This window comes from Mycobacterium cajalii (genome assembly GCF_045809005.2).
Taxonomy (GTDB): Bacteria; Actinomycetota; Actinomycetes; order Mycobacteriales; family Mycobacteriaceae; genus Mycobacterium.
The window spans coordinates 3307263-3363351 of record NZ_CM141436.1; the positions used below are offsets into that span (position 1 = coordinate 3307263).

At 66.2% G+C, this 56089-nt stretch carries 56 protein-coding genes and 4 pseudogenes (2 of these 60 only partly in view); 31 read left to right on the forward strand and 29 right to left on the reverse strand.

What is annotated here, in order from left to right; translation table 11 throughout:
* A protein-coding gene (locus tag ACJ512_RS15725; protein ID WP_407687589.1) for a PecA family PE domain-processing aspartic protease crosses the window boundary here: on the forward strand, positions 1-1255 show its 3' portion. 503 nt of this gene lie to the left of the window's left edge; the window shows 1255 of its 1758 coding nt (coding positions 504-1758); the start codon falls outside the window, past its left edge; the stop codon is at positions 1253-1255.
* 16 nt (positions 1256-1271) lie between these two features.
* Here the strand turns inward: ACJ512_RS15725 and ACJ512_RS15730 are convergent, their stop codons facing one another.
* Together ACJ512_RS15730 and ACJ512_RS15735 are read right to left on the reverse strand one after the other, a co-directional pair.
* A complete protein-coding gene (locus tag ACJ512_RS15730; RefSeq protein WP_407687584.1) occupies positions 1272-2057 on the reverse strand; it encodes a TSUP family transporter in 786 nt (261 codons plus the stop codon).
* Positions 2058-2143: 86 nt separating this feature from the next.
* Positions 2144-2808: pseudogene (locus ACJ512_RS15735) on the reverse strand (alpha/beta hydrolase).
* Between the two features lie 318 nt (positions 2809-3126).
* On the opposite strand from ACJ512_RS15735, the gene ACJ512_RS15740 reads away from it, so the two are divergent.
* On the forward strand, positions 3127-4800 hold the full coding sequence (locus tag ACJ512_RS15740; protein WP_407687583.1) for a PecA family PE domain-processing aspartic protease: 1674 nt from the start codon (positions 3127-3129) through the stop codon (positions 4798-4800).
* Positions 4801-4960: 160 nt separating this feature from the next.
* Here the strand turns inward: ACJ512_RS15740 and ACJ512_RS15745 are convergent, their stop codons facing one another.
* A complete protein-coding gene (locus ACJ512_RS15745) occupies positions 4961-5533 on the reverse strand; it encodes a hypothetical protein (RefSeq protein ID WP_407687582.1) in 573 nt (190 codons plus the stop codon).
* 431 nt (positions 5534-5964) lie between these two features.
* Entirely contained in the window at positions 5965-6225 is a 261-nt protein-coding gene (locus ACJ512_RS15750; RefSeq protein ID WP_407687581.1) for a hypothetical protein, read from the reverse strand.
* A gap of 239 nt (positions 6226-6464) precedes the next feature.
* On the opposite strand from ACJ512_RS15750, the gene ACJ512_RS15755 reads away from it, so the two are divergent.
* Positions 6465-7154, forward strand: a complete 690-nt coding sequence (locus ACJ512_RS15755; protein WP_407687580.1) for a DUF732 domain-containing protein — start codon at positions 6465-6467, stop codon at positions 7152-7154.
* 14 nt (positions 7155-7168) lie between these two features.
* Here ACJ512_RS15755 and ACJ512_RS15760 read toward each other — a convergent pair whose 3' ends face one another.
* The gene (locus tag ACJ512_RS15760; RefSeq protein ID WP_407687579.1) at positions 7169-7942 is read right to left on the reverse strand and encodes an enoyl-CoA hydratase/isomerase family protein; all 774 of its coding nucleotides are present in this window, start codon (positions 7940-7942) and stop codon (positions 7169-7171) included.
* A 31-nt stretch (positions 7943-7973) separates the two neighbouring features.
* A complete protein-coding gene (locus ACJ512_RS15765; RefSeq protein WP_407687578.1) occupies positions 7974-8492 on the reverse strand; it encodes a phenolic acid decarboxylase in 519 nt (172 codons plus the stop codon).
* A 43-nt stretch (positions 8493-8535) separates the two neighbouring features.
* Here ACJ512_RS15765 and hrpA point away from each other — a divergent pair, with 43 nt between their 5' ends.
* Both hrpA and zwf read left to right on the forward strand, forming a co-directional pair.
* The gene (gene hrpA / locus ACJ512_RS15770; RefSeq protein WP_407687588.1) at positions 8536-12453 is read left to right on the forward strand and encodes an ATP-dependent RNA helicase HrpA; all 3918 of its coding nucleotides are present in this window, start codon (positions 8536-8538) and stop codon (positions 12451-12453) included.
* 45 nt (positions 12454-12498) lie between these two features.
* On the forward strand, positions 12499-13995 hold the full coding sequence (zwf, locus tag ACJ512_RS15775; protein WP_407687577.1) for a glucose-6-phosphate dehydrogenase: 1497 nt from the start codon (positions 12499-12501) through the stop codon (positions 13993-13995).
* A gap of 71 nt (positions 13996-14066) precedes the next feature.
* On the opposite strand, the gene arr is transcribed toward zwf, so the two are convergent.
* Together arr and ACJ512_RS15785 are read right to left on the reverse strand one after the other, a co-directional pair.
* The gene (arr, locus tag ACJ512_RS15780) at positions 14067-14495 is read right to left on the reverse strand and encodes an NAD(+)--rifampin ADP-ribosyltransferase (protein ID WP_407687576.1); all 429 of its coding nucleotides are present in this window, start codon (positions 14493-14495) and stop codon (positions 14067-14069) included.
* 91 nt (positions 14496-14586) lie between these two features.
* The gene (locus tag ACJ512_RS15785) at positions 14587-15510 is read right to left on the reverse strand and encodes a class I SAM-dependent methyltransferase (RefSeq protein WP_407687575.1); all 924 of its coding nucleotides are present in this window, start codon (positions 15508-15510) and stop codon (positions 14587-14589) included.
* Between the two features lie 139 nt (positions 15511-15649).
* Between ACJ512_RS15785 and ACJ512_RS15790 the strand changes: the two genes are divergently transcribed.
* Positions 15650-16531: an HpcH/HpaI aldolase/citrate lyase family protein gene (locus ACJ512_RS15790; RefSeq protein ID WP_407687574.1), complete on the forward strand. Its 882-nt coding sequence runs from the start codon at positions 15650-15652 to the stop codon at positions 16529-16531.
* A gap of 1 nt (position 16532) precedes the next feature.
* Here the strand turns inward: ACJ512_RS15790 and ACJ512_RS15795 are convergent, their stop codons facing one another.
* Complete coding sequence (locus ACJ512_RS15795) at positions 16533-16721, reverse strand: SDR family NAD(P)-dependent oxidoreductase (protein WP_407687573.1); 189 nt, start codon at positions 16719-16721, stop codon at positions 16533-16535.
* A gap of 159 nt (positions 16722-16880) precedes the next feature.
* Between ACJ512_RS15795 and ACJ512_RS15800 the strand changes: the two genes are divergently transcribed.
* The 3 genes and pseudogenes from ACJ512_RS15800 to ACJ512_RS15810 all read left to right on the forward strand — a co-directional run.
* On the forward strand, positions 16881-17675 hold the full coding sequence (locus ACJ512_RS15800; RefSeq protein ID WP_407687587.1) for an oxygenase MpaB family protein: 795 nt from the start codon (positions 16881-16883) through the stop codon (positions 17673-17675).
* Positions 17676-17706: 31 nt separating this feature from the next.
* Positions 17707-17967 carry a DUF167 domain-containing protein gene (locus ACJ512_RS15805; RefSeq protein ID WP_407687572.1) on the forward strand — a complete coding sequence of 87 codons (261 nt, stop codon included), beginning with the start codon at positions 17707-17709 and terminating at the stop codon, positions 17965-17967.
* A gap of 38 nt (positions 17968-18005) precedes the next feature.
* Positions 18006-18732, forward strand: a pseudogene (locus tag ACJ512_RS15810) (SDR family oxidoreductase); the annotation flags it as partial.
* Between the two features lie 174 nt (positions 18733-18906).
* On the opposite strand, the gene ACJ512_RS15815 reads toward ACJ512_RS15810, so the two are convergent.
* The 4 genes from ACJ512_RS15815 to ACJ512_RS15830 all read right to left on the reverse strand — a co-directional run bounded on the left by ACJ512_RS15815 (position 18907) and on the right by ACJ512_RS15830 (position 22129).
* Entirely contained in the window at positions 18907-19710 is an 804-nt protein-coding gene (locus ACJ512_RS15815) for a HugZ family pyridoxamine 5'-phosphate oxidase (RefSeq protein WP_407687571.1), read from the reverse strand.
* Between the two features lie 27 nt (positions 19711-19737).
* Positions 19738-20298 (reverse strand): FKBP-type peptidyl-prolyl cis-trans isomerase, encoded by a 561-nt coding sequence (locus ACJ512_RS15820; protein ID WP_407687570.1) that lies wholly within the window; start codon positions 20296-20298, stop codon positions 19738-19740.
* Position 20299: 1 nt separating this feature from the next.
* Complete coding sequence (locus ACJ512_RS15825; protein WP_407687586.1) at positions 20300-21310, reverse strand: GGDEF domain-containing protein; 1011 nt, start codon at positions 21308-21310, stop codon at positions 20300-20302.
* A 246-nt stretch (positions 21311-21556) separates the two neighbouring features.
* Positions 21557-22129 carry a hypothetical protein gene (locus ACJ512_RS15830; RefSeq protein WP_407687569.1) on the reverse strand — a complete coding sequence of 191 codons (573 nt, stop codon included), beginning with the start codon at positions 22127-22129 and terminating at the stop codon, positions 21557-21559.
* A 123-nt stretch (positions 22130-22252) separates the two neighbouring features.
* Between ACJ512_RS15830 and ACJ512_RS15835 the strand changes: the two genes are divergently transcribed.
* Positions 22253-23587: an FAD-dependent oxidoreductase gene (locus ACJ512_RS15835; protein ID WP_407687568.1), complete on the forward strand. Its 1335-nt coding sequence runs from the start codon at positions 22253-22255 to the stop codon at positions 23585-23587.
* Here ACJ512_RS15835 and ACJ512_RS15840 read toward each other — a convergent pair.
* Positions 23577-24161, reverse strand: a complete 585-nt coding sequence (locus ACJ512_RS15840) for an RES family NAD+ phosphorylase (RefSeq protein ID WP_407687567.1) — start codon at positions 24159-24161, stop codon at positions 23577-23579. The genes ACJ512_RS15835 and ACJ512_RS15840 overlap by 11 nt on opposite strands.
* Positions 24162-24186: 25 nt before the next feature.
* The gene (locus ACJ512_RS15845) at positions 24187-24702 is read right to left on the reverse strand and encodes a hypothetical protein (RefSeq protein ID WP_407687566.1); all 516 of its coding nucleotides are present in this window, start codon (positions 24700-24702) and stop codon (positions 24187-24189) included.
* 106 nt (positions 24703-24808) lie between these two features.
* On the opposite strand from ACJ512_RS15845, the gene ACJ512_RS15850 reads away from it, so the two are divergent.
* The 3 genes from ACJ512_RS15850 (at position 24809) to ACJ512_RS15860 (ending at position 26499) form a co-directional block, all read left to right on the forward strand.
* Positions 24809-25294, forward strand: a complete 486-nt coding sequence (locus ACJ512_RS15850; RefSeq protein WP_407687565.1) for a MarR family winged helix-turn-helix transcriptional regulator — start codon at positions 24809-24811, stop codon at positions 25292-25294.
* Positions 25291-25827 (forward strand): hypothetical protein, encoded by a 537-nt coding sequence (locus ACJ512_RS15855; protein ID WP_407687564.1) that lies wholly within the window; start codon positions 25291-25293, stop codon positions 25825-25827. Before ACJ512_RS15850 ends, ACJ512_RS15855 begins: the two co-directional genes overlap by 4 nt.
* Positions 25828-26070: 243 nt before the next feature.
* On the forward strand, positions 26071-26499 hold the full coding sequence (locus ACJ512_RS15860; RefSeq protein ID WP_407687563.1) for a cellulose-binding domain-containing protein: 429 nt from the start codon (positions 26071-26073) through the stop codon (positions 26497-26499).
* Here the strand turns inward: ACJ512_RS15860 and ACJ512_RS15865 are convergent.
* From ACJ512_RS15865 to ACJ512_RS15875, 3 genes and pseudogenes are all read right to left on the reverse strand, one after another.
* The gene (locus ACJ512_RS15865) at positions 26496-27308 is read right to left on the reverse strand and encodes a DUF1906 domain-containing protein (protein ID WP_407687562.1); all 813 of its coding nucleotides are present in this window, start codon (positions 27306-27308) and stop codon (positions 26496-26498) included. The genes ACJ512_RS15860 and ACJ512_RS15865 overlap by 4 nt on opposite strands.
* 276 nt (positions 27309-27584) lie before the next feature.
* A complete protein-coding gene (locus ACJ512_RS15870; protein ID WP_407687561.1) occupies positions 27585-28037 on the reverse strand; it encodes a TetR/AcrR family transcriptional regulator in 453 nt (150 codons plus the stop codon).
* A gap of 304 nt (positions 28038-28341) precedes the next feature.
* Positions 28342-30036: pseudogene (locus ACJ512_RS15875) on the reverse strand (GMC family oxidoreductase).
* A gap of 40 nt (positions 30037-30076) precedes the next feature.
* On the opposite strand from ACJ512_RS15875, the gene ACJ512_RS15880 reads away from it, so the two are divergent.
* Positions 30077-30667, forward strand: coding sequence for a zinc-binding dehydrogenase (locus ACJ512_RS15880; RefSeq protein WP_407687560.1), 591 nt, complete (start codon positions 30077-30079; stop codon positions 30665-30667).
* Positions 30668-30770: 103 nt separating this feature from the next.
* On the opposite strand, the gene ACJ512_RS15885 is transcribed toward ACJ512_RS15880, so the two are convergent.
* Both ACJ512_RS15885 and ACJ512_RS15890 read right to left on the reverse strand, forming a co-directional pair.
* Positions 30771-31349, reverse strand: a complete 579-nt coding sequence (locus ACJ512_RS15885; protein ID WP_407687559.1) for a zeta toxin family protein — start codon at positions 31347-31349, stop codon at positions 30771-30773.
* Between the two features lie 22 nt (positions 31350-31371).
* Complete coding sequence (locus ACJ512_RS15890) at positions 31372-31761, reverse strand: TA system antitoxin ParD family protein (protein WP_407687558.1); 390 nt, start codon at positions 31759-31761, stop codon at positions 31372-31374.
* A 316-nt stretch (positions 31762-32077) separates the two neighbouring features.
* Between ACJ512_RS15890 and ACJ512_RS15895 the strand changes: the two genes are divergently transcribed.
* Positions 32078-32689: an LGFP repeat-containing protein gene (locus ACJ512_RS15895; protein ID WP_407687557.1), complete on the forward strand. Its 612-nt coding sequence runs from the start codon at positions 32078-32080 to the stop codon at positions 32687-32689.
* A gap of 314 nt (positions 32690-33003) precedes the next feature.
* Here ACJ512_RS15895 and ACJ512_RS15900 read toward each other — a convergent pair whose 3' ends face one another.
* Complete coding sequence (locus tag ACJ512_RS15900) at positions 33004-33183, reverse strand: hypothetical protein (RefSeq protein WP_407687556.1); 180 nt, start codon at positions 33181-33183, stop codon at positions 33004-33006.
* A gap of 93 nt (positions 33184-33276) precedes the next feature.
* Between ACJ512_RS15900 and ACJ512_RS15905 the strand changes: the two genes are divergently transcribed.
* The 6 genes from ACJ512_RS15905 (at position 33277) to ACJ512_RS15930 (ending at position 35592) form a co-directional block, all read left to right on the forward strand.
* Positions 33277-33510, forward strand: coding sequence for a hypothetical protein (locus ACJ512_RS15905; RefSeq protein ID WP_407687555.1), 234 nt, complete (start codon positions 33277-33279; stop codon positions 33508-33510).
* Positions 33507-33842 (forward strand): type II toxin-antitoxin system PemK/MazF family toxin, encoded by a 336-nt coding sequence (locus tag ACJ512_RS15910; RefSeq protein ID WP_407687554.1) that lies wholly within the window; start codon positions 33507-33509, stop codon positions 33840-33842. The genes ACJ512_RS15905 and ACJ512_RS15910 overlap by 4 nt, the downstream gene beginning before the upstream one ends.
* Positions 33843-34140: 298 nt before the next feature.
* Complete coding sequence (locus ACJ512_RS15915) at positions 34141-34269, forward strand: hypothetical protein (protein WP_407687553.1); 129 nt, start codon at positions 34141-34143, stop codon at positions 34267-34269.
* Positions 34269-34652 carry a type II toxin-antitoxin system VapC family toxin gene (locus ACJ512_RS15920; RefSeq protein WP_407687585.1) on the forward strand — a complete coding sequence of 128 codons (384 nt, stop codon included), beginning with the start codon at positions 34269-34271 and terminating at the stop codon, positions 34650-34652. The genes ACJ512_RS15915 and ACJ512_RS15920 overlap by 1 nt, the downstream gene beginning before the upstream one ends.
* A gap of 269 nt (positions 34653-34921) precedes the next feature.
* Entirely contained in the window at positions 34922-35167 is a 246-nt protein-coding gene (locus ACJ512_RS15925; protein ID WP_407687552.1) for a FitA-like ribbon-helix-helix domain-containing protein, read from the forward strand.
* Entirely contained in the window at positions 35164-35592 is a 429-nt protein-coding gene (locus ACJ512_RS15930) for a type II toxin-antitoxin system VapC family toxin (protein WP_407687551.1), read from the forward strand. Before ACJ512_RS15925 ends, ACJ512_RS15930 begins: the two co-directional genes overlap by 4 nt.
* A gap of 140 nt (positions 35593-35732) precedes the next feature.
* Here the strand turns inward: ACJ512_RS15930 and ACJ512_RS15935 are convergent, their stop codons facing one another.
* Complete coding sequence (locus tag ACJ512_RS15935) at positions 35733-36989, reverse strand: ISL3 family transposase (protein ID WP_369736942.1); 1257 nt, start codon at positions 36987-36989, stop codon at positions 35733-35735.
* Between the two features lie 945 nt (positions 36990-37934).
* Between ACJ512_RS15935 and ACJ512_RS15940 the strand changes: the two genes are divergently transcribed.
* Positions 37935-38516, forward strand: a complete 582-nt coding sequence (locus ACJ512_RS15940) for a helix-turn-helix domain-containing protein (protein ID WP_407689831.1) — start codon at positions 37935-37937, stop codon at positions 38514-38516.
* A 567-nt stretch (positions 38517-39083) separates the two neighbouring features.
* Here the strand turns inward: ACJ512_RS15940 and ACJ512_RS15945 are convergent.
* Positions 39084-39245, reverse strand: a pseudogene (locus tag ACJ512_RS15945) (ATP-binding protein); the annotation flags it as partial.
* 147 nt (positions 39246-39392) lie between these two features.
* Here ACJ512_RS15945 and ACJ512_RS15950 point away from each other — a divergent pair.
* The 3 genes from ACJ512_RS15950 to ACJ512_RS15960 all read left to right on the forward strand — a co-directional run bounded on the left by ACJ512_RS15950 (position 39393) and on the right by ACJ512_RS15960 (position 42418).
* Positions 39393-40451 (forward strand): tyrosine-type recombinase/integrase, encoded by a 1059-nt coding sequence (locus ACJ512_RS15950; RefSeq protein WP_461479757.1) that lies wholly within the window; start codon positions 39393-39395, stop codon positions 40449-40451.
* Positions 40448-40759, forward strand: coding sequence for a helix-turn-helix domain-containing protein (locus tag ACJ512_RS15955; protein WP_407689791.1), 312 nt, complete (start codon positions 40448-40450; stop codon positions 40757-40759). The genes ACJ512_RS15950 and ACJ512_RS15955 overlap by 4 nt, the downstream gene beginning before the upstream one ends.
* A 456-nt stretch (positions 40760-41215) precedes the next feature.
* On the forward strand, positions 41216-42418 hold the full coding sequence (locus ACJ512_RS15960; RefSeq protein ID WP_407689686.1) for an integrase: 1203 nt from the start codon (positions 41216-41218) through the stop codon (positions 42416-42418).
* Here ACJ512_RS15960 and ACJ512_RS15965 read toward each other — a convergent pair.
* Both ACJ512_RS15965 and ACJ512_RS15970 read right to left on the reverse strand, forming a co-directional pair.
* On the reverse strand, positions 42376-42834 hold the full coding sequence (locus ACJ512_RS15965; protein ID WP_407689687.1) for an OsmC family protein: 459 nt from the start codon (positions 42832-42834) through the stop codon (positions 42376-42378). The genes ACJ512_RS15960 and ACJ512_RS15965 overlap by 43 nt on opposite strands.
* 78 nt (positions 42835-42912) lie before the next feature.
* Positions 42913-43785, reverse strand: coding sequence for an alpha/beta fold hydrolase (locus tag ACJ512_RS15970; RefSeq protein WP_407689688.1), 873 nt, complete (start codon positions 43783-43785; stop codon positions 42913-42915).
* A 57-nt stretch (positions 43786-43842) separates the two neighbouring features.
* Here ACJ512_RS15970 and ACJ512_RS15975 point away from each other — a divergent pair, with 57 nt between their 5' ends.
* Entirely contained in the window at positions 43843-45273 is a 1431-nt protein-coding gene (locus ACJ512_RS15975; protein ID WP_407689689.1) for a pyridoxal phosphate-dependent decarboxylase family protein, read from the forward strand.
* Here ACJ512_RS15975 and istB read toward each other — a convergent pair.
* The 4 genes from istB to istA (ACJ512_RS15995) all read right to left on the reverse strand — a co-directional run bounded on the left by istB (position 45252) and on the right by istA (ACJ512_RS15995) (position 49844).
* Positions 45252-45983 carry an IS21-like element helper ATPase IstB gene (gene istB / locus ACJ512_RS15980; RefSeq protein ID WP_461479758.1) on the reverse strand — a complete coding sequence of 244 codons (732 nt, stop codon included), beginning with the start codon at positions 45981-45983 and terminating at the stop codon, positions 45252-45254. The genes ACJ512_RS15975 and istB overlap by 22 nt on opposite strands.
* A 153-nt stretch (positions 45984-46136) precedes the next feature.
* Positions 46137-46850: an ATP-binding protein gene (locus ACJ512_RS15985; RefSeq protein ID WP_461480129.1), complete on the reverse strand. Its 714-nt coding sequence runs from the start codon at positions 46848-46850 to the stop codon at positions 46137-46139.
* 98 nt (positions 46851-46948) lie between these two features.
* The gene (gene istA, locus ACJ512_RS15990; protein ID WP_163687197.1) at positions 46949-48466 is read right to left on the reverse strand and encodes an IS21 family transposase; all 1518 of its coding nucleotides are present in this window, start codon (positions 48464-48466) and stop codon (positions 46949-46951) included.
* A gap of 178 nt (positions 48467-48644) precedes the next feature.
* Positions 48645-49844 (reverse strand): IS21 family transposase, encoded by a 1200-nt coding sequence (gene istA, locus ACJ512_RS15995; protein WP_407689160.1) that lies wholly within the window; start codon positions 49842-49844, stop codon positions 48645-48647.
* 296 nt (positions 49845-50140) lie between these two features.
* On the opposite strand from istA (ACJ512_RS15995), the gene ACJ512_RS16000 reads away from it, so the two are divergent.
* The 5 genes from ACJ512_RS16000 to ACJ512_RS16020 form a co-directional block, all read left to right on the forward strand.
* The gene (locus ACJ512_RS16000) at positions 50141-51340 is read left to right on the forward strand and encodes a hypothetical protein (RefSeq protein ID WP_070940868.1); all 1200 of its coding nucleotides are present in this window, start codon (positions 50141-50143) and stop codon (positions 51338-51340) included.
* A gap of 103 nt (positions 51341-51443) precedes the next feature.
* A complete protein-coding gene (locus ACJ512_RS16005; RefSeq protein WP_165610918.1) occupies positions 51444-52202 on the forward strand; it encodes a TnsA-like heteromeric transposase endonuclease subunit in 759 nt (252 codons plus the stop codon).
* The gene (locus tag ACJ512_RS16010; RefSeq protein WP_234796088.1) at positions 52199-54262 is read left to right on the forward strand and encodes a Mu transposase C-terminal domain-containing protein; all 2064 of its coding nucleotides are present in this window, start codon (positions 52199-52201) and stop codon (positions 54260-54262) included. The genes ACJ512_RS16005 and ACJ512_RS16010 overlap by 4 nt, the downstream gene beginning before the upstream one ends.
* Positions 54263-54269: 7 nt before the next feature.
* On the forward strand, positions 54270-55301 hold the full coding sequence (locus tag ACJ512_RS16015; protein ID WP_070354033.1) for a TniB family NTP-binding protein: 1032 nt from the start codon (positions 54270-54272) through the stop codon (positions 55299-55301).
* Positions 55302-55310: 9 nt separating this feature from the next.
* On the forward strand, positions 55311-56089 hold the 5' portion of the coding sequence (locus tag ACJ512_RS16020) for a TniQ family protein (protein ID WP_070940867.1). 130 nt of this gene lie beyond the right edge of the window; the window shows 779 of its 909 coding nt (coding positions 1-779); its start codon is at positions 55311-55313; its stop codon lies beyond the right edge, outside the window.

Genomic DNA, 56089 nt, shown 5'->3' on the forward strand with positions numbered 1-56089 from the left:
GCCGGCGACCCTGGAGGGTCTGTCCGCCGGAGTTTCCGGCGCACTGGCCAATCCCGCCGTGGCGTTGCAGGTCGAACTCGGCCGAGCCGAACAGACCGTCCTGGACGTGATCAACGCGCCCACCAACACCTTGTTGGGTCGCCCGCTCATCGGCAACGGAACCGACGGCGCCCCCGGGACCGGCCAGGCCGGCGGGCCCGGCGGAATCCTCTGGGGCAACGGCGGAAACGGCGGATCGGGCACGGGAACGCAAGCCGGAGGGCCGGGCGGCCCGGCGGGGCTGATCGGCAACGGCGGAACCGGTGGCACCGGCGGGTCCACCGCATACGGTGGGGCGGGCGGCATCGGCGGCTGGTTGCTCGGCAACAACGGCGCCCTCGGCGCACCCGGTGCCGACGCCCCGCAGAACGTCACCGTCCCCCTGACGATGTACAAGACCATCGAACCCATCGTCTACGCCTCGGTCAACGGCGGACAGAGCGTGCCCCTGCTGCTCGACACCGGCTCGACGGGGCTGGTGATTCCGCTCCAATACATCGGGATTCAGCACCTGGGCATCCCCACCGGGTTCGGCACGAGCGGATACAGCGGGGGACTGGGATACTTCTACCTCACGTTCCAGGGGCCGGTGGATTTCGGCAACGGCGTCGTCGCCGCCTCGACCGCCTACAACGTCCCCATCTTCTCCTGGCCGACGAGCCTGTCGTCGTTCCCCACCTCGTTCAGCGACTATTTCGCCCCCAACGGAGTCGTCGGCGTCCTGGGTGTCGGACCCAACGCGCTGGGTCCCGGTCCCAGCAGCCCGATCACGGCCCTGCCGGGGAGCCTGAGCCAGGGCGTGCTCATCAACGAGGTCCTCGGCACCACGACCTATCTCGACTTCGGCCCGGCCCCGCAGGGCCTGCCTACACTGGCCACGATCACCGGAGCGCCGATCACCGACTTGTACGTGACGGTCGGCGGCCCGTACGGCAGCCCCGCGCAGTACCCGACCTTCCAGGTCGGCTCGATCATCGACACCGGCGGCGTGCACGGAACCCTCCCGTCGTTGGTGAATGTACAACCGGGACAGGAGGTTTACGTCTACGCGCCGGGCAATCTCACGACGCCGCTCTACGTGTACAACTACAACAGCAACTATTACCCGACCGCGGTGCCGAACACGGCCCTGATGAATACCGGGGCGCTGCCCTTCCTCCTGCACCCGGTGTACCTGTCCAACGGCGGCAACGGCTCGATGACTTTCTATGTGTGACAAGGGTTTGCGCGCCTCACTGGACGACGTAGAGCGCAGCCGTTGCGATGGCCACGACCCCGAGAAAGGCGCGCAGTAGGGAGTCGGGCAGCAGTGGTTGCAGTCGGGCGCCCAGGTAGCCGCCGATGAGTCCGCCGACGCCGGCGGCGATTCCGATGACCCAGTCGGGTGCGATGTCGTGACCCGGGTGGGTGACGGCCAGGATCGCGTAGGTGAGGGCACCGGCGATCGAGGTGACGAAGGTCGATGTCAGGGCCGCCGGCGCGACGGTTGGGATCGGCAGGCCCCGGGCGACCAGGATCGGGCTGAGCAGCGATCCTCCGCCGATGCCGTAGATCCCCCCGACGACGCCGACGACCACGGCCAGCGCGGTGACGGATCGATTCGACGGTTCGCCCGACGGCCGCCGCCGAGGACGGCGGCGCGTTCGGTTGGGCAGGCACAGCCGGATTCCGAGGGGCAGCAGCAGGAGCGCGACGACGAGGCGAAACAGTCGCGGCCCGGGAATGAGGAAGACCCGGATGACGGCACCACCGATGACTCCGGGCACGGTGCCGGCGAGCAGCAGCGCGGTCAGCGGGCTGCCCAGTGGAGCCTTCGTCCGGTAACGGGCCAAGGCGCCGGGGATGGCGACGATGTTGAACAGCAGATTCGTGGGGGTGACCGCGGGATTGGGGACCTGCAAGACGCTCATCTGGAAGGGCAGCAGGAAGACCGCACCGGACACGCCCACCGGCGCGGCGGTTACGGCGAGCGCAAGGCCCGCGGCGAAACTGATGAGCGCGGATTCTGCGGTCGACACTCCCGTAGTATCACCGAACCGGATGCGTTCGGACAAGCGCAGCTATTCACATCCGACGAAAACGATTGCCCCCGTGGAGATCCGAGTCAGGATGCCCCCGGTGGCGGGCGGGCCGACGTCGCCGCGATCTTCCCGGCCACCTCTTCTGCCACGCGCAGGGCCGATTCGTCGGTGGCCGGGCCGAAGCGCTCCGCGACGCGGTCGTACGCGGCTCCGGCGATGGTCCCATGATCGGCGCCCAGCTCGTGCAGTTCCACCGGCCAACCCACCTCGCGGAGGCGGGCGGCGAATTCCCTGCTGGCGGCGAGGGGAACGACGTCGTCGTGCACGCCGTGCAGCAAGGTGAACGGGGTACCGGCGCGGTCGGCCGACAGTTGGTCGGTCGCGCGGTGACCGGAGATCGGATCGGCGACCATGACGGCGCCGGCGAGGCAGACCGTGTGCGCCAGCAAGACGTCGAGGCGGGCAGCCGCGAGTGTCAGGCCCGCGGCGGCGGCGCCCCCCAACGACCATCCGACGAGCACGATGCGGTGGTCGCCGCCGGCGCACGACCGCGCGAACTCGACGGACCGCAACAGCTCACCGCGACCGCCGTCGGGCGCGCGGGAGTTCCAGTCGGGCGCCACCACGGTGGCGCCGTGCCCGGCGAGCAGAGCGGCGAGGGGCCCGACGGCCGCACGGGCGTCGGGCTGCACGTGCGCGGCGCCGAACCGCGGTAAACGTCCGCGAGGCGACCCGGCGCGTATTCCATTGTTTCCGGCGTCTGCATGGGCGAAGGCATGCCCGTGCACGGACGGAGCCAATCGTCCGAGTTTCGCCGCGCGCAACGTGAAATGGATAACATTTCGCCCGCTCCAATTACCCCTGAGCTGGATCGATGCCATTACCGACCGTGCCCGACCCTATTGACATACGTCTATTAGCTTGAATTCAAGATTTTTCGGGTCGCGCTATCGTAGGGTTCATTCACCGGCTGTCGTGATGCTTCCGATCGCTGTCGCCTCAGAGCGTGAGAAGCCCGTCACCGGTAACAGGTGGGGTGTTGTGGAGGGGAAGGACACCAGCGGGGATGAGTTTTCTGACGTCACCACCCGAGATCAACTCGTCGTTGATGTATTCCGGCGCGGGTTCGGGACCGATGCTGGCCGCGTCGGCGGCCTGGGACGGGTTGGCCAGCGAGTTGAGTTCGGCGGCCCAGTCGTTCTCCTCGGTCACCGCCGGTTTGGCCGGCCAGGCGTGGCAGGGTCCCGCGTCGACGGCGATGCTGGAGACCGCTGCCCGGTACACGAACGTGCTCAGCTCGGCCTCCGCCCAAGCCCAGACCGCCGCCGCCCAGGCGCAGGCTGTGGCCGGTGAGTTCGAGGCGGCGCTGTCGGCCGTCGTACACCCCGAACTGGTGCTGACCAACCGCAACCAGTTGGTGCAGCTGGTCGTCTCCAACCTGTTCGGGCAGAACGCCCCGGCGATCGCGGCCACGGAGGCGGAGTACGAGGCGATGTGGGCCAAGGACGTCGCCGCGATGGTCGGCTACCACGGCGGCGTGTCCGCCGCCGCCGCGCAGCTGCCGAGTTGGCAGGCGGCGATGCAGGGCGCGTCGGCCCAGCTGAGCGGCGCGGTCGCCGCCAGCCCGGTCGGCTCGGCGCTCGGCTCGCTGACCTCGGCGGCCAACAGCGGCTCCGTCGGCGGGGCGCTCACCAGCGCCGAACAGAGCGTCAACGTGGCCGTCGGCCAGGTCCGCTCGGACATCATCGGGGCGATCAACACGCCCACCGAGATGCTGTTCGGGCGCCCGCTGATCGGTACGGGGGTTACCACCGGCGCCGCTGCCACCACCAATGCGAGCACCGGCGCGGTGATCAATTCCAACGGCAGCGCCACCGTTCCGCTGACGATCGTCGGCGGCACCGAGCCCATCGTGAACGCCTCCGTCGGCAGCGGCGGAAGCATCCCGCTGCTGGTCGACACCGGATCCACCGGCCTGGTGGTTCCCTACCAGGACGTCGGCGGACTCTTCGGTTTGTTCAGCAATGGCCTGCCCACCGGCTTCGGCATGGGTGGCTACAGCGGCGGGTTGGACTACCTGTACGCCACGTACAACATGCCGGTGAACTTCGGTGGCGGGGTCGTCACCAACTCCACTCCGGTCAACGTCGAACTGTTCGCCTTCCCGACGAGTCTGCAGGGCCTGCAGAACTACGGCTTCTCGTTCCAGAACTTCTTCGCCGGCGACGGCGCGCAGGGCATCCTCGGGGTCGGGCCGAACGCGGGCGGCCCCGGGCCGAGCATCCCGACCCAGCACTTCGCGAACTCGTCGTGGGACCAGGGTCTGCTCATCAACGAAACAGGCAGTACCCCGTCGTTGAGCTTCGGGACACCGGCGCAGTTGGGGTTGACCAACCCGGTGGCCACACTGCAGGGCTCGCCGGTCACCGACCTCAACGTCACGGTCGGCAACACCACCTACACCAACGTCCCGTCGATCGTCGACTCCGGCGGTGTGGAGGGGACCTTCCCGACCTCCGTCCTCGGCAATCCCGCACCCGGGACGTTGATCACGGTCTCGACGCCCGGGGGTACTCCGCTCTACTCATACGGCTATGAAGGCCCCACCCCGGGCATCACACCGCCCAACTCTTACTACCCGACACCCATTTCAAGCGGGCTGATGAACACCGGCTATGCGCCCTACTCGATCTTCCCGACCTACATCGACTACGGCGCCAACACCACCACCCTCTACTAGGCACGCGGGCCGGCTGTTGCCGCCCGGTTTCGCCCCGCGCGCCAGCCGGGCATCCACCACGTCATGGGGTGGGTTTCGCACCACGCCGTCCTCGCGGGCCCGCGCAGGCCACGCCTGCGTGGCTCGGGTAATCCGCGCCCCGGAGCGTCACGCCAGGCCATCAGTGCGCCGCAATCGCGTTGAGTTGTAACCGGATTCGTCTGATCAGCCCATCCTCGACGTCCATGTGGAGCACCACGGGATCCAAAGCGATGGTGCCGTGCGCGTACTGCAACATCGCTGGTATTTCCTGGACTCGGTCGACGAAGTCGTCGATGAAGGTGCGGTAGCGGCGACCGGGACGTCCAAGAGTTGCGCCAGATCGTCCAGCAGCGGCGCATATTCGCTGGAGACCGCCGAGGCCGCGACAGCGCTCCACCATGCCCAGGAATCGGTCGTGATAGTCCATCCGCCGGTTGACGGTGTGCACGATGCCCTCCGCGTCCGCGCTGCTCTCGTCGCCGGGCTCGCCGAACACCCCGGCGAACGCCGGGGTGAGCATGAAGTCCTCGACATGCTTGATCAGCACGATCATTTCGTCCATGCGATCGAGGACGAACCGGCCCACCTCCGCGCCGCCGGCCGCGCGCTCGCCGCTGGGAGCGGCGTAGCCGAGCTGATCGTCGCGCAGCCGCGACCGCTGTTTGTCGCGTCGCTGCACCGGCACCGACGCGAATGCCGCCCACGCCAACACGGCGGCTTCTCCGTCAGCAAGGCATCCAGATCCGCCTGCGTGTGGACGATGGTCGCGGTCTCGGGGTGGTCGGCGGCCCTGTCCAGCTCCGCCTTGACGTCGGGTTCGGGGTCGACCCATCTCATCATCTCGGCGCCCTCGACACCGTAGACACCCCGGGCGTCGCCGCGCTGGGCCCAACGGTTTTGCTGGTCGGCGCGGCGCGCGAGTTCCTCGTTCGCCCACGGTGACACCTCGCGGCGGTTGCCGCTCCTGGCCGTGAGGACCCGAACGGCGTGATACATCCCGACGCAGGCCGCCAGGGCTACCAGCCACCAAAAGACCGTCATGCCACCCTCCCGTCGACGACCGCTCGGATTCTCCCGCAGACCGAACGGTACGTCGTGGCACCGACAAGATCTGGCGTCGGCTGCCGACGTTGTGGGGCGCCTTCAGCCGCAATCGCCTTCGAGGATCGGCCACATCGTCGTCTGCTGCGCGCGCCAATAGTTGTACCGCCCGTCCCCGCGCTCGAGTCCCTCGGCGATCTGCTCGGGGGGAACACCCAAGTTGTAGGCGCCGCAGACCTCCTGAGTCGGGTCCGGGCCATCGTCGGCGCTTGCCGGACTTGCCAACACCACCATCGCCGGTGCCATGGCAGCGACGACGACAAGCGCCGCCAAGCGGCCCGCACGGTGCGACGTGTACCCCATACGCCGAACCGTACAGCGCTGGGATGCGCGAAGCCCGCATGTGGGCTGGGAGTTTTGCTGAAAGCCGCGCGACCGAACCGGTGCACCGTACCCAACGGAGCGGCCCACCGACGACATCGTCACAGCCCGAACAGATTCGGAACCACGCGACGCGGCGTCAGTGTTGCGATCTGCCCGATAATTGTTCGCCGGCGCCGTGCCGCCGCGGGGTTGTCGGACCGTCCGTGCACACTGCGAGTGTGGATGAAGAGGACGACGACGGCGCGACAGCCGTGGTGCCACCGTCGACGCAGGCCGCACCGGAACTGGCGTGGTCGCTCGACGACGGCGAGGCCATGCCCGTCGAGCGCCATTCCTGGCGCATGGCGTGGGCGCAGGCGGCGGTCTTCGCGGCGCTGGGCGCGTTGTGCGCGTTCGCGATCGGCGCCGTCGGGTGGGTCCTGGTGCGCGGGCACGAGGACTGGCGACAGTCGCCGCCGGTCGCCCACCGGCCGGGCGAAGTCACCGCGACGCCCGCCAGGAAAGCCCCCGCCGCACTGGCCGCCCCGGCGACCGTCACCGTCAGGGCCACCCCGCCCACGGTCACGGTCAAGGCCACCCCGCCGACCGTCACCGTCGAGCCGGCCCCCACGACCGTGACCGTCCCGGCCCCCGCGGGCCCCCTCGAGTCGCCGCGGTCGAGCCTCGCGCCGCAAGCGGCCGATCCCGTTGGCGATCAACGGTTCCTCGACCACATGCGGGCGCTGGGATACGTGATCGTGAATCGGCAGCTGCTCCTGGACAACGCGCACGAAGCGTGCCGCCTGCTCCGGCAGGGCGACTCGACCGATCAGGTGGACCAGGAGATGGCGGCGCGGATGGCCACGAGCACAAGCGACACCCTGCAGCTGGTTTCCAGCGCGATGCTGGCCTATCCGGACTGCTACTGATGCGGCGCCACGGATCAGCGGCCGCGCCACCGGGGTTTGCGCTTCTCGCGCCACGCTTGAATGCCTTCGGCCACATCCTCGGTCATCGCGGCCACCTTGCGCATGGTCTCGCCGAAGCGCACCGACTCGATCCAGCCCATGTCCGCGGTCCGCCACGCCACCTCCTTGGTGGCCCGCTGGGCCAGGGGAGCGGCCTCGGTGAGGGTGCGGGCCCACGCCCGCGCCTCGGCCTGCAGGTCGCCGGGTTCGACCAGCTTCCACACCAGCCCGACCTCCTTGGCCCGCTGCGCGCTCATCGGCTTGCCGGTCAACAGCAACTCCATGGCGTTGGCCCAGCCCACCCGTTGGGGAAGCCGGATGGCGCCGACGATCGTGGGCACCCCGAGCGCGACCTCGGGAAAGCAGAACGTGGCCTCGGTGCTGGCGATCACGAAGTCGCAGAACAGGATTCCGGTCAACCCGTAGCCGATACACGGCCCGTGCACCGCGGCGATCGTCGGCTTGAACAGCTCCATGCCGGACTCGAAGGAATTGATCGTCGGCTTCTCCCAGAACGTGCCGCCGAAGGTGCCGACCGAACCCTCGCCGTCTTTGAGGTCACCGCCGGCGCAGAAGACATCGCCGGTGGCCGTCAGGATTCCCACCCAGGCGTCCAGGTCGTCGCGGAACCGATCCCAGGCCGCGTTGATGTCCTGGCGCATGGCCCCGTTGATCGCGTTGCGCGCCTCGGGACGGTTCAGGGTGAGGGTGGCGACATGGTCGTCCAGTGCATAGGTCACCAGGCTCATAGCTGCACCCTAGTGGCGCCGAGCATGGGCCTCAGTTCGTGCGGTCGGCCCAGCCCGGCGGAAGCTCGCCGGGCGCGGTGTCGATCACCGACTCGTCGTCGACGCCGAGGTGTTCGAACAGGGTGATGCGGGCGAATTCGGGCACCACATAGATCGGGTAGGTGGGCCCCTCGTCGCGGTACGCGCGCATCCGGTCGAGGTGGTCGTTCTGGAAACACACCGTGCGCTCGCCGCGCTCCCGAATCCATTGCGGGAAGAAGATCACGCCGTGCAGGCGCCGCTTGCCGGGCATGACGTTGACCGCCACGCAGGTCCCATTCGGCTCGGTCCACGAGATCTTGAAGCTGTCCTCGTCGAGCTGTACCAGATCGACCTGCTGGCCCTTGACCCACCGCCCACCGACATGGCCGGAATGGATGCGGTAGTCGATGGTGTGATCGTTCTTCACGTACATCTCATAGCGCCAACCGTTGGCGTAGGTGTAGACGAACCGGTGCCCGACGATCCCGGACAGGTCCTGCGGCGGAATCGGGTTGTCAACAGTGGTCATGTTGCGACCGTCTCATGACCCGGCCCGCCCGACGCCGCCTACCCTGGCTCGGGTGGCCGAACCGACCGTCAAGGAGCTGCGCGAACGCCTCGACGGCCTGACCATCCGCGACGCCGCACGCCTGGGCCGGCGCCTGAAGAACCTTCGCGGCGCCAAGCCCGGCGCGCTGCGGCAGCTGGCCGACCTGGTCGGTGCGGCCGAAGCGCTCGTCGCCAACCGGCACGCCGCGGTGCCGACGATCACCTACCCCGACCTGCCGATCAGCGAGCGGCGCGGGCACATCGCCGAGGCCATCCGGTCACACCAGGTGGTCGTCGTCGCCGGGGAGACCGGGTCGGGCAAGACCACGCAGCTGCCCAAGATCTGCCTGGAACTCGGCCGCGGTGTCCGCGGCACCATCGGCCACACCCAGCCGCGCCGGCTGGCCGCCCGCACCGTCGCCCAGCGCATCGCCGACGAGTTGGGCAGCCCGCTCGGCGACGCCGTCGGCTACGCCGTCCGGTTCACCGACCAGGTCAGCGACCGCACGCTGGTCAAGCTGATGACCGACGGCATCCTGCTCGCCGAGATTCAGCGCGACCGCCGCCTGCTGCGCTACGACACGCTGATCCTCGACGAGGCCCACGAGCGCAGCCTCAACATCGACTTCCTGCTGGGCTACCTGCGTGAGCTGCTGCCGCGCCGCCCGGACCTCAAGCTGCTCGTCACCTCGGCGACCATCGAGCCGCAACGCTTCTCGGCGCACTTCGGTGGCGCGCCGATCGTCGAGGTGTCGGGGCGCACCTACCCGGTGGAGATCCGGTACCGCCCGCTGGAGGTGCCCGTCACGTCCGGCGCCGAGGACGATCCCGACGATCCCGACCACGAGATCGTGCGCACCGAGACCCGCGACGAGATCGAGGCCATCGTCGACGCCATCGGTGAGCTCGAGGCCGAGCCGTCCGGCGATGTCCTGGTATTCCTGTCCGGTGAACGCGAAATCCGCGACACCGCTGAAGCTTTGGGCGGTTTGAAACACACCGAGGTGCTACCGCTGTACGCCCGGCTGCCGACGGCCGAGCAGCAGAAGGTGTTCGCGCCGCATTCCGGGCGCCGCGTCGTGCTGGCGACCAATGTCGCCGAGACGTCGCTGACCGTGCCGGGTATCCGCTACGTCGTCGACCCGGGCAACGCCCGCATCTCCCGCTACAGCCGCCGCCTCAAGGTGCAGCGGCTGCCCATCGAACCGATCTCGCAGGCCTCGGCCGCGCAGCGGGCCGGCCGGTGCGGCCGAGTCGCGCCGGGCGTGTGCATCCGCCTCTATTCCGAGCAGGACTTCACGGCCCGCCCGCGCTACACCGACCCCGAGATCCTGCGCACCAACCTGGCCGCGGTGCTGTTGCAGATGGCGGCGCTGCAGCTCGGGGCCCCACCCAGCTACGTGGAGAACTTCCCGTTCCTCGACCCGCCGGACCGGCGCAGCGTGCGCGACGGCGTGCAACTGCTGGCCGAACTCGGCGCCTTCGACACCCACGGCGCGATCACCGACCTCGGCCGGCGCCTGGCGCGGCTGCCCGTCGACCCGCGGCTGGGCCGGATGATCCTGGCAGCCGAAACCGAGGCCTGCGTGCGCGAGGTCTTGGTGTTGGCGGCGGCGCTGACGATCCCCGACCCACGGGAGCGCCCCGCCGACCGCGAGGACGCCGCCCGCCAGAAGCACGCCCGCTTCGCCGACGAGCACTCGGACTTCGTGAGCTACCTCAACCTGTGGCGCTACCTGCGTGAGCAGCGAAAGACGCTGTCCGGTAATGCGTTCCGCCGTATGTGCCGCCAGGAATTCCTGCACTACCTGCGCATCCGCGAGTGGCAGGACCTCGTCGGGCAGCTGCGCAGCATCGCCCGCGACCTCGGAATCATGGAATCCGATGAGCCGGCCGATCCGGCGCGCGTGCACGCGGCGCTGCTGGCCGGGTTGCTGTCGCACGTGGGCATGCGCCGCGAGGACTCCCGCGAATACCTGGGCGCGCGCAACTCGCGGTTCGTCCTGGCGCCCGGCTCGGTGCTGACCAAGCGGCCGCCTCGGTGGGTTGTGGTGGCCGAGCTGGTGGAGACCAGTCGCCTCTACGGGCGGACCGCCGCGCGGGTCCAGCCGGAAATCGTCGAGCGGGTCGCGGGTGATCTGGTGCAGCGCACCTACAGCGAACCGCACTGGGACGCCGAGCGCGGCGAGGTGCTGGCCTTCGAGCGGGTGACGCTGTACGGCCTGCCGCTGGCGGCGCGCCGCCGCGTCGGGTACGCCCGGGTGGAGCCGGCGGTGGCACGGGAGCTGTTCATCCGCCACGCGCTGGTGGAAGGCGACTGGCAAACCCGCCACCATTTCTTCCGCGACAACGCGCGGCTGCGAAGCGAACTCGAGGAGCTCGAGGAGCGGGCCCGTCGCCGGGACCTGCTGGTCGGTGACGACGAGGTCTACGCGTTCTACGACGCGCGCGTCCCCGCGGAGGTCGTCTCGGCGCGGCATTTCGACGCGTGGTGGAAGAAGCAGCGGCACAGCACACCCGGCCTGCTGACGTTGACCCGCGACGACCTGCTGCGCACCGACGCTTTCGATGCAGAGCGGCCTGACACCTGGCGGGCGGGTGACGTCGCGCTGCCGTTGACCTACCGGTTCGAGCTCGGCGCCGCCGACGACGGCGTCACGGTCCACGTCCCGCTCGACGTGCTCACCCGCCTGGGCGGCGAAGAGTTCGCCTGGCAGGTGCCGGCGCTGCGCGAGGAGCTGGTGACCGCACTCATCCGCGGGCTGCCAAAGGATCTGCGCCGCAACTTCGTTCCCGCTCCCGACGCCGCACGCGCGGTGCTGGCCGGCATCGATCCGGCCGGGGAGCCGCTGCTGCCGGCGTTGCAGCGCGAATTGCGCCGCCGCAGCGGCGTTCTGGTGCCCCTCGACGCTTTCGACCTCGACAAGCTGCCGCCGCATCTGCGGGTGACGTTCGCCGTCGAGTCGCCGGACGGCACCGAGGTCGCCCGCGGCAAGGACCTGCAGGCGCTGCAGGAGGGGCTGCATGCCGTGGCGCGGCACGCCGTCGCCGACGCGGTCGCCGGCGGCCTCGAGCGGAACGGCTTGCGCGCCTGGCCGGACGACCTGGAGCAACTGCCGCGCGTCGTGGAGCGCACGGTGGGCGGGCGCGCGGTGCAGGGCTTCCCGGCCTTCGTCGACGCCGGCTCCTCGGTCGACGTGAGCGTGTTCGCAACGCCGGCCGAGCAGGACCGGGCGATGGGACCCGGCATCCGGAGGCTGTTGCGGCTGAGCGCGCCGTCGCCGGCCAAAACGGTTGAGCGCCAGCTGGGTCCGCGCACCCGCTTGGCGCTGGGGACGAATCCGGACGGGTCGCTGTCCGCGCTGCTCGACGACTGCGCCGACGCCGCGGTGGATGTGCTGGTGCCCGGGCCGGTGTGGACGCTCGCGGAGTTCGCCGCGCTGCGCGAGCGGGTGGCGCGGGCGTTGCCCGCGACGACCGCCGACGTCGTGGGCCGCGCCGAGAGCGTGCTGGCCGCCGCCCAGGAGGTGCGATTGGCGCTGCCCGCCCGGCCCACACCGCCGCAGGCCGACGCGATCGCCGACGTCCGCGCCCAGCTCGCCCGGCTGCTGCCGCCCGGGTTCGTCACCGCGACCGGGTACGCGCACCTCGCCGACCTGACCCGCTACCTGACGGCCATCGGCCGGCGCCTCGACCGGCTGCCCTACGCGCCCGAGGCCGATCGGGAGCGGATGGCCCGGGTCCACGCCGTGCAGGTTGCCTACGACGAACTGCTGGGCGCGCTGCCGCCGGCCCGACAGGCGGCCGCCGACGTCCGCGACATCGCCCGCGGGATCGAGGAGCTGCGGGTGAGCCTGTGGGCCCAGCAGCTCGGCACGCCGCGACCGGTCAGCGAACAGCGGATCTACCGCGCGATCGACGCCGCACGCGACCTCCGCTGACCTGCCCGGCTGCGAACATGGCGCGGCGGTGGAAATATCGCGGGAGTGACCAAGAAACCGCAGACGATCTCCTACCCGGCACCAGAGTCTCGCCCGCGCCGCCACGACCATCAGCCGCTCAAACCCCATGTCATCGTCCTGTTCGGGGCCACGGGCGATTTGGCCAAGCGCAAGCTGATCCCCGGTCTGGCCTACCTCGACCAGTCCGAGCTCGCCCCCGACATCCAAGTCGTCGCGACATCGCTCGAGGAACTCAGCGACGACGAGTTCCGCGAGATTGCCAAGACCGCGATCGACGCGTTCGGCATCCACAAGCTGACGCCCGAGCAGTGGTCCAACTTCGCGAAGATCGTCACCTACGTGCCGCAGAGCGCCGGACCCGAGGCGCTGGCGGCCGCGGTCGCCGAGGCCGAGAACAACCTGGGGCCCAAGGTGCGGCGGCTGCATTACCTGTCGGTCCCGCCCAACGCGGCGCGCGCAGTCATCAACATGCTGCGTGACGCCGACCTCGTCGAGCGATCCCGCGTGGTGATGGAGAAGCCCTTCGGCACCGATCTGCCCAGCGCGGTCGCCCTCAACGACTTCTTGCACGAGACGTTCGAGGAATCCCAGATTTTCCGGATCGACCACTTCCTGGGCAAGGAGGCGGCCCAGAACATCCTGGCGTTCCGCTTGGCCAACGGCCTGTTCGAGCCGATCTGGAACCGCAACTTCATCGACCACATCCAGATCGACATCCCCGAGGCGCTGGGCCTGGATGACAGGGCGAACTTCTACGAGAGCACCGGCGCCTACAAGGACATGGTGGTGACCCACCTGTTCCAGGTGATGGCGTTCGTGGTGATGGAGCCGCCGACGGCGCTCGAGCCGTACGCCATCAGCGAGGAGAAGAACAAGGTGTTCCGCTCCATGCTGCCCATCGAGACGTCGGACGTGGTGCGCGGCCAGTACAGCGGCTACCGCCAAGAGCCCGGGGTGGCCAAGGATTCCGACACCGAGACGTTCATCGCGCTCAAGGTCGGCATCGACAACTGGCGCTGGGCCGGCGTGCCGATCTATCTGCGTACCGGCAAGAAGATGGCCGAGGGAATCCGGATCATCTCGATCGCGTTCAGGGAGGCGCCGCGCACCATGTTCCCGCCGGGCTCGGGGGTGGGCACCCAGGGACCCGACCACCTCACCTTCGACCTCGCCGACAACTCCAAGGTGTCGCTGTCGTTCTACGGCAAACGGCCCGGCCCCGGCATGAAGCTGGACAAGATGTCGATGCAGTTCTCCTCGCAGGAGATCGAGACGGTGGTCGACGTGCTGGAGGCCTATGAGCGGCTCATCCTCGACGCGATGCGCGGCGATCACACGCTCTTCACCACCGCTGAGGGCATCGAATCCCTTTGGGAGCGTTCGGAAGAACTACTCAACGATCCGCCGGCGGCCAAAATGTACCAGCCGGGCACCTGGGGCCCCAACGCCATTCACCAGTTGATCGCGCCCAATGCTTGGCGGTTGCCGTTCGAGCGGGAATGGCGCGAAACGCGTTCTTAGCCGGGTCACTTTTTCCCACCGGTAGCCGCGGTTTCCCGGGCGGGCGCCCGCGGCGTCGCTCCCGATTCGCCTCAGTCGTCGACGACGGCAAGGCCCCGCCGCTCGAGGTCGGCCAGGCCGTCGCGCATGGCCTGGAGCTGTTGGGAGGAATGCCCGACCCAGTCCGTGATCTCGCCGATGATTCGCACCGCCTCTCGGGTGCGGTAGGAGCGAGTCGGATTCCCGGGCAGTTTCTTGTCCGTCACGTTCGGGTCGTCTTCCAGTGCGCCTTGCGGTTCCACGATGTAGATGCGGCCGCGACCGTCACCTCGCGCCAATTCGGCTCCCCACACTGCGGCGTCGAGTGTCCGCGTGACATAGACGTGGTTGGCGACGCGTCCTGCGCCGTAGTTCGACCGACGCCCGGGCACCAGGCAATCGCCCACCGAGAGGTCGGCCTTGGTGCCGTGCAGGAGTGCGCCGGACTCGTGCACTTCGAAAGGAACCGGCGCGCCCGCCACGACCACCCCCGTCTGCCGCAGTTGCCTGGACGCACAATTGTGCGACGACCCCCGGGGCTTGCCGCAAGCCCCCGGTGCCCGCCCGCGGGCCTCAGTTCAATTCGGCGCTGAGATAGCTGATGGCGCCGCGGAATTCCTGCAGGACCTCGTTATCGGGAACGACGAAGCCGTACTTCTCGTACACCTGATCGGTGGGGTGGACGGTGACCCGCCAGCCGGTCGACCCCAGGTGGTCGGCCGCCGGACGGCGTTCCCCGAGCCACACCAGTTCGGCGACGTCGATGTCGAGTCCGTGCTTGCGCCAGGTGCTGCGCATCGCCCGCGCACGCTCGTCGGTGAACACGCTCATGTCGGTGATGTTCTCCGTGGCCAGCCGGCTGCCGGGCGCGCTGAGCGCGGTGATGTTGTCCAGGAGCCGGTCCTGAGCCTCCGGGGGCAGGTAGGGCAGCAGACCCTCGGCGATCCAGGCAGTGGGCGCCGCGGCGTCGAAGCCGTTGTCGCGCAGCGCGGTCGGCCAGTCATCGCGCAGGTCGACGCTGACGGTGCGCCGCTCGGCGGTCGGTTGCGCGCCCAGCGCGGCGAGCGTGTCGGTCTTGAAGGCGATGACCTCGGGCTGGTCGACCTCGAAGACCACCGTGCCCGCCGGCCAGGCCAACCGGTAGGCCCGCGCGTCCAACCCGGCCGCCAGAATGACGGCCTGGCGTATCCCCGCGGCGGCCGCATCGTGGAAGAAGTCGTCGAAGAACCTGGTCCGAACCGTCATCTGCTCGCGCCGCTGCTGCAATGTCATGGGCGCATCGTCGTTGTCGACGGGGAGTTGCCCGTCCAGCATCCGGATGAAGAACGGGTGCCCGACCGCGCGCACCAGCGGCTCGGCGAACCGGTCGTCGAGCAGGGGATCGGGCTCCCGCGATGCGAGCGCTCGTGAGGCCGCCACCATCGTGGCGGTCGCCCCGACGCTGGACGCCAGGTCCCAGCTGTCGCCCTCGGTGCGTGCCGAGCCAAAGGATGACATCGGTTTCTCCCTCCCGGCGTGACGCCGCCACCAGTTACCTCATCGAGGTCGAAGCGTACTTTCTCCTATGCTGCGCTCAGCATGCACCCGCCGCAGACGAGAGCAGCCCGGCACTCGACGACAGGAAGCGAACCAGTCCATGGCACCGACACCGCGCCCGCGCCGATCCGCCCTCTACCTGCCCGGCAACAACGCCCGCGCGCTCGAGAAGGGCAAGACGCTACCCGCCGACGTGCTCATCTTCGACCTGGAGGACGCGGTAGGCCCGGACGCCAAAGCCGACGCACGAACGACGGTGTGCGAGGCGGTCGCGTCGGAAAGCTACCGGCCCCGCGAGGTCGTGGTGCGCATCAACGGGCTGGGCACCGACTGGCACGACGACGATCTGGCGGCGGTGGCCGGTTCGCCCGCCCGCGGGGTGCTCGTGCCGAAGGTGGAGGCGGGCGAGCAGGTCCGGGCGCTGGCCGCCACGCTCGAGCGGCTCGGCGCGCCGGAGTCGTTGCAGTTGTGGGTGATGATCGAGACGCCCCGGTCGTTCCTCAAGGCCGAGGAGATCGCCTCGGCCAGTGAGCGATTGGCGGCGCTGGTGGTCGGCACCAACGACCTCGTCAACGATCTGCACGCACTGCACGTCCCCGGGCGCGCACCGGTCGTGCCGGCGCTGGCGTTGTCGGTGCTGGGGGCCAGGGCCGCCGGGAAGGTGGTGCTGGACGGTGTGTTCAACGACATCACCGACGAGGAAGGCTTCCGGGCCGAGGCCCGTCAGGGCCGCGAAATGGGTTTCGACGGCAAGACCTTGATTCATCCCTCCCAGATCGGGCCGGCCAATGATCTGTTCGGCCCGTCGCCGGGGGAGTTGGCCGATGCCCGTAAGGTCGTCGCGGCCTACGAGCAGGCGCAGGCGGCGGGCAGCAGCGTGATCACCGTCGACGGCCGCATGATCGAGAGTTTGCACGTGCGCAACGCCGAGCGGATTCTTGCTCTCGCCCAACGCATCTCGGAGATGGAATCCGCCTCCTGAGTCACGGCCGCACGTCGTCGCCCGCGCCCGCGGCGGCGCACTCACCGGCCACCCGCTCCAGGCCGTCCGCACCGCGCGCCACCAGCACCAGCCGCCAGCCCCGCGCCGCGTACCGCAGGGCGACCTGGTGGCCGATGCCGCTGGATGCGCCGGTGATGAGCACGGCTTTGACAGGGGCGGTCGTATCCATATGTCGCATTCGTCTTCCCCGAGGCTCCGGGAATGACTACCCACCGCGCCGATCGGGTAATCGGAGCGGCATCGTCAGCGCGGTTGTACCGTCGAAGAGGTGGCGGTGCTGAGTCAGCTGGGTGCGGTGCGGGAATCGCTGGGCGCCAGCTTGTTCGCCATGGTTGCCGGCCCCGATGGCCCGGCCCAACGGACGCGGATCCATGAGACGCCGGGGCCGCGGTGGTTCGACGAGGACCGCCCCATCCGCAGGGTGAACGCCGACGCGTCAATGTTCGTCGGGGGGCTGCGCGCGTTGCTGCTGCAGTCGTTGCACCCGCTGGCCATGGCCGGCGTGGCCCAGCACTCGAACTACCGGGGCGATCCGTGGGGCCGACTGCAGCGCACGAGCACCTTCTTGGCCGTCACGACGTTCGGGACGGCGGCCGACGCGCAGCGCGCCGTCGATCGGGTGCGGGGGATTCACCGCCGGGTGCATGGGGTGGCGGCCGACGGGACGCCGTATTCCGCCACGGATCCGCACCTTTTGGAGTGGGTTCACATCACCGAGGTGGACAGCTTCCTGCTGGCGCACGAGCTGTACGGCGCCGCCCCGCTGGACCGCAGCGGTCGCGACGCCTATGTGGCGGACATGGCGGATGTGGCAACCCGACTCGGGGTGGTCGATCCGCCGCGCACCGAGGATGAGCTGGCTGAGCGTATCGCGGCATACCGTCCGGAGCTGCGCGGCACGTCGGCGGCACGCGACGCCGCCCGGTATCTGTTGCTGACGCCGCCGCTGCCGCTGGCGGCCAGGGCGCCCTACGCGGTGCTGGCGGCGACGTCGGTGGGGATGCTTCCGGCGTGGGCGCGCACACCGCTGCTGTTGCCGTACTTCCCGCCGATCGAGCGCATCCTGGGCCGCACCGCCGGGCGCGCGCTGGTCGGCGGCATCCGGTGGGCCATGACGGGCTGACGGCACACCGCTGACGGTAGCGTTATGCGCCGTGAACGACTTCGTCGTCGTCAAGGTCAAACCCGGCAGCAGCAAGGGCCCCCTCGTCGAGACCGGCCCCCACGGCGAGCTGACGATCTACGTCCGGGAGCGCGCCGTCGACGGCAAGGCCAACGACGCCGTCATCCGGTTGCTGGCCACCCACCTGCGCCTGCCCCCGAGCCGAGTCGAACTGGTGTCCGGAAAGAGTTCGCGGCTCAAGCGATTCCGCGTGCACCGAGCGGCTTCGCCGACGGATGGGACCCGGACGTAGTTACATCTCCGCAGCAACATCCGTCGAAAGGAACCATCGTGGGCCAACTCAGCGGCAAAACGGCCGTCGTCACGGGCGGAACGTCCGGCATCGGGCTGGCGACGGCGCACGCCATGGCCGCCGAAGGCGCGCATGTTTTTGTGACCGGCCGCAGCCAGCAGGGGATCGACGACGCGACCGGCACGCTCGGCGCGTCGGCGACCGGGATACGCGGCGACGTCACCAAGCAGGACGATCTGGACGCCCTTCGCGACGCGGTCGGCGCGCGCGGCGAGCGCCTCGATGTGCTGTTCGCCAACGCCGGCGGCGGCGAGTTCGCGGCGCTGGGCGAGGTCACCGCACAGCACCTGAGCGACACGTTCGACCGCAATGTCGCCGGCACCGTGTTCACGGTGCAGACGCTGCTGACGCTGCTGACGCCGGGAGCGTCGGTCATTCTGGCGAGTTCGACCACGGGCCTATAACGGGACGCCGGCGTTCGGCGCCTACGCGGCATCCAAGGCCGCCATCCGTTCCTTCGGCCGCACCTGGGCGGCCGAACTCGTCGACCGCAACATCCGCGTCAACACGAACGTGCCCGGCCCCGTCGAAACGCCTGGCCTCACGGAGCTGATACCGGCCGAGCAGAAACAGGGCCTACTGGATGCCCAAGCGGCCCTGGTAACGATGAGGCGGGTGGGCCGGCCCGAGGAGATCGCGGCAGCGGTGGTGTTTCTCGCCTCGGATGCCAGCAGCTTCGTGACGGGCGGGGAGCTGTTCGTCGACCGACGGTGGCGCCGGACAGTTGTAGCGCGCTCGGCGCGTCACAGCCGGGCCACGGCGGTGAGCTTGTGGCGCAAGGCTACTCGTCGCGCCGCGGACCGCACGTCCACGGCAAGATCGTGATCACACTCTGACCCCGCCCGGAAAGGGCAGTGTCGCGCGTTTCACGCTCGCAGGTTACGCGGTCGACTCGGCGGAACGGGCCAAATCTGCTGTGGCCGAACGCAATTGGTCAGCGGAATTCAGCGGTGCCGGGAAGCCGGCGCGGGTGTAGGCCACCCCGCGTGGCGTGTGCACCCGCAGGTCCAGGCCGTAGCGGTCGACGCCGGTGCACACGGCCGTCTCGGTGTCGGGGTAGCCGCCGAAAGCCCGGGCCATCGCGGCCAGGGCGGCGGCGTGGTCGGCGTTGAGATGCGCGAGCGCCCGGGCCGCCGCCGGTGCGACCGGATCCGGCGAAGCGGCGGCGTACTGTTCGCCGGTGGCCGAGTCCATCCGGCCGTAGCCACCGACCCAGCGCACCCGCCGCACTGCGAGCACCCAGAGGGTGAAGTCGCTGAAGTCGAGGTAGAAACGAGCGGCCGGCACCGCTTCCAGGTACGCGGCGCGGGCCGCCTCCCGTTCGGCGTCGGGGGGACGGGCGACCACCCCCGCCAGGGTGATTCGGCTGCCGGCCAGTGGGTCGGCGTCGTTGCTCACCGCCACGATCGACAGGCTCGCCCTCGGGTCGGCGGCCAGGTTGCGGCCGTGCTCGGCCAGGTTCGACACGCACAGCACCGGCATCCCGCCCAGCAGCCCGTAGGCCACCAACGACGCCCACGGGTCACCGTCGGCGGTCAAGCTGGCCAGCGTGGCCGTGTTGGTGGCGGCGGCGATGGTGCGGGCCTCTTCCGCCGCGGAGCGACGGGCGGGGTTGGTCGGCGGCAGCAGGGGAGGGGGCGCGGAGGGCGCATCCCCGGGGTCGCCGTGATCACGAGTGGCCACGAGAGGGGAGGCTAGCAGCGCACGACCTCAGCTCGAGGCGCTGAGGATCTTGATCGCGAAGACGAGCGTGTCGCCCGGCCGGATCCCGGCGCTGGGCTGACCGTTGGGGTAGCCGTCCGCGGAGGTCATGGCGACGGCGACCGTGGACCCGACCTTTTGTCCCGCGATGGCCTTCTGGAAGCCCGGAACGACTCCGCCGAGCGGGAAGTCGACCGGGGCGCCGCGTTCGTAGCTGTTGTCGAACACCGATCCGTCACGCCCGTCGACGCCCATGTAGCAGACGGAAACCCTGGCCGTGGCAGGGACCACCGGTCCGCTGCCGGCGCGCAGGGTGTGCACCTGGGTCTGCGCGACGCTGAACGGTGTCGTCACCTTCACGAGCGGAGCCGTCGTGTCCGTGGATCCGGTGACCGCGACGCTGCCGGTGTTCCCGGCCAGGGTCCACTCGGGTGCTGCCGCGTTGGCCGGCGCTGCGGTCGGGCACGAGCCGGCGGCGGCCGCCTCGCCCGGTCCCACCAGCGCCAGCGCGGTCGCACCGGCCGCGAGGATGACGGAGGAGTACACCCGAGAAGACTTCACCGCCGACACGCTACAGCCACCCGATGCGTCCCTGACCGCCGCGTCCCGCATCCGTACGCGTGTCGGGACGCTTTATGCGTTTGGCGGCATAAAGGCCGGCGTCGGCGGCGGCATGCAGCGCTGCGATGTCGGCGGTCTCGCCACTGTGCGATGCGGTGCCGACGCTCGTGTCCGGGGTGTGCAGGCGGACGCCGGCGACGAACTGCTCGGCCATGGTCGGCGTCGCGCGGTCGACGATGCAGAAGGCGAACTCGTCGCCACCGAACCGGGCCAGGACGGCACTGCGGGGAGCCAACTCTCGCCAGCGCGCCGCGCAGCGGATCAGGTACTCATCACCGGCGAGATGTCCGTCGGTGTCGTTGATCTGTTTGAAGTTGTCGATGTCGACGGCGATCACGGTGACGGTGGCCGCCCTCGACCGGGACCGCGCCAGCAGATCGGCGGTGCCGATCTCCCAGCCGGCCCGGTTGAGCAGTCCCGTCAGTGGGTCGGTGCACGCCGCGGCCACCAGGGTTCGCGTCACCAGCCCGAAGGACTCCGCGGCCCCGACGATGGCGATCACGAAAATGACGTAGTCCAGGTACAAGCCGGCCGCGTGACTCAGCGCAAGGGCGAGGACACACGCGCCGGTGAGCACACCGACCAGCAACGCACCGCGCCGCGGCGAGTAGAAGGCGCGCAGGTACATCGCCAGGAACATCGGCGCGATGAGGCAGGCGAACTCGGCGACCATGACATGGTGGAACGCCATCACGGCGGGGGTGGCCCCGATCGCCACGGCCGTCGCCGGCGCGGGTTTGTCGGGCCGGACCGCCAGCCACGCCAGCGCCGCGAGGCCGAGGACGATCGCCGCGATGCCGCCGGCCGGATTTGTCCGGGGCAGGCCGGGATGGATGAGAATCAGATTGCCGAACACCACGCCGTAGGTGTACAGAAATGTGGTGGTTCCCAAATAGATCCGCAACAGCCGAATCTGGTGTTCGCCGTAAAAGCCGTTACCGGCGTCGGCGCGCAACCGCAATCGATTTCGGCGAGCTCCCCGACGGCCGGGGAAGTCCAGACCCATGTCGCCAACTCTCCTGTTCACCTGCTGCGATACCCGACGCTGCGCCAATTGTTCACTGTATGGTGTCGAGCGCGCGCAGCAACTGTCTTTCCCGGCGCCGAAATGCCGTCGGGAAAGGCGACAGGCGAATACGTCGTCTGATGCAGCGCAACCAACTGCATTCGCCGGCATCGTTGTTCAATCCGCGGCCGTGGGCCTGCCTCAAAACGCCCGATGTCCGGGGGGAATGGCATCCTCGCCGAGCCGCACCCGCCGCACCCGGGATCGCAGATCCGGGTGATTGAGCAGCGCGTCCACCAGCGCAACCGGTCCGCCGACACAGGTCCAGTCGTCGTCCCACAGGGTCGAGAACAGCCAGGACCGGTCCGCGGGAAACATCACGTCGGGAACGAGGTAGGGGCGGCCGAGAGTGGCGCCCGTGCGACGCCAGCCCGCGGCTTCCTCGGGGCCGGCCTGCACCAACACGTACGGCCAGTTCGCGTACATGTTCACCGGCGGCGCGTCGGGAAAGACGATGTCGCTGCCGCCGCGTTCGAGATATCCCAGCCACCATCGCTGATCCGGCGACTGACTTCTGAGGACCGCTATGACGGCCCGGTCATGCTGTGGCTGCAGTGCGGCGTCGTCGGGCAGCACGACGGTTGCGTAGTCGTCGAAGACGGGCGGGATTCCCGAGGTGATCGTCAAGCCGACCGACGTCCCCGTGTTGATCCACGCGACTTCCGACGCTCTACCGAGTCGCCAGCTGCGACCGTCTCGGACGACTTCCTCCATGGCTCAAGCATGAAGCAGCCGCGGTGGTGGACGCCGCCAAACCTCTAAGGCAATAATGAGAAATATGTGGTCATAGTAAGAGTTCGCTGATCTGTTGCGGCACAACGGGGGCGGGAGAGTGCGATGGAATCGTTCGACGTCGTGGTGGTCGGGGCGCGATGCGCCGGCTCGCCACTGGCCACGATGCTCGCCCGCCGCGGACTGAGGGTCTGCGTCGTCGATCGGGCCCGTTTTCCTTCCGAAACGCCGTCGACGCACATGATTCAGCGGTGCGGCGTGGACGTCCTCGCCGAGCTCGGCGTGTTGGACACCGTGACGAGCGCGGGCGCTGCCCCGCTGCACGGCGCCACGCTGGCCAGCGACGACGTCCGGATGCATGCCATCGTCGACGGCGCGGCCGACCGTCCCGTGCTGTGCGTGCGGCGACTGACGCTGGACGTGCTGCTGGTCGAGGCCGCCGGCGCCGCGGGAGCCGAGGTGCGCATCGGCACGCGGGTCAACGGGCTGCTGCGCGACGGGAACCGCGTGACCGGCGTGCGCACCGACAACGGCACCATCCGTGCGCGGCTGGTCGTCGGCGCCGACGGGCGACACTCGACGGTGGCCGGGGCCGTCGGCGCGCAGGAGTACGACGTGACCCCGCCCGGCCGCATGGTGGCGTGGGGCTACTTCGAAGGCGTCGATCGGGACGGCCTGGCCCGGTTCGGGCGGATGAAAGACATGGGCTACCTCGCCGGACCCACCGACGGTGAGTTGTACATGGCAGCCATCGCGCCGGATCAATGGCGAGTCAACGAGTTTCAGTCCGACCGCGATACCTTCTTCACCAACGCCATCCGGGACTGGCCCGAGCTGGCCGACCTCATGGCCGGCGCCAAGCGGGTCGGGCCGCTGCGGGCGTTCACCAAATGGCACGGCTACTTGCGCGAATCCGCCGGCCCCGGGTGGGTCCTCGTCGGCGATGCCGGACACTTCAAAGACTTCTCACCCGGCCAGGGCATTTCCGACGCGTTGCGCCAGGCACGACAACTGGCGCGCAGCATCGAAGACGGCCTGGCGGGCGACGGACTCGATGATGCGATGCAACGGTGGTGGCACTGGCGTGACCGCGATGCCTACGAAATGTACTGGTACGCAGCCCGCATGGGCGCCCCCGGCCCGGCCACGCCGTGGGTGAACGCTCTGTTTCGCGAGATCAGCGCCAACCCCGCCGCCACCCGCGCGTTCCTTCAGGTCCTGAACCACGACATACCGCCCTCGAAGCTTTATACGCCCGCCCTGGCGCTGCGGGCCACCACCCGCGCCATCCGGGCGCACCCCAGACATGCGCCGGCGACCATCAAGGAATTCATTTCCGCTGCAAGACAAGGCATTCAACAAGCCCGCGGAAAAAAGCGGTTAGCCCATCGCGCCATAACCATGAACCGGGAAGCCGGACGAGCTGCGGTCAGCCGTTGAGAGGCCAGTCGACGGTGAAACGATGTCGCAGCACGAGTTCGGTGAGGACGTCGGCGCGTTCGACGAGACGCCACGCCCGCATCCGGAACTGGTGGTGGGCGAAGAAGGCATAATTCGTGGACTGCTGCGGGGTGGTCCTTGAGCGGTAGACGATCGCTGCGAGATCGGGCCACCACCCCCTGGAGGCGTCGGCGAGACGATGGCAGGTGTCCCAGATTACGTCTTGCTGTCCGGTGCTGATCTGGTCGTCGATGTCGAGGGCGTCAAGGTTGCGTTCGGTGCGCAGATCGAGCACCCGCATAGGGCTGCGGGTGACCATCTCGATCAGGTAATGCTCGGCGTGATCAGCGGGGACAACCAGACCTGTGGCGCGGTAACGCTCACGGAAGGCGCCGACAAGCTCCGCGCCGGCGTATCGAGTGCGGAAGGCGCCGGACTGCGAATCGAAGCGATGACGCGGCTGCGGAAAGCCGTGCCACTTCCACTCGTTGGGGCGGTCGGCTTCGACTCGCCACATCTTGGTGTTGCGCTTGGCCGTTCTGCTTTGCAGTCCCGTCGGCCGTGCCGACGGCATAGGACGACGATAGCCGGGGGAGAGGTCAGGCACCGAGCGCGGTGAGGGCTCGCCATGCCGCCGCAGCGGTGGTCGGGTTGTCGAGAGCATCAGCGATCGAGATGCCGCCCAGTTCCTCGTGCTGCAGGCGCATGATGCGGTCTGCGGCGATCGCGTCGTCGGTGTATCGCGCCAACAGCTCGAGAATCCGTGGTAAGTCGGCGCGGAGCCGCCCACCGTCGAACTGCCACGCCGGGAACCAGGTCCTGTTGCCGACCGGGGCGCCGACCAGCCGCTTTCGGGTCCGTAGCCGGTGCACTGCCTGCGGCGAGGCATACCCGAGCTGCGCCTGCACCTCAGCGGTAGATAGAGCGCCGCCCACGAAATCCGTGACGAGCACAGCGCGGCGTTGCTCGTTGAGGGCGTGCGCAGCGGAACGCTCCAGGGATCCGTGCGGGCCGGTCGGCGCGTCCCGCAGGGCGTCGAGCACCCGCACGAATCGGGCGTCGCGGCGGGCCCGGGCTTCGATGTCGCGAACAAGGGGGGTGACAGCGGCGGTCATGAGGCAAGTCTATCCCACCCGCTCCCGATTGAAACAATCGAAACACATCTCGAGGTCCAGTACGTGGCGCTCTCGTTGCCGGCGCGATCACTTTCCGACCCGACCAGTGATCGGCAGGCTTGCCGAGCAACACCACGATTTCGTAATATTCGAAATCGTGAAGTCCGAAACCGTACCGCAGGCGCAATCGGCGCTGCTCACCTTTCAACGAGCGGCGCACGCCCTCTTGCACCTGATCGCCACCGAACTCGTCGACCTTGACCTGACCGCCTCCGAGATCAACGCCCTGGCCAACCTCGCCGATGGGCGGGGCAGAACCGTTTCCGAGTTGGGGTCCGCGGTCGGCACCCGCCCTACCACGTTGACCAGCGTGCTCGACCGACTGGAGCGACGCGGCCACATCACTCGCGGCACACTCGCCGGCGACCGCCGATCCGTGCTCATCGAACTCACCGACTCGGGGCGCGCTGCAGCCGCCGTCATCACCCAGGCCCTGACCGAGATTGAGAATCGTGCGTTACAGGACCTGCCCACCGAAGCAGTCACCGGGTTCCGCGCAGTCATGGATGCGCTCATCAAGGAAGGGTCATGACCGTGCCCAGCCCCGGCGTGCACTCAGCTTGGGCGGCACATCCCCACGGACTGCTCAAGAAGCTGATCGACGCCGCCAAGCGGCTCATCGTCATGCGCGCTGTGGCGGCCATGCAAGACACGCAGGAGTCATCACCGTTCGCTGAGCTGATGGCTGAGGTAATGGCCACTGCTGATAGTTTCGGACATCGCGAGCACGTCCACCTGACTTGGCTCGCAGTCCGACGCTACGACACCACGGCGGCGGTGGAACTGGTCAGCGACGGCATCCAACGTACCGCCCGCTACGCGAAGATCCCCTGGAAGTACAACGCCACGGTCAGCCGAGCCTGGGTCGAATTGGTGGGCCACTACGCGCGGCAGTCTGGCATCGGGGATTTCGACGCCTTCGTCGACGAGCGCCCCGAGTTGCTCGGCAAGAAGCTGCTCACCCGCTTCTACCGGTCCTCGACACTCGCCAGTCCTGCGGCCAGGACCGGATGGGGCGAGCCTGATATCGCCCCCATGCCCCAGTCACGGGCAGACAACGAATGAGATTCACCTGAACTCGTCCACTCCGTCCGCGCCACTTAGGGGCCACACTGAACCATGTATCGGCCGGCCAAAAGCGAACCTGTGGACGGGATAGCCAGAACGCCGGCCCGATCGGGGACGCGAAGTCGTTCAGCCGCCTTGACGGGGCTAAGGTTTCATGACGGTTTCAGTTGAGCAAAGATACTGCAGCTCACCCGCGGCTCGAGGGCCGAGATCACCCGTCTGGCCTTAGCGTTGGTTGCCATGGCCGGACTGAACGATTACGTGAAGCGCTGGCGCACAGTGCTTCACGCAATAGTGTCGGCATGCATGGTTGCCATCCTCGGACTCGCCGTCGCCCCCGTAGCGCATGCTGCTGCGCCCACGGCGCGGTTGTCGGTGACATCGACGTGGCAGACCGGATTCATCGCCCGCTTCACCATCGTCAATCCCACTCCGGCGCCGCTCACCGATTGGAAGCTTGAATTCGACCTGCCGGCAGGAGAATCCGTCTCGCATACGTGGAATAGCAGCATCGCCCAATATGGCACGCACTTTGTGCTCACCCCCGCGAACTGGAATCGCATCATTGCGCCCGGTGGTTCAGCCACGGGCGGCCTGAGAGGCGTGCTGACCGGTACCTACTCACCACCGCAGAATTGCATGCTCAACCGGCAGTATCTGTGCTCCTAAAGACGACTTGACTGATGGAGGTTCCACTGGCCGCAATCGGGGGCTAGGACGTCGTTGACGTCGACCTCGAATCCGCCGACCCGCGGGCCGGGATTGGACGCCGTGCTCACGATGCGTTGGTAGAGAACAGCGGCGGGGTAGACCTGATTGCCGGACCAGGCTCGAGTTTGCCAGGCCCACCGGCGGCCAGGTGTTCTCGAAGACCCGATGACGCCATCGGCCGCGGCCCACTGGCACACTTTGATGCCTCCGTAGACCCCGGTGCGTTGAACCCCCAGAACCGTGTTGATCCCTCGAAACCACTGCAGCGCAATGCGATTCCAGGTGTCGCGGTTGATGTCCTCGTCGATGGTGAAGAAAATTGGCGCACCCTGGGCGCCACCCGCTGCGGTGTGCAGCTGCCAGGCGGTGCGCGCGTCCGCGATGCCGCCGGCGTAGCCCCGCCTGAAGTCCGACGGTGCCGTCCCACCCGGCTTGCCGTACTGGTAGTTACTCACGATCACCAAGCCCGCGGCCGTCAGTGACTCGGCGTAGGACCGCGTGATCGGCTTGGCGCCAAACGACGACCCAGGACGGGACAGCGAGACGTAGTTGATTACCCCGCTATAGCCGGCAGCTCGGATGGCCTGCGCTGGAATCTGGCGCGCGGCGAAGTCGATCAGCTGGGGAGCCGAGGCGGCCGCCGTGGGCATGCCGCAGCCGACCGATGCGGCACCCAGACCGGCCAACGCAGTGGCGTAGCGCAGAGCGTCGCGCCGGGAAAGCGTACCCAGTCGCCCGTGGCTGGCCGCCGGGGGCAAATTGTGCATCGCGCGATGTTAACGATGTGACTGCTGTTAACGATAGGCCTGGGCGGCCCGAAACTCGGTAGCGTTTGCAAATGGATACCCGGCGGTTATGGCCTCGAAAGCTCACGCGGGCAACGACTGACAGATGGCACTCGGCCGCCCTCATCCATCAGGAGACTTTCACCGACGCATCGGAATGCCTCGACGCTGCGCCCGAGCGCCAAGGCGTCGATTCTGCGGTGCGGCCCAACCGATGGGAGGTGCCGCGACCCTGAGCGGACGCCAGCTCGCGTCCCGTCAACCGCCGCCGGTCACAGCGTCCAGTAGGCGTGTCACAAAGTCGTCGTCGATCGGTTCTTTGGAGAACCAGCGGCGAAAGAACAGCGGACCCACCAAACTGGCGACGATTTCGCCGGCAGACCGGTGCGATGTTAGTTCGCCCCGTTTTTGAGCACGTTCGACCACCGCGACGAGGGGAGACATCAACTCTGCGTGTTGCGCGGCGTGAACCTTGGCCACGTCAGGGTCCCGTTCGGCGGCGTCAATGATCGACGACAGGCCGGAGTCTGGGATCTCACGCGGACCGCCCAGCTTTGAACAGGCATCCAGAAGCAGCGCGCTGCGCGACTGCCAGTGCCGGTAGATCGTCGTCTTGGCGACGCCGGAACGTCGCGAAATCTCCTCGACGCTTACGCCGCCGATCCCGCCTTCAGTCACCAGGCGATACGCCTCCGTGAGCACGGCGCCCACAGGACGCTCTACGCGCTTGTCGGTGCCGAGAATGGACCCGGGGGAATTACCGGGGTCAAGACTCCTCGTGGGGGAGAGGATGAGAGCTGGATCTGCACACCGTCCGGAGCAATCGCCGCACACCTGCCAGCGGGAAAAGAGCCGGACGGCGCGCTTGACGACGTCACCTTGGTTGTGGCGGGAGTCAACGCCATTGCCTGTCGAACAAGGCGCGCTGCCCAGCAACTGAATAAGAGATCCAAGCGCGGCAGACACGTTGATCGGCGTCGCCGCCGGCCACGGCAAGCGGATTGATGCCTCGGTGTCAGCCGATTGATCCCAGGATCGCCCGCGCTGTGCGCTCTGCGATGAGCATCACCGGCGCGTTGGTATTGCCGGAAATGATGGTGGGCATAGCTGACGCATCAACCACACGAAGGCCGGCGACACGGTACACGCGGCAGTCGGAGTCGAGCACTGTGAGGGCCGACCGCGGCCGACCTCGGGCGTCAAAGGCTCCCATCGCGCATGTACCCACCGGATGGAAGATAGTTGTTCCGAGCTCAGTTGCTGCCCGGCCTAATTCGTCGTCACTCTCCAGCTGTGGACCGGGAAGCAACTCCTGCGGTCGGTAGCGGGCGAGAGCCGGCGCCGCCATGATCTGCCGGGTCATGCGGAGGCCCTTCACTGCGATTTGCCGATCGGCGTCGGTCGACAGGTAATTGCAGCGAATTTTCGGGTGGATCAGCGGATCTGCACTAGCCATGCGCACATGGCCACGCGAGCTGGGGCGCACATTGCAGACGGAGGGAGTGATCGCCCCGAAGGGGTGCAACGGTTCGCCGAACTTCGGCAAAGACAAGGGCTGCACATGCCACTCCAGATCGGGACTGCCCAGCGCGGGGTCGCTCTTGGCGAAAGCCCCTAGCGTCGAGGGAGGCATGGTCATGGGCCCCGATCGCAACAGCAAATACTGAAGTCCCATGCCCGCGCGGGTGATCCAATTCCGGTAGAGCGTATTGACGGTCCGGGCGCCCCGGACCGTGTACACGGTTCGAAGTTGCAGGTGATCCTGAAGGTTTTCACCCACGCCCGGTAGATCGACAACCACGGGCACTTGATGCCGGGTAAGGAGACCAGCCGGGCCCAGACCCGAGACCTGCATCAGATGCGGCGAGCCAATAGCTCCAGCGCTCAGGATCACCTCCCGCCAGGCTCGGACGTCGACGAGTTGGCCGCCTTTGAGCAGCCGCAGGCCGGTGACGCGCTGCTGGGCCGTGGTCCAGGCACCGCGACGCTGATCGTGGCGCACCTGGTCGTCCAGCAGAAGCCGCACGGCCTGGGTATGGGTGTAGACGGTGAGATTCGTTCGGTGCGCGATGGGATGCAGGAAGGCATCGGCCATCGACCAGCGGCGGCCACGCCGTTGGTTGACGTGAAAGTACGCAGAGCCGGCGTTGAAGCCGCGGTTGAACTCGTCGATCGGGGAGATGCCCAGCTGCGCAGCGGCGGCCTGCCAGGCGTCCAAGATCTTCCAGCGCACACGTGGCCGCTCGACGCGGATCTCGCCACCAACGCCGTGCCAGTCGTCGGCGCCGCCGAAGTAGTCCTCTAATTTTTTGTAGATCGCCAGCGTCTCGCCCGGACCGTCCGGGCCACCTCAGAGCCAACGGTCGTCACCTGTGGCCCGCGCCCAAAGCTCATAGTCGCTCGCCTGTCCTCGCATGTGGATCATGGCGTTGATCGACGAACAGCCGCCGATCACGCGGCCCCGTGCATAGTGAATACTGCGGCCGGCCAGGCCCGGCTCGGCCTCGGTCGTGAAGCACCAATCGGTGCGTGGGTTGGCGATGGTGTACAGATAGCCGACCGGTATCTTGATCCAGAACCAGTCATCCCTGCCGCCGGCCTCAATCAAGAGCACACGGCAATCAGGGTCGGCACTGAGCCGATTGGCGAGTAGGCAGCCGGCGCTGCCCGCCCCCACGATGATGAAGTCGAATTCGGCGAGCGCGTTCATTTCCGGTGTCGGCCCTCCAGCGTCGGTTGCGTGTCCCAGTGTGACCGACGACCAACTGCCGCGGCATCCTGCGCCCGGGCGCCAGATCGCTTGGCTGGAGTCCTGCGGTATTGGGGGGGAGACGGTTGATCCCGATCGGCGTGGCTACGTCTGGCGCCAGTGGCATTCGCTAGGCGTAGAAACACCTGGCGACCCAACCTCGGCGCGGTCGGCCGCTCAGCCGTCCAACTCGCGTCGACCCACGGGGCCATCGCGGGCGGCAGCTGCCGTCCCGGCTCCTGGCTCCGGGCCCGAGGCACGCGAACTCGGTATCGACCGCATCGTCGACTTCGACGTCGAACCCGCCGCGCTTACCCGGTGTTTCGACATCGTGCTGGACGTTGCCGGCGCACTGCCCCTCAAGAAAGCCCGAAGGATGCTGACGCGGGGAGGACGCATCGTCAGTGTCAAGCCCAGTCCGGCGAACATGGTCAGAAACGCCCTGCCCGGACCGCTCCACGTCGTGATCGGCAAGTTCGTCACCGCCGATCTCAAGGCCGTCGCACGCGCCGCCGGTAACGGCCATCTGCGACTGACGATCGACCACCGAATCCTGTGGCCTATGGCGTCACAACCGCTGCCCACGAACTGAACGAAAGGGGAAGTACACTCAGCGATTACGTGTGCCGTTTCGTCAACTCTTCACCGTCACCGGGCGAGCAGAGCTGATCGTGCACAGCCGGAGCCCAGCGCACCTAGCCCGGCCAGCGTCCGTATAGCTTCTCGGACGCCCACGCCGGCCACGTCGGTGCGCCGATGACCGTGCCCGCGGTCAGTTGCGCGACAATTCGGGGCCCGTGAAGGCGTGAATTGTCGTAGATCGTTGCGGTGTCGGCGATCTCGATCGCATCGGCCACCAATTGCCATAATCGGCGGTGCCGTTCACGGATCTTGTCCTCGGGGACGTCGTGACCGCCGTGTCGGACGCGCCGCCGTACGCGTTCGACGGCAAGGCCCTCGGGGACCAGCATCACCTGCAAAGCAACGACGTAGCCCGCATCGCGAGCGGAGCGGATCAGCTCGAGCTTCGACGCATGGGAGAAGACGGTCTCGGCAATAAACGATTTGCCAGTCTCGATAAGCTTGACGCGGGTGTCTGCAGCGATCCGCGCTGCATCGTAGGCGTGCACAGCTGGATCATCGGGCCAACGCTGCTTTGCGATTTCATCGGCATTGACGAATACGCTGCGTGGCAACAACGGCGCCAACGTGAACGCGATGAACGTCGACTTACCAGCACCGTCCGGGCCGACGACGAGATCGAGCCGCTTCACCGGCGCCGCCCGACGTCATGGCTCATTCGTCGACATCGACCACCGAGGTAGTTCCGTCGGGCCGGTACTCGACGATCTCGCCGTCGTCGTTGAGCGCCACTGTCGTGATGCCGCGCACCGCCAGCAAGTCACCGTAATAGGCGTTGGCCAGCGACTCCTCGATAGCGGCCGAGATCTCTGCGTTGAAGACGAGCCCCTCATCCTCGGACAGTTGGTTCGTGTCGAGATCACCGGCCAGGGCCGCCTCGACGCGGCGACGCGAAGCCGTTTGATGGCTCGACACCGCACGGCCCACCCGCGCCCAATGATCGAGTTGCTGCTTGGCCGAACGGCTCTGGCGAGCACCCTCGGCAGCAGCACTGTCCACGAGGTCGGCGGCGACCCTCGTGACGCGGTCGGCGACGTTTGTCATGTCCCTACCTCCCGTAGCAAAACGCTACGCCGTGTAGCGGAACGTTACGAGGCGGAGGGGATTCGCGGCGGCCCGCGCGTGCCCGTCGGCGACGAAGTGCACCACGAGGCTCTGGGATCCCATGGTTCATTTCATGGAGCACCGGTGATCTTTCCCACGGCGCTCTGGCTTGCCGCCTACCACGGGGCGTACGTTCGTGCCAAGCCGCGAATACCGCGACCACCTGCGTCACTCAAGCGGTTCGATTCTGGCCGGGCCGAGCGCGTAGATCAGCCGCACCGGGGCCCACACCACAGGACCATGCGGAGAGGAGCCCATGAGAACGATCGCATACCGCCACCCGGCACTCGTCGGCCTGGCCGCCGTCGCGCTGATCACTGCAGGCTGCAGCAGTGGCAAAAACGGCAGCGCACCTGTGCCACCTCAGGTCGGCGCGCGGGGCATCTCCACGTCTAAAACCCCAGCAGTGCAGCCCACCGCGGTGAAGCTCATCGGGGAGGGCGACGTTGAGGTGACTCTGACCGGCCCGATCGCTGCCAAGTACTCGTCGGCAACCGCCGATCAGCGGGCGGCTCTCGGCAAGCCCCTCACGGGTGATCGCAACGCGGGCACGCGACAGAACGGCGTGGTATTCCAGCAATTCCAGCGCGGTGTGATCACCGCCAAGAACGATGAGGCCGGCACGCCCGCGTATATCGTCCTGGGCAAGATCCGGGACGCCTGGAATGTCCCGCGCGACCCGAACGGTGTGCCTGCGATTTCCGGCGAAAACGGTTCGGCAGGTCCGCTGGGATTCCCCACCAGCGATGACAACGCCGTCGGCGATCTGCTCGTATCGAACTTCGAGCACGGCAGCATCGAGTGCAACACGAAGACCGGCCAGGTCGAGGTGACGGTAAACGGCAAGTCCGTACCATCCGGACTGTAGGCCGAATCAAGCAGCTTTGTCCCGACCTGGTGCGAACGCCACATCGAACTCTTGGTCGTGTCCCGTCGGCGGTGTAAAAGAGTTCGGACGGAGGTTCCCTCGGAGACCGGCAAATCTGGCGAACGGCACCTGCGTCGGTGTCGCAGAGGTTATCGCCTGCGCAGCGGTTGCAGGAGGAAACTGGTGGGGTGTTGGCCGGCGGCGCCGAACGAGCTTGTCAACGCCACCGCGGAGAATCATGAACGCAGACGAGCGGAGCCCACGTCAGGCCACCTCTACACCGCTTCTGGGACCCCTTGTGCTGCGGGTTGTCCTCAATCTATGAGTGCCGTGGCGATATCATCACAACCCAACACGACGAAAACAATTGTTAAGCAGTGTATTACGGCGTAACTTGCTGGTGGCCCGCCATATTCGATTCCGCGGTATTCCTGCCCCGTGCCGGTCTGCACCAATCCAGAAGCCAGCAGCAGTTCGCAAAGCGCCGAGTCCATCGCGCCAAAGCCTCGACCGCATGCGCTCGTTTGCTGGATCGAATATGCGATCGCCGGTGGACCTAGTGTCTACATTTTGTCTACACTGATGTCATGGCAGCAGAAACCACAACGGTCCGAGTTCGTCGGCCCGATTCTGAGCGGCTCCAATCGCTGGCCAAGGCTCGTCAAACCGCCGTTGTCGACGTCGTGCACGCAGCTATCGACGCCTTGGAACAGCAGGAGTTCCTCCGGGGACTAAACAGCGACTACCAGCGCCTGCGTGGTAATCCCGAACTGTGGGAGCAGTACCTGGCCGAGCGTCACGAGTGGGACACTCTGGCTTGATCTGGCGAGGGGAGGTCTACTACGTCGATCTCGGTCATCCGGTCAGCCACGAGCCGGCCTTTCGACGCCCAGCGGTCGTGGTGTCGGTCGACATTCTCAACAATGGACCGGGCGGGCTGGTGGTCGTCGTACCGATTACGACCGCTGGCTACGGGCTGCGAAGCCATGTCGAGCTGGACCCAGAAAGCAGTGGGCTCGATCACACCTCATATGCACGCTGCGATCAACTGCGCGTGGTCTCCGTCGAACGACTGTCACCCCGGCAGACAATAATCGGCCCAGAGCAGATGCAGGCCATTGACCAAGCGCTGCGGTTCGTACTCGACCTGTGACACACAGCCCGAGGCAGACCAATAGTGGAGGAGCGGAACCTGTTGGACCGCAACCGGAAACGGCCGGGTCTACTGGTAACTCTGCATATTCGATTCCTGCATATTCCCACCCGCCGCCGACCAACTGGTGTATCACTTCATTATCGAGTGGTACACTTGCGGCGTGCCAACGACGCGTCCTCGATATCAGGTAACGGAGACACCGGCGGTCGCCCGCGCCTTGGACAGAGCAGCGAAACGATGGCCCGGCGAGCCTCGATCAAGACTGCTCGTGCGGCTTGTCGAGGCGGGAGGCGACATGCTCGCCAATGATGAGCACGCCGACAAACGCGACCATCGATCTGCTGTTCTGGCCTGCGCGGGCCGTTACGCCGAGGCATTCGGTCCTGACTATCTCGCCGAGCTGAGAGCAGACTGGCCGGCGTGATGGCATTGGACGCAAGTGTGCTCATCGCTCATTTGAATCCAGCCGATCCGCATCATCGAGCAGCCACCGAAGTCCTCCTGGCCGGCACACCCGGGGAGATGCTGATGCACATGATCACCATGGCGGAAGTGTTGGTCGGCGGCGTCCGGATAGGCCAGGGCGCTTCGATGCGCGACGACATCCACGCCGCCGGAATCACGGTCGCGCCTCACGACAACGGGGAGCCATTACGACTTGCCGAACTGCGCGCCAGCAGTGGGCTGAAGTTGCCCGACTGTTGCGTTCTTGACGTCGCAATACGACACCAAGCAGGCCTCGCAACCTTCGACCACGCACTGGCCACAGAAGCTGCCAAACGTGGCATACCCGCTGCCACTGCGTGAACGCGAAAACCGTTGGGCGACAACTTAGTATGCAGTAGTTACTGGTAACCCGCCATATTCGATCCCGCCGTATTCCTCCACTGAAGTTACCGCCAGCGGGTTGGCCAGTTGGTACGCAGGGGAGCCGTCATCCGCCAGCCGGGGGCATTGTTTCAACCTAGGTCCTGCCCCAGTAACCGTGCGCGGAGTTTGCTGGAGTGAAGATCGCGCCAAACGTCGACAAGCTGCTAGCATTGACTGCAATGCAATCAATGGGCAAGGGGTGACTGATGGCGACGTTGACGATTCGTGATTTTGACGACGAGCTCAAAGCGGCACTGCGTGTTCGCGCAGCAGAGCACGGCCGATCGATGGAATCGGAGGTACGCGAGATCTTGCGCACGGCATTGCAACGCCCCGTGGGTGGTCCGGGGATGGCGACGCGGATTCGGCAGCGCTTCTCGGGAACCGGGGGGGTGGAGCTTGACCTGCCCGGCCGGACCGAGCGTCCACGTGCTGCGGTCCTTGACGAATGATCGTCTTGGATACCAACGTGGTTTCGGAGCTGATGCGCCCAGCACCGGAACCTGGTGTCACTAGTTGGGTCGACAGTTTGGATGTGTCCGACATATTGCTGACTGCCGTGACGGCGGCCGAACTGATGTACGGCGTCGCCCGATTGCCGAACGGGCGACGCAGATGTGAGCTTCGCGCAAAGGTCGACGGACTGCTGACGGAGGATTTCCAGGACAGGATTTTGCCATTCGATGCGCTGGCTGCAACTCATTATGCAGATATCGTTGCTGAACGGGAGCGTAGCGGACTCCAGATCAGTATGGCCGATGGGCAGATCGCTGCAATTTGCCGCAACTGGAACGCCGGACTCGCGACGCGCAACATCGGTGACTTCGTTGACACCGGCATCGAACTCATCAATCCGTGGGATTTGGCAACACCGTAACCGCTTGGCCGCAACGACGCACGCTGGCTGCGAAACGACATCAGTGAAATACGCTGCAGCACAGTGGTTTAGCAGCGGCACACTGCATTTGCTCGGGAATCGAACCTCCGCGATTCGGGATCTACTGACGTTGTAGTGGGTCATTTCCGTCCGGGTAGTGCTGGGCAGAGGCCGCCTCGGGTGAGCATGGCCATGGCGATGAGTGCGTCTGGGCTGTGGAATCCGTAGGCGCGTTTGGTTAATGCCCGCAGGTGGGTGTTAGTGGCTTCGGATCGGGCGTTGGACAGGCCGTGATCGAGCGTGTTCCAGATGAGGTCGCGGTAGCGGCGGATGCTGCGGGCCAGCGCGGCGAACTCGGGGATGCGTGAGTGCGACGCCCACGACAGCCAGCCGGCCAGCAGCTGCCGCCCGTGGGTGCCCTTGACCCGAAACACCTCGCGTAGTTGCTCTTTGAGCAGATACGCCCGGTAGAGGGTGCGGTTGGTGTCGGCGATCTTAGCGAGGCTGGTGCGCTGCTCGCAGGACAGGTCAGCCGGGTTCTTGCGGGTCGCCCACATGGCGTGCCGATCGGTGATCCCGGCGCGGGTCATGGTGCGTACCCGCACCTTGTCCAGTGCCTTCATGGCCCAGGCCACGACATGAAACCCATCCAGGCAAATCAGCGCCTGCGGCGCGCGGGCACGCACCAGGGCGTGGATCCATTCCGCCCCGTCGCAGCTGACGTGGGTGAGCAGCTTGGCCCGCTCGGCGCCGAGCTGATCGAAGAACCGGCCCAGCGTGTCCTGGTTGCGGCCCTCGCCGGCCCACACCAGCCGGCCTGTCGTGTGGTCAACCACGCACGTCAAGTAGCGATGTCCCTTGCGGTAGGCGATCTCGTCGATGCCGATCCGCGACAGTCCGGCGAGCAGGTCGTTGGTGTCGCGGCCATCGGCCACCACCCTGGTCACGATCGCCGCCACGGTGCGCCAGGCGATCTGCAGCAGCACCGTGAGCACACTCAATGCGGTGTGCGCGGCCAGCCACGCGCAGGTGTCCTCGAACGCCCAGGTGTGTTTGGCGCCCGGCCGCGCCCACGGCACATGCGCAACCACCACCCCATGCTCGCCGCATGCCACCCGCGGGGCCGCGGCCTGCAGATACGCCTTTGTGGTCCCCACATCCAGGGTCCGCCAGCGCCTGATCCCGTTCCCGTCCCGGCCCCCCGCGTCATAGCCCGGGCACCGCTTCCGGCACCGCGAGCACCGGCCCGCCTGCGACGCCTTGGGCCGCACCGAGAACACCAGAACTTCGGAGGTCTTCGGCTGCTTCCGACCCGTGGTCTCGGTCTCGATCGTCACGTCCTCGATCACCATGTTTTGGTCACCCAGACCGCTCGCCAATACCCTGGACATGCGCAACGCCGTAGCTCCTTCTCGCGGATTGAACCCTAGACAGTCCAAAACGTAAGCAGGACACGGCGTTGCGCCCAAATTCCCAGGTCAGCGAACCCACGACAACGTCACAAGAGCCGCGATTCGGCTGACGAAAACCGCGTAGTTTACTTGACATAATGTCGCTTATCGGCAAAAAACTAAATGCGAGTTGCATCAGATGAAAGTGCTCGCACTGTCGTTTTGCAGACGACCTCCGACTTTTTCACTGATTCGCCGATCGGGCGCACACAGTTTTCAGTCACTCGCCTATCGGGCTGTGCGCCTCGTGATGCTTCCGAGCTTTTGGTGTGATGGGGGCCTCGCGCCGAATCCGCCAATCGAGACTCACTGACGGCACACTTGCCCCACGCGCACCACCCGGTAAACCCTCACCCCTTTTCGTCACTGTGACGAATTAGGGGCATTGTGGGCCCCCTAAGGTACCCAACTGGCGCATGCGTCGAAGTCGAACTAGTCTGCTGAATGTCGTTTTGCAGTTGACCTCTGACTTTTTCACTCGTTCGATAACCACCGCATAACCTTTTCCACTCCTTCGCCTACCGGATGTCGCATCTCGTGATGCTTCTGCGCCGGTGGCGTGATCAGGCTTTCGCCCGAGGTCCGCCGTGCACCGTCCCCGCTAGGTTGTTGACGGACATTCAGGGTGACCACCTGGGGGTGGGGTTCCGGCGTTGAGGGTGAGGATGCTTCGGCGGGATCTGAGCGGCGGCATGGTGACGACGCCCCCTGTTCCCGGGGTTACGGTGGCCTGGGTTCGTTTCGGCGATCATCGTGGCGCCGGATGTTCGTGGCCGGGGGATCGACTGGCGCAGTGACGGTTCCAGCCCGGGGCGGCCAACACGAGATGACCCCTTCCCGACTGGCATCGTGGTAGACCATCTTGGTGCTTCATGTCCTCCCGAGCACCCGATGATCGTCGTCCGCACCGTCGAGTGGGCCGAGCAGGCCCTGGGCGCCGGCGAGCTCGGCTGTCCGCACCCCGGGTGCGGCGGCGCCCTCACACGGTGGGGATACGGCCGCCGCCGGCGCGTCCGTAGCCTCGGCGCGCGGACCCTCGACGTGCGCCCCAGGCGGGCACGATGCACCCGCTGCGCCAGCACCCAGATTCTGCTGCCGGCCACCCTGCAGCCACGTCTGGCCGACACCACCGAAGTGATTGGCGCCGCCCTGGCCGGCAAGGCCGGCGGCCACGGACATCGCCGTATTGCCACCGCGCTTGACCGCTCGCCGTCGACCGTGCGCCGCTGGATACGCCGCGCCACGCGCAGCGTTCATCTGCAATGGCTATGGCAGCGCGGCAGCCAGGCCCTCATCCGGCTCGACCCCGACGCGTTCAACCAGCTGCCTCGCGCCAGCAACCCGCTGCACAACGCGCTTATCGTCCTGGCCGCCGCCGCCTGCGCGGCCCGCCAGCGGCTGGGCTTGACCGAACCCCTATGGACGCTGATCGGCGTGCACACCCAAGGCCGGCTTCTGGCCGCACCGACCTGAACCGCCCACATCGCCCGGACCAATCCGGCCGGGCCGGCGATCCCGCTCGCCCATCCCCGGCCGGCACCGTGAACACCACCGCCGGCCGACACCGTCACCGCGAGCATCACAGCGTCAGCGTGAACACCAAATCGCGCTAATCATCCTCACCGAGAACGCCGCCAACATGCTCACCTTGAACGCCGGTCAACACTAGGTGCACGGCGTGGGCCCGTCTAATTTGTCACTGTGACGTATTGGGCGGTTCGGGGGCTCTCCGTTAGACCCCTCGTCTGGCGGTTGCGATCCGCCCTCATTGCTGTTTTGGATCCTGTGCGCATGGCGGTCCCGGGGCGCCACGCCTTTCCGCGTCAGCAGAGAGATCATCAAAGTCCGAGGCCAGTTGGGTATAGCCAACATCAAGGGCTTGTTCATGCAGTGCGTCTGCCCCGGCCCTGAGCAGCGCACGAAGCACGTCGGCTTCCGTTGGTATTTCGGCTGGGACCCACCCTTGCCGCCTGGTCCATGTTGACGACGGTTGAAAACTAGGCCAGAAGCGACGGTGAAAAGTAGGCCACGTGGTCGTGGTTATTGTGCCGTGTTGTCGGCTCTGGCGGAGGGCAAGGTGTCGATTCCGGTGTCTTTGAGGCGGTAGCTGGAGCCTTTGAGGGTCAGGACGTCGGCGTGGTGGACGATGCGGTCGATCATCGCCGCGGCTACGACTTGATCCCCGAAGACGTCGCCCCAGCGATCCGCGGCTCGCATATGTTCGTGATTCGGGATCGGTCCTGCTACCAGGCCTTTTGGAGGTCCTGCGTGTCTTGCCGATAATTCAGGTGCATTCCCGCTATGTTAGGTGCTACCTTAATTGACCAGGCAGGAAGAAGGTTAGCGGTGGTGGGCAGGTTTCAGGTGATTCCGGGCGGGACCGCCGCTGTCGTTCCAGTTTCTTCGGACCCTGTTGTGTTTCAACGCGATTGCGTCGATGCTTTTGTGGCGTCGTGGCGGGCGCGTGGTTTTAGCTCGGTGACGATCGATAACGATGTTGGGCTACTCGAGCGAACGTTGGTGGCGTTGGGTCGGCCGGCATGGGAGGTGACCGCCGAGGACATCGATCGGGTGGTCGGCGACCTGGCAGTGGCGGGCCGGGCGTCATCGACCAGGCGTGAGTATGTGCAGATCTTCAAGGGCTTCCACCGTTTCTTGCAGGTCCGCAAGGCCACGGAGATCGAAGCCACTTTCGGGGTGCGGCTGGTCTGCCCGGTCGATGAGTTCAACGCCTCTCGCCATGTCGGCGACGACTCACCGGCATTGGCGCCGCCGCCGACGCCGGAGCGCGTCGAGGTGTTCTTCGAATTCCTCAAGGCCAGGATCGCCACCGCCCGCAAGTATGGGCCGGCAGCTCGGGACTACGCGCTATTTCGGACGCTGTATCACGGCGGCCTGCGCTCGGAAGAGTCGGCGCTGCTGGAGGTCGCCGATTTGCATTTCGGGCGGGGCCCGTTCGGCAAGATCCATGTGCGTTTCGGCAAGGGAGCCCACACCTCGGGACCTCGGCCGCGGTGGGTACCAATGCTTGACGGGCTGGACTTAGTGTTGCGCTGGTTCTTATCCGATGTGCGCCCGAAGTTCCCGGAGTCTGCGGTGCTGTTCGCCGATGAGTCCGGAGGGGCGTTGCATCAGGGCACCATCCGCAATCGGCTGCGGTATCTGATGCAGCTCGAAGGCCATGCCAAAACAGACTGGTTCAGTCCACATGCGCTGCGCCGAGCGTGCGCGACCCATAACTACGAGCGCGGTGTTGATCTGGTCGCGATCCAGCAGCTGCTGGGTCATTGGACCGTGAGTTCCACGATGCGCTATGTGCGGCCCTCGGCAACGTTCATCGAGGACGCCTATCGGCGAGCGGTGACATCCACCCTGGCGGAGTTGAGCGAAGAGGACGGCACGGCATGAAGATCCGATGGCGGCTGCGGATGGCCGCAGCCCAGCGTGAGGTCTGGACAGGCACCGAATTGCGGCGTCTGTTAGCCGAGAAAGCCGGGCTTGAGATGTCGGCGGCATCGGTGTCAGCGCTGCTGACCAAAGAACCTAGCCAGGTCAAACTTTCCACGCTGATCGCATTGTGCACCGCGCTGCAATGCACTCCCAACGACGTGTTCGAAATCGACACCACCCCAGCCCAACAGCCCGCCACACCTGCGCCCCAGTCCGAACCTGCGAAGTCGGTTAACAGCCGTGGCCGGTCGATGCCACCGATGTAACAGCCGGTGTCGTGAAGGTGGTTGAGCGCGTTGGGGAAACGACAACGTGACTGCGTGAACTGCGCAGCACCGGTGGACATCATCGGCCGCGACCTGTGTTGTCGATGCACGACCCGTCAGAAAGAGACGGAGGCCAAACAACGCTGCCCAGACTGCGGGCAGCTCAGGCGACTCACGCTCATGGGTCGCTGTGTCCTGTGTTCGCGGCGATGCACCGAGTGCGGCCATAAACTCCGCAGCCCAAATGCCGTTTTGTGCAAGACGTGTCGGCGACGAGCCGAGCTGCGCGCCCGCCAGCAGCGCTGCCCGCGATGCGGCAAGCCCGGCTACTTGCAGGCCGAGACTGGATGGTGCGGGTCGTGTTCACGACCAGGACCCCCCAAGGATCCACCGCGTATCTGTTCCTCATGCGGTGAACTGCGCCGCCACTGTGGCCGCGGGATGTGTTCGCGCTGTTTGCAGCGTGATCCGAACCGACCGTTCATCGCCGGTGAAGGTTGGGCGGCCCGCCTGATTGACCCGCCTGAATGGCTGGCCGGGTTTGTCGTGCACCTCGCGGGCGCCTACTCGCCGTCGCGAGCCGCCACCATGATCACCGTCCTGGGACGGATCCTCAACGACGACCACCCCAACCACCCCCAACTGATCCTTGAGCGTGCCCGAACACCAGGACGCTCCATGGGGCCGTTGGCCAGGGCCCTGCAGGACTTCTTCACCGAACACGGACTGGCGATGCCCACCGACCACGCTGAGCGCCTCGCCGCCGGGCGCCGAAGTCGCCGCATCGAAGCAATACCGCCCTCGCTGCGGCGGGCTGTCCGCGATTACGAAACCCACCTGCTGAACTGCCGAACCCGGGCCCGCCGCGCCGGCACACTACCCCGAACCGATCACACGATTGAGACCGCGCTGGCGACCATCCGCGACCTCGCCGTCTTTGTCAAAGACGGACGCAATAAACGGGATTGGTCGACTATCGACGTCAATGACATCGAGGCATTCCTGGGACTCCAACCGGGTAACCGGCCGCGCAACCTGACCGTGATGCGGCAGTTTTTCCGCTTCGCCCGCCGGCGACACATCGTTCTGATCGACCCGACTAGTGGTTTGAAACGTAGACAGGACAAAGGATTTCGCGGCCGGACACTTACCCGAGCCCAGCAACGAGAACTGTTCAGGCGGTGGACCACTGATTCCAGTGTGCACCCACATGAGGCGCTGGTCGGTCTACTCGCCTTGCTGCACGGCGCATCCAGCCAGGAAGTCCGGCTCCTGCGCTGCCAGGACATCGACATCGGGCTGTCAGCGATCCGACTGGGCGGCCGACCACACCCCGTGCCGCTCGACCCCGCCAGCTGGGCAGCACTACAACGCTGCCTATCCCACCGTGCAGACTGGCCTACCACCAACCCACACGTCATCGTGACCAAGGGCACCAAAGCCGGACGGGCGCCAGCGTCTACTGCCTACCTCAGCCACGTCCTGGACCACTGCGGCTACTCACCACGGCTGATCCGTAACACCCGCTTGGTCGACCTCGTCAACATCATGGACGCCAAGCTCGTCGCCGCAGCATTCGGGATGACCCCAGAGGCGACCATGATCTACCTCGCCGACTACGTCGACGCCGGCCGCCTCGCAGAGATCCGCGGCTCGTGAGCCACGGGAAAGTTCACCGAGTTGGCGATGAAACATCGTTTATGCGCCTCTGCATGCAGCGCGTGCGCATCCTCCGCCCGTTCCTCGGACACGATCACGACCCTCGGGCGTAGGGTCACGTGGCTGAACCTGGTGTCCAACATGGTGCCGATCGCAGTGTCGCGGTACTCGACAACGACGATCCCAGCGTCGGTGCACAAGTGCAGATACCACAGCATGTGGCATTGAGACAGGGCCGCCACGAGCAATTGCTCAGGGTTCCAACGACTCGGGTCACCCCGGCCGATCGCTGGATCGGCGGACGCCGGAATCGGTAGGCAGCCAAGGGTATGCACCTCGTGATTACGAGAGTAGCTGCGGTAATCGGTCGTCGCACCCGTCCAGACAACCTCGATTTCATAGCGATGCTCACCCACGCCAACGAGCATCCCACAGCGCCGTGCGCGAGCAATTGTCAACGACTGCGGGTCAGACTTTCCAGCTGCTGCTTACCGTTACTCGGCCGTCAGTGCGCGTCGTATCAGTTCGGCGAATTCTTCTGGACACTCGACCGGCGTGAAGTGTCCGACGCCATCGACGGTATGCAGACTGGCGCTATTGAAGAACTGATCGAGTCGGTCTGACCAGTCGCGGGGAAACAGTGGATCGTGTTCTGGCCAGAGCACCGATGTTGGTGTGCTGATGCGTTCCTCAGGCCTGGGCGGATGCTCGGTCAGGGCGGTTGCCACCGTTCCGGCACCGGCCCGATACCAGCCAATCGAGGTGGTAAACGCACCGTGCGGTGAGTAGACAGCGACCAAGTGAGCAAGGTCCGCGTCGGCGACCGTGAATGTTGGGCCCGACCAGTGGGTCCAGAAATGATGCAGATAGCTATGGACGGCGTCGCGCTTTCCGTCGATCAACTCTTCAGCCAACGGCAGCTGGTGAAACATTTGGTACCAAAACTTTTTTTGGACATTGTGATCGAACACGCGATTTCCGACACCGGGCAGCGGAGGCGACAGGACCAGGTGCTTGGCGAGCCCCGGATGGTCTTTTGCCAGAGTCTGAGCTACGCGGCTTCCGACGTCATAGGCGCCGATAACAGGGCGATGTAACCCGAGTTCATCGATGAGGGCGAGGATGCTGCGAGCCTGTGCCGCGGCGCTGTATCCGACAGATGGATCGACACGATGCTTATCTGATCGCCCAAAACCCCGCAAATCCGGCACCACAACGTCGAGATCCCTGCCCAGCAACGGCACGACGTGGCGAAAATCCGTGTGGTCTCCCGGCCAGCCGTGCAGCAGGATCACAGACTCCTCCCCGCCCGCGCCCCGACGCTCGTATGCCAGCCGAAAGCCATCACAGGGCGAACTCATCAGCATGCCTAAAACGTAGCTGCGGCCCCGCCCTGAGCCACGACATGGTGGACGATGTTGACCATGACGCCGGTGGAACTTGCTCCTGAGGTGGCCGCAGAGGCGATGGCGACAGCCGTCGCGTATTTGCAGCGGGTTGACTCTGGCCCGGTGTGCCGGCCCATCGACCCGCGCGACCGGGACTGGCTTGTCAACCAATCGTTACCCGAGCAGTCTCGGTCGCTGCCCGATTTGATCGCCGACATCAACGCCCATGTGCTGCCGTATCCGATGGGCAATGGGCATCGGCGTTTTTTCGGATGGGTTAACTCACCGCCATCCGTAGCGGGGATAGCGGTCGAACCGTTGGCCGCAGCACTGAATCCGAGCTGCGCTGGCGGCGAGCACGCCGGCGCCCTGTTGGAGCGAACTGTCCTGCGATGGCTCGCGGAGCTGATCGGCTATACCACGGGCCCCGGCGGTGGGCTCCTGACCAGTGGCGCATCGATGGCGTCCATCATCGCGCTCGCCACCGCTCGCGACCGCGCGGCACAGCGACGCGGGGTAAATATTCGAGAACAGGGACTGTGGGGCCAGCGGCCGCTGGTTATCTACGCCTCGTCGGAGGCGCATAGCTGTATCACCAAGGCGGTCGAGTTGATCGGCATGGGCCGGCGATCGCTACGCCGTATCTCGGTCAATGATGCGTTCGCGATGGACACCGCAGCGCTGGCCTCAGCGATACAAGAAGACACCCAGGCGGGCATGGTGCCCTGTGCTGTCGTCGCCACCGCCGGCACTGTGAACACCGGTGCCATCGATGACCTCGCAGCTATCGCCCAGCTCGCGACCGACCACGGCATGTGGATGCATGTCGATGGAGCCTACGGCGCAATCGCCGCCGCGGATCCCGGCCTGCGGGCGCAGTTCGCTGGAATGGAGCGCGCGGATTCGGTTGCCATCGATGCGCACAAGTGGCTCGGAGTGCCAGTAGACAGCGGCGCACTCCTGGTAAAGGACGCCGACGTATTGCGCGAATCGTTCAGCCTTGTCCCAGATTACTTGCGCGACAACACCGCAGACGACCAGGGGTGGTGGTCGGAATACGGCATCGAGCAGACACGCCCCTTCCGCGCGCTGCGCACCTGGGCCACTATCGCCCACCTAGGCAGACGCGGAATCAGCGATCTGGTTCACCGCACCACCACCGCGGCCGCCAAATTCGCCGTCCTGCTCGGGCATACATCGGATTTCGAGCTACTCGTGCCGCCCACCACCTCGGTGGTCGCCTTCCGGTTTGTCGCCGCGGCAGCGGTAGAAGACATCGACCGGATCAACCGGGACATCCCCGCACTGCTGCAGCGCCGCGGAAACGTCTTTCTGACCGGCACCGTGCTTCGCGAGCGTCCCGCACTGCGCGCGTGTCTGTTGAATCCACTTGTGACACAAGATGACCTGAGATTAATTATCGACGAGATCCGAACAGTCGGCTCTCACCTTAGCGAGCGACAATGACTCCTTCGCCACCGCCGTCCACCAACAACGCTGAACTCGTGGCAGTCAGACTGCCTATACGCACAGGTTGGCGTAAACAAGTGCGCTTTGGCGAAGGGCAGGTTTGAGGTCAGGATCAGCGAGGCGTGTTCGTAGCGGCTGGAGACCAGTTGGAAGAACAAGTTCGCGGCATCCTGCTCGAACGGGATGTAGCCGACCTCGTCGACCACGAGCAATCCGATGCGCCGCAGCTTGGTCAACTCGGCGGGCAGGCGCCCGGCGTTGTGGGCGGCCTTGAGGCGAGCGACCCAATCTACTGCGGTGGCGAACGCGATGCGGTGCCCGGCCTGAGCGGCCTTGACCGCCAACCCGATGGCCAGGTGTGTCTTGCCAGTTCCGGGCGGCCCGAGCAGCACCACATTTGATGCCTTGGTCAGAAAAGCACCGGTGCCCAGGTGGGCGATCATGTCCCGATTCAATGCTGGCTGATGATCGAAGTTGAAGTCCTCCAACGACTTGCGGGTCGGGAACCCGGCCGAGCGGATACGAGTAGCCGCACCCGAGGCCTCACGGGCCGAAACCTCCCGCGACAGGACTGCCGCCAAATACTCTTCGTGAGTCCAGTTGGCGTCGCGGGCTTGCTCGGCCAGCCGGGCCGCCGAGTCGCGGATGCGGGGTGCTTTGAGCGCTTGGGCGTAGTGCAGGACGGCTTTGATCGGTTCGTCGGCCATGCTCATGCCACCTCACCATCGGAGGTGGCTGTGCCAGTGGTGAATTCGACGCTGTCAACGGTCATGTAGTTCTCCCCACTGACGGTCAGGAGATCTCCTCGCTGGTGGCCATGAAAACTCCTCACGGACGGACACGGGATCTCCCCGGTTTGTTCAGCTGGGCAGTGGCGCCACCCCCTTGCCGGTGGTGGCTTGAGCGAGCCGGAACGATTGACCTTCGGTGACGCAGACGTGGGCGTGGTGCAGCAGCCGGTCGACGGTGGCGGTGGCCAGGGTCTTGCGCATCAGTTCGTCGAATCCGGCGGGATGCAGGTTCGATGAGACTGCCAGCGAACGCGTTTCGTAGCAGGCATCGACGAGGCGGTAGAACCCTTCGGCGGCGTCCTCGCCGACGGGCAGCATGCCGATGTCGTCGACGATGATCAGATCGACGCGGGTGATGCGGCGCATGGCTTTGGTGATCGAGTCGTCGGCGCGGTGACGGCGCACCAGGGCGCCGAGTTCGTCGATGGAAAACCAGGCCACGGTGCGGCCGGTGTCGATGGCCAACTGCCCCAACGCTTCGCAGAAGTGGCTCTTGCCGGTCCCGCTGGGCCCGCACACGCACAGGTTCTCACGCCGGTCGACCCACTCCATGCCACGTAGGGCTTGTTGGGTGGGTGCGGGAATGGAGCAGCGGTTCTCGTCCCAGACGGCGAAGGTCTTGCCCGCCGGGAAGTTCGCGCGTGCGCGTCGTATCCGCAGGGTGGCTTCGTCGCGGCCGGTGATCTCCTCGGCCAGCAGCACGCGCAGCACCTCGGCGGGATCCCAGCGTTGGGCACGGGCGGTCGGGACCACATCGAGGGCGGCTTTGCGCAGATAGGGCATCCGCAGCCGGCGGGTCAACGCGATCACCTCCTCGAGGGTCTGGGCCGAGGGCCCGGCGACGCCAGATCCGACCGACACCGCCGGCTTGTTGGTCGCGGTCACTTGTCACCGTCCGGGCTCACCGCACCGAACCCGGCCCAGCCGGCGGTACCCGGTTGCAGGCTGTGGGTGTCGCTGACGCGGATCGGCGCGGCGGCCGGCCCGTGCTGCTGATGGGTCAAGATCGCGGCCAGGTCGGCATCGGCGAAGCGGCCGGCCAGCGCCGCGGTACCCAACGCCTGATCGACGGCGGCCGCGCCGTGCAGTTTGGCGAACGCCACCGCTTCGGCCATCTTGGAACGCACCCGCGACGCGCCGGCCGCAGCGGCCTCGACCAGCCACGCGGCCGCGCCGTCGCCGATGGCCAGAAACGCCGCCTCGGCCGGGTTGGCCGCCCGTGGGGTGCGGTCCCCGGGCAGCGCGCGGCGCCCGGGATGATCACTGGGGTAATGCTCGTCGCGGATCTGCGGTCGCCCGCGCTGCCCACGGGCGTGGCGGGCGATCTCGACCGGGCCGCCGTCGGCGATGACGGTGACCACCAACTCCTCGCCACACCAGCGCACCCAGACCCGCTCATCAATATGGTGGTGCGGCACCGAATAACGCACCCCCTCAACGCTGATCGTGGAGTCCCACCCCACCCGACGGGTCAGCCCAAACGCCAGGGCCACCGGCTGGGCGGGCAGCACATGCAGCCGCGGGAGTTCCTCGACCAACAGCTCGGCAGGCACCCGACCGGTGGCACGATGCGGGCGGGCATTGACCTGCTCGCAGAAGTCCCGGCACGCCTGCTGGAGTTCAGCGAAAGTGGCGTAGGCGTCCAGCAGATTAGCCTCGGTGGGCACCAGATCGGCCTTGGCGATGCGCACCGTGGCCTCCGAACCACCCTTGGTTTGTGGATCAGCCGGCACACAGGTGCGGATCGTCATCCCGTAATGACGGCCTGCGGCGACCACATCGGGATGCCGAATCGGCACCCGCGCAACATGTTCGACGGTCACTGTTTTCTCGTTGTCGGTCAACGCATACGTCGGTGCCCCGCCGATCACCCGCAGCGTGGTGTCCAGACAGCCCAGCAAGCTCGGCAGGGTGCGATCCCAGGTGGGCAGCACCACCCGAAACCGCGACCAGGCCAGCCACGCGCAAAACAACAATGTCTGCCGGCCCGCGACGGTGGGTCCTTGGCCCCAGTCGAACTGCAGCCACAACCCCGGCTCGGCCACCCACGGCCGAAACACCCGGCGATGACCCGACCGCCAGCTCTTCTTGACCGCCGCGACCGCGCGTCGGGTGGTGCGCTCCGAGCCGTCGAAGCCCATCGCGACCAGCTTGTCGTGGGCGACGTCGGCGCGGATCAACCCGTTGGAGCGGTCCACCCACTCCTCGACCTTGTCCAGGAATGGATCAATGGCCATCTCTCGCCGCGGCCGCTCATCCGGGCTGAGCCCGGCGTCGCGCAACGCCACGTAGTGGGCCACCGTCTTGTGATCACAACCGGCCAGCGCGGCCGCGGCGCGGTACCCACCGGTCAAGTCGAACGCCTCCAAAATCTCCATGATCTCCTCACTGCTTTTCACTTACTGGCCTTCCGCCCTCGACACACTTGGTCGACAAACAGCCAGCCCGACACCGCCGCCGATCACCGGCAACGACACGACCGCAACGGGGAAATCGCTGGGCCGTCAGTGGGGAGATCTCGTGACCGCCAGCGGGGAGATCAGCTGGCCGCCAATGGGGATTTTTACGCGTCCGCTGTCAGACGCCGAATGCGCGGTCGTAGTCGGCCAGATCACGAACCAGGTGATCACCTGCGGTGGGTGGCTGGCCGGTTTGGAACTGCTGTCGCAGCGCTGCGGCGCTGGCGACGTGGGCGGGATCGGTCAGCGTTTGTCGCGCCGCCCAACAGCGGTCATGAGCCGCCAGGAGGCGGCCGGCTCGGGCCACCGTCACCTGGGCAAGGGTGGTGGTCACGTCGACGAGTTGGCCGATCGCGCCCGGGTCCACGGAGTAGTCGTTACCGGCCACCCGCACGTAGTAGTCACGTCCCAGCCGCACCGAGGAAACCGACTGCACGACCGGCGGCACCGGCGGCAGCGCCAACATGTGAGCTCGATCGGCATCGAGGAAGTCGACCGGGCGACCATCGAGGACCCGCACCCGACGCGCGTTGGCAGTCGCAAGCCATTGGTCGAGTTGACTGTTGAAGTCCTGCGGTGAGACGAAGCTGCGGCCGGGCAGAAACGACGTCTCCAGATATCGGTTGGCTCGCTCGACCATGCCCTTGGATTCGGGGTCATAGGGTTTGAGTTGCACCAGCCGCGACCCCAGCGTGCCCATCAACGCCGTGACCGACTCGGTCAACCGGCCGCGCCGTCCGATCCCGGCCTCGTTGTCCCACCACAACTCGTGCGGTATCGCGGTGAAGGTCTGCGAAAGCAGCTGCCACATCCCGGCCACCAGGTCCATGGTTTGGCGGGAGGGCAGCATCACCGCGGCGATGAAGCGGGAGAACGCTGCCACCATCACCAGCACCGGCAGCATCGTTTCCTGGCCGAAACCGACCGCAATCTTGGGCGCCGGGAACCACAAGTCGCACTGCACCACCCGTCCCGGCGGATGCTCGAGGCGGTCGACCGGATCAGCCGGCAGGTACTCCGGGCGGATCGCCCGGACCCGCTCCCGGAACCAGGAGATCGAACCGGTCCACCCGACCCGCTCGGCGATCACCGTCGCCGGCATCGTCGGGTAGGCCGTCAACAACGCCCGGATTCGAGGTTCCACCTCGTTGATCGCCGACGGCGCCGAGGCCCGCTCGTACTTCGGCGGACCATCACTTGCCACCGCGGCCGCCACGGTGTCTCGCGCAATGCCGAGTTGCCGTGCGATGGCCCGCTGCGATAGCCCTTCGCTGCGGTGAAGATGCCGGATCAAGGCCCAGTCTTCCAAGGAGATCACCCATCCAATCTGATCGGGTGGCCTACTTTTCAACCGTCGCGACTGGCCGGATCTTCAACCGTCGTCAACAGTCCATCGTCGCAGAGCTTCCGCCGCGGGCGAATCCTGACTGAGGTAGGGGGATATCACCGTTTCGTCGGCTTCCCTCAGGATCAGGCTGACGCGTCTAACCACGTTGTCAATGATGACATCACCGCCACCCTCGCGTTTAGTCACTGTGACGGTTTGGGTCGTATTAGCCGGTGGCCTTGTCGGAGCCGAGACCTATTGTGAGGGCTTGTTGTGCGGCGGAATAGGTGAAGGACGGGCAGATGGCCAAGCGTGGTGACCGTATGGCGGCGAAGCGGCGCCGGCAAGAGCGCGAGAAGCAACGTCGTCATACGGTTCCCGAGACCGATCCCGGTCCGGAGGCCTTCGGCATCAAAATGCCATCGCCGGCCGCTCCAGGCGGCCCCGCCTCGCGGCCTGACTTCTCGGAGGTGGATTGGGACAAGCTCAAGGCTGCGTACCCGGACGGCGCGCACGGGCTCATGCGAGCGATGTTTCTTGGGCTCATCGGTGAACGCGCCAAGCGAGCAAAAGATCTTCTGTCGTGGGGTCTGCGGCCCAATCCGATCCATCGCGAGAGCCGCCTCGCATTCGACGATGTGGCAGTCACACTCGAGGATGAAACGAATTTGGTTAGCTCGACGGCGCTCTATCCGACCATGAACGCGTGCGAAAATCTCGCGGCGGCGGCCGAGGTCATTGCGCTGGCACTCACACAGGGGCAAATCCGAACGTCGGCAACGGCGGCGCTGTGCCGTATTGCGATAGAATCGTCGGCCAAGACCATCTGGCTGATTTCCGAGACGGACACGGAAGAACGGATTCGCCGCTGCTACGGATTCCTCAAGGCTGAGCGTGGCCGGCAAGAAGAGTTCGAGAGGCTTGAGGCTGAGGCGCTGGTAGCACGAACAGACCCACTGGCGGAAGTCGATCTGACCAACTTTGAGAAGCGGCGCGAACGGGTGGCTGCTCGGCAGGCCAAGATCGCGGCGTTATCCGCCGAGCATATAACTGGGCCAAGTGGCGGACCGCTCAAATTGGTTGAAGGCGCGGAGATTTGGATGGACGAGCAACTGCCACGCAAGGCTGACGCCGAGTTGGACGCCGTGATGCACCCACGTAGCGCCAAGAGCTTCTACTCACTGGGCTCGGGGTTCGTTCACGGATTCAAGTGGCTGATGGGATACGTGCTCAACGACGAAGAACTCGACGACACGCCACTGCTGGCGATCACTCTCGACTCCTTTGGAAACGCAATTCGCATGACTGAGGCTGCAGTGTCGCTGTACGAGGCACAGTCGATTGGCCCCCGTCCAGACCCCAAGCGAGCTCGCAACTATCCCGACGGTGTGGCAGACGCCGTAGAGGTACTGGCTCCGCAATATCGGTTCGCGGAGAAGAGAACGCCGACTGAGCTCGGTGAGGGCCACCGCGGCAGCGGAGCATGACAGTGCATGGGCATCGCCGGTCATATGGATGCGGCTCTCCATATCGGGCGATTCAGGCGTGTCGGACGAGTAGTTCGCCGATCTCGGCCATACCATCAGAGACGTGCCCACCCATGGGCGCGCGGCGGCGCAGATTCGAAACAGCGAGCTGATTGATTACCGGCCCGCTGAGGGTGAACCTGTCGCTCAAATTCCGGCCGACGAGCTGTGGTCGGTGCCGTTCGAGAGATGTGCGCCGGTCCGCAAAGCCACGACGTACAAGGGTCAGAAAAACTTCACCGGCGAGTGGTGGTGCTCGACCACAGAGTCGCACATCCCATTCGAATCGTGGGTTGAACGGGACTTTCTGATCGCGGCCGACTTCGATCCAGACATCATTGGAATATCCGTACAGCCCTTCGCTTTTCGCTTCACTTCGGTCGCAGGGAAACAGCGGCAGCACACACCTGATGTGTTCCTCCGAACCAGATCCGGCGACGGCGTCGTCGTGGATGTTCGACCAGACCGACTCGTGGACGGTGACGCACGCGAGGCATTCGAATCGACCAGTGCGCTGTGCGGGCGTACTGGGTCTGGGTGGACCTACCGCCGGGTTGGAGATCAGCCACCGATCCGAGCCGCGAACTTGCGTTGGCTCGCCGGTTACCGGAACCCACGAAATCGACGGCAGGACGTCGTCACCAACCTGACCTCGCTACTGGCCCACAACCCGAAGACAATCGGCGCAGCCGCCCTCGCGGCGGGCGAACCGCTATTGGTATTACCCACTCTCTATCACCTGCTCTGGACACACGAGATCGACGTCGATATCGACTCGGCACCGATCGGTGAACATACGCTGATCCGGTTGGCCAAACGATGACTGCTGAGCCCGCCAGAATCGCCATCGGCGACTTTTGTCGCTACGACGGCAAGTTCTGCGAGCTGGTGGCGATCGACGGAATGATAGCGAAGCTACGTCGCGAGGACGGTCAGCTCGCAGCAGTCAAGATTGCGGACTTGTTCGCGGACAGTTCATTCGACGTCCTATCCCCCAGCGTTCGTCGCCGCCCAATCCCACCCGACTACTTCTCCGCGCTGCCGAGACGGGTCCAGGAGCGCGTCCTCTGGCTCGAGCACCACATCTCCGAAGTGGTCGACGGGATACCAGTCGGCTCACCGCCGCAGACCACTCCACGGAACGGATACGACATTCGATCGACATCACTCGGACAGCGAGAACGCAACAAATGCTCCGAACTTGATTCCGCTGGAACGCCATTGGGCCTGAAGTACTTCCAAGAACTCCGTCGGCGTTACGAACGATCCGGCGTTGCCGGGCTGGTTGACGGCCGTCTTCACCGTAGGCGCTCGCCAACCCGTCGGGTCGATAGTCGCTACGTGGGCGTGCTGTTGGAGGTGCTGAACGAGAACGAATTGCAGTCGACGCGCACAGAGATTGCCATGAAGTGGCACGTGGACCGGCGAGTGGTCGACAAGTTCGGCGACGGAGTGAAACTACCTTCTCACACCACATTTCATCGGCTGATGAAACAGCTCCCCCAAGCGCGTCACGCCACTGGATCCGCACGAACCCGGCAGACGAAGAACCATCAGCCGGAGGGCGTGTTCGGTAAGGTGGTCGCGAGCCGTCCCGGGGAGTGGATGCAAATCGACACCACGCCGTTCGATGTCGGCATCCGGCTCGATGAGTCGGTGAGGGGTCGGGTGGAGCTGACGGGCCTCGTCGACGCTGCGACGCGCACAATCGTCGCGGCGGTTCTCCGACCTACGACGAAGGCAGTAGACGCATCCCTTCTTGTCGCGAAATCGATGACGCCGGAACCGATGCGGCCAGGATGGATCGATGCCGTCCGAATGTCGAACTCGGTCCTGCCCTACCACGCAATGCGGTCTGTCGATGACAGACTTGAGCACGCTGCTGCCCGCCCCGTCATCGTTCCCGAGAACATCGTGTACGACAACGGCGCCGTCTATCTGTCGAGCACTTTCCGCTCTGCATGCCGATCGCTCGGGATCAGCATGCAGCCTGCACACAAGGACGAGCCTACCGATAAGCCGATCGTCGAACGCACCTTGGGATCGGTCAAAACCCTTTTCGCACAATACGTCACGGGCTACCTCGGATCATCGGTCGAGAACCGAGGCAAGAACGCCGAGCAGAACGCAGTATTCTCGCTGCAAGAGCTTCAGGATTTGCTGGACGAATGGGTCGTCGTCGCCTGGCAGAACAGACCCCACGATGGACTGCGGGACCCCTTGAACCCGCAAAGAAAGCTGACCCCGAACGAGAAGTACGCGTCCATGCTCGCCGTCAGCGGATATATCCCCGCGCCGTTGACCTCCGACCAATACATCGCACTCCTACCCAGCCTGTACCGGACGGTGACAGCCGCAGGCATCACCATCGACTACCGGACCTACGACAGCGACGACTTGGACGCTGCGCGGGGTGAGATCTCCGGGGTACCCGGCAAGGGCACGCAGTGGCAGGTCCACTACGACCCCTACGACGTCAGTCGCATCTGGGTTCGCAACCACCACGGCGAGGGCTACCTGATGGCCTGCTGGACGCAGCTCCACACCGCACCGCAGCCGTTTGGGTCGTCACTGTGGGAGCATGCACGTCAACTCGAGACAAGTCGAGGAGAGCGGCGAACCTCGCAAGAGGCGATCACGGCCGCAGTCGAGGACCTCTTGGGACGTGCGTCCGTGGCGCCCGAGCCGGCGACCCGGCGTCGCCGCACCGCAAAGGACCGCCGAGCCATCGCGCGTACACGGGCGGCGGCGGAGTTACCACCCACATTGCCACCAGCAGAGGAAAAGCCGACGCCCCATTTGTCTCCGGCGGAGGACGACGATATCGCCGACGTCATCCCACTACCCGTATTCGACGCCGAGAAGGAGGCCGACACATGGTGATTCGAAGATGACCGTCGATGAGCAGGCGGCCGAGCCCGACCTCGACCCCCGCCAGCTGCCGTCAGTAACGCTTGATGGTTGGCGCAGATTCGTCGACGCCAAACCCGCAATATTTGACCTACCCGATCACGATTACTACAGCACGCTCACCGGTGCGGAGAAGCTCGCATTCGATGACCGACGCATGGCCTACCACTCGGAGTTGGTCATCATCGAGACTTCAACGGTCCGCCACATCACCCGCCAGGGCCGGCTGTTGACTCTGCTCAATCAACGTGAATGTGGCGCCCGCCGATCCATGATCGTGTCAGGGCCGTGGGCGAGCGGGAAGACCACCACCATCAAGTTGCTCGGAAAGATCCACGAGCAGAACGTACGCCGCCGGTATCCCGGCCAGGACCGGATACCTGTCGTCTACATCACAACACCGCCGAAAGGCTCGCCCCGCAAGCTCGCTTCAGAGTTCGCCAACTTCCTCGGACTTCCTACGCGGCAACGTCACAACACCACAGACATCGCCGATGCGGTGTGCCACGTGCTCACCGAGGCCCGGACCGAACTCGTCATTGTCGACGAGATCCACAACCTCAACCTTGCCAGTGCCGCCGGCGAGGACATGTCCGATCATCTGAAGTACTTCAGCGAGCACATGCCCGCCACATTCGTCTACGCGGGCATCAATGTGGAGCGCTCCGGGCTGTTCACCGGAGTCCGCGGCCGGCAGATCTCAGGACGGTCCGTTCTGATCAAGACAGGCAACTTTCCATTCAACGACGAATGGAAATCGCTTGTCGCATCAATGGAATCAGCATTGCGCCTGTACAAGCACCGAGACGGCACGCTGACGCGCAACTCGAAATACCTACACCAACGAACGGGTGGGTCGATCAGCAGTCTGAGTCATCTCATCCGAGTCGCGGCGATCACGGCCATCCTCAGCGGAGACGACGCGATCACGCGTGAGGCACTCGACGCAGCCATCATCGACCACGCAGCGGAGGCCGCAACCAGCCACCCAGTCGCCCCCAAGGCCGGGTAGGTCACGATCATGACAACGCTCACGTCCAGCATCGGCAACCCAACACTTCCCCGTCCGGTGAGGCCCCTGCCGAACGAAGTGCTTGCCGAATACCTCGCCCGTCTGGCGAAGGCGAACGGCATCAGCCGTGCTCGCCTGGAAGCACTGCTGACCCGCCGGGGGCCAACGACGCGAGCCGCTCTCGCCGCCTGCGTGTCGATGAGCGATCGCGCCCTCGCCTTCGCACTGCCCGAACTGCGAATTGCGGGCGATACCGACGCCTATCCTGAGTTGTTGCAGCGCGAAGTGGAATCGGTCGGGCCCGGATGTCCACTGTGCGCATCGAGACACGGGCAACGTATTTCCTTCCCGCAGGTGTGGTCCACCCACGACAACGTGGTGTGCGTCCACCACAGCATGTGGCTCAACGGCACGGCCTTTCGTGCCGACCCAACCCGCCCGATCGTCAAAATCGTTGGCGCCTCACGTGCCGATATTCTGCTTGCACACCGGCGGCATCAACGTCTCATCCACCAACACGGCCGGCCCGCGATTCTGCAATCTGTCACCGACGCCTACGACATCGTGGAGCAGTGGAACTACTGGCGACCGCTGGAAGCGATCGGATTCCGACTCTCCGAACTCCAACCCGATGAAGCCCAACGAGGCACGGGCACTGCGAGCCGCAACGCAGCCATGTATCCCGAGATCATTCGGCTGGCCACCGTGCTCAGCGACTCGGCGTGGCGCAGGCGGCTGCTCGCGAAAGACAGAGCAAGACGCGGCAAGGCCATGCTCGACCTTTTTGA

Bases quoted from the DNA above. Each gene is read 5' to 3' on its own strand.
- ACJ512_RS15740 (WP_407687583.1), top strand. From the start codon at position 3,127: ATGAGTTTTCTGACGTCACCACCCGAGATCAACTCGTCGTTGATGTAT.
- ACJ512_RS15750 (WP_407687581.1), bottom strand. From the start codon at position 6,225: ATGGGGTACACGTCGCACCGTGCGGGCCGCTTGGCGGCGCTTGTCGTC.
- ACJ512_RS15760 (WP_407687579.1), bottom strand. From the start codon at position 7,942: ATGAGCCTGGTGACCTATGCACTGGACGACCATGTCGCCACCCTCACC.
- ACJ512_RS15765 (WP_407687578.1), bottom strand. From the start codon at position 8,492: ATGACCACTGTTGACAACCCGATTCCGCCGCAGGACCTGTCCGGGATC.
- ACJ512_RS15785 (WP_407687575.1), bottom strand. From the start codon at position 15,510: ATGTCATCCTTTGGCTCGGCACGCACCGAGGGCGACAGCTGGGACCTG.
- ACJ512_RS15790 (WP_407687574.1), top strand. From the start codon at position 15,650: ATGGCACCGACACCGCGCCCGCGCCGATCCGCCCTCTACCTGCCCGGC.
- ACJ512_RS15795 (WP_407687573.1), bottom strand. From the start codon at position 16,721: ATGGATACGACCGCCCCTGTCAAAGCCGTGCTCATCACCGGCGCATCC.
- ACJ512_RS15800 (WP_407687587.1), top strand. From the start codon at position 16,881: ATGGTTGCCGGCCCCGATGGCCCGGCCCAACGGACGCGGATCCATGAG.
- ACJ512_RS15830 (WP_407687569.1), bottom strand. From the start codon at position 22,129: ATGGAGGAAGTCGTCCGAGACGGTCGCAGCTGGCGACTCGGTAGAGCG.
- ACJ512_RS15835 (WP_407687568.1), top strand. From the start codon at position 22,253: ATGGAATCGTTCGACGTCGTGGTGGTCGGGGCGCGATGCGCCGGCTCG.
- ACJ512_RS15840 (WP_407687567.1), bottom strand. From the start codon at position 24,161: ATGCCGTCGGCACGGCCGACGGGACTGCAAAGCAGAACGGCCAAGCGC.
- ACJ512_RS15845 (WP_407687566.1), bottom strand. From the start codon at position 24,702: ATGACCGCCGCTGTCACCCCCCTTGTTCGCGACATCGAAGCCCGGGCC.
- ACJ512_RS15855 (WP_407687564.1), top strand. From the start codon at position 25,291: ATGACCGTGCCCAGCCCCGGCGTGCACTCAGCTTGGGCGGCACATCCC.
- ACJ512_RS15860 (WP_407687563.1), top strand. From the start codon at position 26,071: ATGGCCGGACTGAACGATTACGTGAAGCGCTGGCGCACAGTGCTTCAC.
- ACJ512_RS15865 (WP_407687562.1), bottom strand. From the start codon at position 27,308: ATGCACAATTTGCCCCCGGCGGCCAGCCACGGGCGACTGGGTACGCTT.
- ACJ512_RS15890 (WP_407687558.1), bottom strand. From the start codon at position 31,761: ATGACAAACGTCGCCGACCGCGTCACGAGGGTCGCCGCCGACCTCGTG.
- ACJ512_RS15895 (WP_407687557.1), top strand. From the start codon at position 32,078: ATGAGAACGATCGCATACCGCCACCCGGCACTCGTCGGCCTGGCCGCC.
- ACJ512_RS15900 (WP_407687556.1), bottom strand. From the start codon at position 33,183: ATGGACTCGGCGCTTTGCGAACTGCTGCTGGCTTCTGGATTGGTGCAG.
- ACJ512_RS15905 (WP_407687555.1), top strand. From the start codon at position 33,277: ATGGCAGCAGAAACCACAACGGTCCGAGTTCGTCGGCCCGATTCTGAG.
- ACJ512_RS15915 (WP_407687553.1), top strand. From the start codon at position 34,141: ATGCTCGCCAATGATGAGCACGCCGACAAACGCGACCATCGATCTGCT.
- ACJ512_RS15920 (WP_407687585.1), top strand. From the start codon at position 34,269: ATGGCATTGGACGCAAGTGTGCTCATCGCTCATTTGAATCCAGCCGAT.
- ACJ512_RS15925 (WP_407687552.1), top strand. From the start codon at position 34,922: ATGGCGACGTTGACGATTCGTGATTTTGACGACGAGCTCAAAGCGGCA.
- ACJ512_RS15930 (WP_407687551.1), top strand. From the start codon at position 35,164: ATGATCGTCTTGGATACCAACGTGGTTTCGGAGCTGATGCGCCCAGCA.
- ACJ512_RS15940 (WP_407689831.1), top strand. From the start codon at position 37,935: ATGATCGTCGTCCGCACCGTCGAGTGGGCCGAGCAGGCCCTGGGCGCC.
- ACJ512_RS15955 (WP_407689791.1), top strand. From the start codon at position 40,448: ATGAAGATCCGATGGCGGCTGCGGATGGCCGCAGCCCAGCGTGAGGTC.
- ACJ512_RS15970 (WP_407689688.1), bottom strand. From the start codon at position 43,785: ATGCTGATGAGTTCGCCCTGTGATGGCTTTCGGCTGGCATACGAGCGT.
- ACJ512_RS15975 (WP_407689689.1), top strand. From the start codon at position 43,843: ATGACGCCGGTGGAACTTGCTCCTGAGGTGGCCGCAGAGGCGATGGCG.
- istB (WP_461479758.1), bottom strand. From the start codon at position 45,983: ATGGCCGACGAACCGATCAAAGCCGTCCTGCACTACGCCCAAGCGCTC.
- ACJ512_RS15985 (WP_461480129.1), bottom strand. From the start codon at position 46,850: ATGCCCTATCTGCGCAAAGCCGCCCTCGATGTGGTCCCGACCGCCCGT.
- ACJ512_RS16010 (WP_234796088.1), top strand. From the start codon at position 52,199: ATGACTGCTGAGCCCGCCAGAATCGCCATCGGCGACTTTTGTCGCTAC.
- ACJ512_RS16015 (WP_070354033.1), top strand. From the start codon at position 54,270: ATGACCGTCGATGAGCAGGCGGCCGAGCCCGACCTCGACCCCCGCCAG.